Origin of the sequence: Cyclobacterium qasimii M12-11B, assembly GCF_000427295.1 — a bacterium.
Lineage (GTDB): Bacteria > Bacteroidota > Bacteroidia > Cytophagales > Cyclobacteriaceae > Cyclobacterium > Cyclobacterium qasimii.
In genome coordinates, this window is sequence record NZ_ATNM01000137.1 from 57,672 (window position 1) to 107,474 (window position 49,803).

Annotated in this window: 34 protein-coding genes and 2 pseudogenes (1 of these 36 cut by a window edge); 18 read left to right on the forward strand and 18 right to left on the reverse strand. The window is 36.8% G+C overall.

Features of this window, described 5'->3' with window-relative positions:
- Together ADICYQ_RS17090 and ADICYQ_RS17095 are read right to left on the reverse strand one after the other, a co-directional pair.
- On the reverse strand, positions 1 to 117 hold the 5' end (the start) of the coding sequence (locus ADICYQ_RS17090; protein WP_081652381.1) for a ThuA domain-containing protein. 756 nt of this gene lie to the left of the window's left edge; only the first 117 of its 873 coding nucleotides appear in the window; it begins with the start codon at positions 115 to 117; its stop codon lies beyond the left edge, outside the window.
- 28 nt (positions 118 to 145) lie between these two features.
- Complete coding sequence (locus ADICYQ_RS17095; RefSeq protein WP_020891305.1) at positions 146 to 1,399, reverse strand: DUF6807 domain-containing protein; 1,254 nt, start codon at positions 1,397 to 1,399, stop codon at positions 146 to 148.
- Between the two features lie 363 nt (positions 1,400 to 1,762).
- Between ADICYQ_RS17095 and ADICYQ_RS17100 the strand changes: the two are divergent.
- Positions 1,763 to 2,784 (forward strand): annotated as a pseudogene (locus tag ADICYQ_RS17100) (LacI family DNA-binding transcriptional regulator).
- Positions 2,785 to 2,859: 75 nt separating this feature from the next.
- Here ADICYQ_RS17100 and ADICYQ_RS17105 read toward each other — a convergent pair.
- Positions 2,860 to 5,604 (reverse strand): S9 family peptidase, encoded by a 2,745-nt coding sequence (locus ADICYQ_RS17105; protein WP_020891308.1) that lies wholly within the window; start codon positions 5,602 to 5,604, stop codon positions 2,860 to 2,862.
- A 486-nt stretch (positions 5,605 to 6,090) separates the two neighbouring features.
- On the opposite strand from ADICYQ_RS17105, the gene ADICYQ_RS17110 reads away from it, so the two are divergent.
- The 11 genes from ADICYQ_RS17110 to ADICYQ_RS17160 all read left to right on the forward strand — a co-directional run bounded on the left by ADICYQ_RS17110 (position 6,091) and on the right by ADICYQ_RS17160 (position 17,463).
- On the forward strand, positions 6,091 to 6,564 hold the full coding sequence (locus ADICYQ_RS17110) for an Lrp/AsnC ligand binding domain-containing protein (RefSeq protein WP_020891309.1): 474 nt from the start codon (positions 6,091 to 6,093) through the stop codon (positions 6,562 to 6,564).
- Between the two features lie 251 nt (positions 6,565 to 6,815).
- A complete protein-coding gene (gene sufB / locus ADICYQ_RS17115) occupies positions 6,816 to 8,261 on the forward strand; it encodes a Fe-S cluster assembly protein SufB (RefSeq protein WP_020891310.1) in 1,446 nt (481 codons plus the stop codon).
- 12 nt (positions 8,262 to 8,273) lie between these two features.
- Positions 8,274 to 9,035 carry a Fe-S cluster assembly ATPase SufC gene (gene sufC / locus ADICYQ_RS17120; protein ID WP_020891311.1) on the forward strand — a complete coding sequence of 254 codons (762 nt, stop codon included), beginning with the start codon at positions 8,274 to 8,276 and terminating at the stop codon, positions 9,033 to 9,035.
- 25 nt (positions 9,036 to 9,060) lie between these two features.
- Positions 9,061 to 10,368 carry a Fe-S cluster assembly protein SufD gene (sufD, locus tag ADICYQ_RS17125; RefSeq protein WP_020891312.1) on the forward strand — a complete coding sequence of 436 codons (1,308 nt, stop codon included), beginning with the start codon at positions 9,061 to 9,063 and terminating at the stop codon, positions 10,366 to 10,368.
- On the forward strand, positions 10,343 to 11,599 hold the full coding sequence (locus ADICYQ_RS17130) for a cysteine desulfurase (RefSeq protein WP_020891313.1): 1,257 nt from the start codon (positions 10,343 to 10,345) through the stop codon (positions 11,597 to 11,599). The genes sufD and ADICYQ_RS17130 overlap by 26 nt, the downstream gene beginning before the upstream one ends.
- Entirely contained in the window at positions 11,599 to 12,030 is a 432-nt protein-coding gene (locus ADICYQ_RS17135; protein ID WP_020891314.1) for a SufE family protein, read from the forward strand. The genes ADICYQ_RS17130 and ADICYQ_RS17135 overlap by 1 nt, the downstream gene beginning before the upstream one ends.
- Positions 12,023 to 12,373: a DUF59 domain-containing protein gene (locus tag ADICYQ_RS17140; protein WP_235114782.1), complete on the forward strand. Its 351-nt coding sequence runs from the start codon at positions 12,023 to 12,025 to the stop codon at positions 12,371 to 12,373. The genes ADICYQ_RS17135 and ADICYQ_RS17140 overlap by 8 nt, the downstream gene beginning before the upstream one ends.
- A 24-nt stretch (positions 12,374 to 12,397) precedes the next feature.
- Positions 12,398 to 12,814 (forward strand): BrxA/BrxB family bacilliredoxin, encoded by a 417-nt coding sequence (locus ADICYQ_RS17145; RefSeq protein ID WP_020891316.1) that lies wholly within the window; start codon positions 12,398 to 12,400, stop codon positions 12,812 to 12,814.
- 294 nt (positions 12,815 to 13,108) lie between these two features.
- Positions 13,109 to 14,395, forward strand: coding sequence for a citrate synthase (locus ADICYQ_RS17150; protein WP_020891317.1), 1,287 nt, complete (start codon positions 13,109 to 13,111; stop codon positions 14,393 to 14,395).
- 262 nt (positions 14,396 to 14,657) lie between these two features.
- Positions 14,658 to 16,379 (forward strand): DEAD/DEAH box helicase, encoded by a 1,722-nt coding sequence (locus tag ADICYQ_RS17155; RefSeq protein WP_020891318.1) that lies wholly within the window; start codon positions 14,658 to 14,660, stop codon positions 16,377 to 16,379.
- Positions 16,380 to 16,815: 436 nt separating this feature from the next.
- Positions 16,816 to 17,463 (forward strand): Pr6Pr family membrane protein, encoded by a 648-nt coding sequence (locus tag ADICYQ_RS17160; RefSeq protein WP_040416869.1) that lies wholly within the window; start codon positions 16,816 to 16,818, stop codon positions 17,461 to 17,463.
- Between the two features lie 55 nt (positions 17,464 to 17,518).
- Here ADICYQ_RS17160 and ADICYQ_RS17165 read toward each other — a convergent pair whose 3' ends face one another.
- Positions 17,519 to 18,463 carry a ketopantoate reductase family protein gene (locus tag ADICYQ_RS17165; protein ID WP_020891321.1) on the reverse strand — a complete coding sequence of 315 codons (945 nt, stop codon included), beginning with the start codon at positions 18,461 to 18,463 and terminating at the stop codon, positions 17,519 to 17,521.
- Positions 18,464 to 18,622: 159 nt separating this feature from the next.
- Between ADICYQ_RS17165 and ADICYQ_RS17170 the strand changes: the two genes are divergently transcribed.
- From ADICYQ_RS17170 to ADICYQ_RS17190, 6 genes are all read left to right on the forward strand, one after another.
- Positions 18,623 to 19,414, forward strand: a complete 792-nt coding sequence (locus tag ADICYQ_RS17170) for a class I SAM-dependent methyltransferase (RefSeq protein WP_020891322.1) — start codon at positions 18,623 to 18,625, stop codon at positions 19,412 to 19,414.
- 15 nt (positions 19,415 to 19,429) lie between these two features.
- Complete coding sequence (locus ADICYQ_RS17175; protein WP_020891323.1) at positions 19,430 to 20,182, forward strand: TerC family protein; 753 nt, start codon at positions 19,430 to 19,432, stop codon at positions 20,180 to 20,182.
- Between the two features lie 538 nt (positions 20,183 to 20,720).
- Positions 20,721 to 21,563, forward strand: coding sequence for a hypothetical protein (locus ADICYQ_RS17180; RefSeq protein ID WP_040416871.1), 843 nt, complete (start codon positions 20,721 to 20,723; stop codon positions 21,561 to 21,563).
- Positions 21,560 to 21,970 (forward strand): hypothetical protein, encoded by a 411-nt coding sequence (locus ADICYQ_RS17185; RefSeq protein WP_020891325.1) that lies wholly within the window; start codon positions 21,560 to 21,562, stop codon positions 21,968 to 21,970. The genes ADICYQ_RS17180 and ADICYQ_RS17185 overlap by 4 nt, the downstream gene beginning before the upstream one ends.
- A 1-nt stretch (position 21,971) precedes the next feature.
- On the forward strand, positions 21,972 to 22,148 hold the full coding sequence (locus ADICYQ_RS27455) for a hypothetical protein (RefSeq protein WP_020891326.1): 177 nt from the start codon (positions 21,972 to 21,974) through the stop codon (positions 22,146 to 22,148).
- Between the two features lie 176 nt (positions 22,149 to 22,324).
- Positions 22,325 to 23,794 carry a Gfo/Idh/MocA family protein gene (locus tag ADICYQ_RS17190; protein WP_020891327.1) on the forward strand — a complete coding sequence of 490 codons (1,470 nt, stop codon included), beginning with the start codon at positions 22,325 to 22,327 and terminating at the stop codon, positions 23,792 to 23,794.
- A 129-nt stretch (positions 23,795 to 23,923) separates the two neighbouring features.
- Here the strand turns inward: ADICYQ_RS17190 and ADICYQ_RS17195 are convergent, their stop codons facing one another.
- From ADICYQ_RS17195 to ADICYQ_RS17260, 14 genes and pseudogenes are all read right to left on the reverse strand, one after another.
- Positions 23,924 to 25,360, reverse strand: coding sequence for a PAS domain-containing sensor histidine kinase (locus tag ADICYQ_RS17195; protein ID WP_020891328.1), 1,437 nt, complete (start codon positions 25,358 to 25,360; stop codon positions 23,924 to 23,926).
- A gap of 13 nt (positions 25,361 to 25,373) precedes the next feature.
- Positions 25,374 to 28,517, reverse strand: coding sequence for a PAS domain-containing protein (locus ADICYQ_RS17200; RefSeq protein ID WP_020891329.1), 3,144 nt, complete (start codon positions 28,515 to 28,517; stop codon positions 25,374 to 25,376).
- Positions 28,505 to 28,786: pseudogene (locus tag ADICYQ_RS30390) on the reverse strand (PAS domain-containing protein); the annotation flags it as partial. The pseudogene ADICYQ_RS30390 and the gene ADICYQ_RS17200, both read right to left, overlap by 13 nt.
- Positions 28,787 to 28,812: 26 nt before the next feature.
- The gene (locus tag ADICYQ_RS17210; RefSeq protein WP_020891331.1) at positions 28,813 to 31,608 is read right to left on the reverse strand and encodes a PAS domain-containing protein; all 2,796 of its coding nucleotides are present in this window, start codon (positions 31,606 to 31,608) and stop codon (positions 28,813 to 28,815) included.
- 407 nt (positions 31,609 to 32,015) lie between these two features.
- The gene (locus ADICYQ_RS17215) at positions 32,016 to 33,047 is read right to left on the reverse strand and encodes a Gfo/Idh/MocA family protein (RefSeq protein WP_020891332.1); all 1,032 of its coding nucleotides are present in this window, start codon (positions 33,045 to 33,047) and stop codon (positions 32,016 to 32,018) included.
- Positions 33,048 to 33,177: 130 nt separating this feature from the next.
- On the reverse strand, positions 33,178 to 34,068 hold the full coding sequence (locus tag ADICYQ_RS17220) for a Gfo/Idh/MocA family protein (RefSeq protein ID WP_020891334.1): 891 nt from the start codon (positions 34,066 to 34,068) through the stop codon (positions 33,178 to 33,180).
- Between the two features lie 698 nt (positions 34,069 to 34,766).
- Positions 34,767 to 35,669 carry a PorP/SprF family type IX secretion system membrane protein gene (locus ADICYQ_RS17225; RefSeq protein ID WP_040416874.1) on the reverse strand — a complete coding sequence of 301 codons (903 nt, stop codon included), beginning with the start codon at positions 35,667 to 35,669 and terminating at the stop codon, positions 34,767 to 34,769.
- Complete coding sequence (locus ADICYQ_RS17230) at positions 35,662 to 36,669, reverse strand: T9SS type B sorting domain-containing protein (RefSeq protein WP_020891336.1); 1,008 nt, start codon at positions 36,667 to 36,669, stop codon at positions 35,662 to 35,664. The genes ADICYQ_RS17225 and ADICYQ_RS17230 overlap by 8 nt, the downstream gene beginning before the upstream one ends.
- A 94-nt stretch (positions 36,670 to 36,763) precedes the next feature.
- Entirely contained in the window at positions 36,764 to 38,503 is a 1,740-nt protein-coding gene (locus ADICYQ_RS17235; RefSeq protein ID WP_020891337.1) for an FG-GAP repeat domain-containing protein, read from the reverse strand.
- A 326-nt stretch (positions 38,504 to 38,829) separates the two neighbouring features.
- Positions 38,830 to 40,107 carry a Gfo/Idh/MocA family protein gene (locus tag ADICYQ_RS17240; protein WP_020891338.1) on the reverse strand — a complete coding sequence of 426 codons (1,278 nt, stop codon included), beginning with the start codon at positions 40,105 to 40,107 and terminating at the stop codon, positions 38,830 to 38,832.
- A 39-nt stretch (positions 40,108 to 40,146) separates the two neighbouring features.
- Positions 40,147 to 41,592, reverse strand: a complete 1,446-nt coding sequence (locus tag ADICYQ_RS17245) for a DUF1501 domain-containing protein (RefSeq protein WP_020891339.1) — start codon at positions 41,590 to 41,592, stop codon at positions 40,147 to 40,149.
- 67 nt (positions 41,593 to 41,659) lie between these two features.
- On the reverse strand, positions 41,660 to 44,926 hold the full coding sequence (locus tag ADICYQ_RS17250; RefSeq protein ID WP_020891340.1) for a DUF1553 domain-containing protein: 3,267 nt from the start codon (positions 44,924 to 44,926) through the stop codon (positions 41,660 to 41,662).
- A 202-nt stretch (positions 44,927 to 45,128) separates the two neighbouring features.
- Entirely contained in the window at positions 45,129 to 46,667 is a 1,539-nt protein-coding gene (locus ADICYQ_RS17255; protein WP_020891341.1) for a RagB/SusD family nutrient uptake outer membrane protein, read from the reverse strand.
- A gap of 5 nt (positions 46,668 to 46,672) precedes the next feature.
- Positions 46,673 to 49,744 (reverse strand): SusC/RagA family TonB-linked outer membrane protein, encoded by a 3,072-nt coding sequence (locus ADICYQ_RS17260; RefSeq protein WP_020891342.1) that lies wholly within the window; start codon positions 49,742 to 49,744, stop codon positions 46,673 to 46,675.
- Positions 49,745 to 49,803: the final 59 nt, after the last annotated feature.

A 49,803-nucleotide genomic window follows, 5' to 3' on the forward strand; every position in this document is an offset into this window, starting at 1 on the left:
ATGATTTTTTGGTGACTTTGCTTCAGCTAAGACGGTGCCTGAAACCAATAAAATGGCCATTAAAACAAAGACTTGAAGTTGTTTTAATGATTTAGAGACTGTTGGACTATTATTCATTTTGACAATGTTGGTTTAGTACTAATGATTAGAATTTATTAATTGTTATGATTGGTTTATGCGCAAATTGCATCCAGGCAGCTTCTGCTTGTTCTGGACTTATCTTCTTCGAAGATACTAAAAAACGATAATTGAGTTGGTATGATTTACTGGGTTCTAATTTCCAAGCCATGTTTTTTGTTGGGGCAAAATTAGCGTACATATCTCCCCTATCGTATATGTCTTCTGGCCAAATCCTTAAAGGTTCGGGATGATTGAAGTTTGCGGGATAGGACATCATTACGACAGCGCCATAATCCCCATCCAATTCCCCTTGAACTATGCACCATCTTGCCAAACTACCATCTGCTGATTTCCTGTCCAGGCCTTCTGATGTAATCACTTCACTGTTATTGCGGTTCCACTTTTCAGTTGCCCTCCAGCCTAAACTTCCATACCTGTACTCCTCCAAAACAACAGGTTCATCAGGTGTTGTATTCAATACGATACTGATATCAGCCAGGTAATAATCATTGTCTTTTTCTAAAGCATAAATCCGAGTTCCTTGTACTTCAGTCATGGCTATCTCCGGAACTTTTCTATCCTTCAAAACCACATGTTCATGTAGCGCTTTGTAATCGGCAAAAACCGGACCTGAAGTTCTATTAATAAAATTAGCAAACCTTACAGTTCCTTGCCTCTCCATTAAGTTCCAAAAATCTATAAGTTCATTTTTGTAAGTTGCCCTGGTCCAAGGGTTCCAGAGTCCGTAATGATGGTAATGATCGTTGGGTTGTATTCTGGTTAAAGATTTGCCATCTGGAGTCCACATAGGATGAATAAAACCACTTCGCGCATACGCACTATCAACGCCTTCTGGAGGATACGCAATCCCTTGATTGTATTGCCATAAATCCGCTCCGTTTTTCTGTATGATTAAGCTACTTTCTGTAGCTTTTAAGGCTAAAAAAACATTGTGCTTCTCTTTTTCAACTGTTCTGTGAAGTTCAAACAAATGCGATGATTTAGCCTTATTGGCCTGTGGCTCGATCATCCAAAAGATATACCTGCCGTTTAAGTTATCTACCTGAAAAGGCACTTGAGTTGATTTCCCTGAGGTAACATCCATCAGAACCAATGAAGAATCCGGCAAATGGGTAATTGAATTAAGGTCTAATGATATTGGATACCCAAATTCAGAACTGACCACCTCATCAAATGATATTGCTGCAATTTTTTGACCCATTCCTATAAATGGGGTCCACAAACCTATTAAAAAACAAAGGAGTCTACTAAATCTCATTAGGAATGGTATTGAATACTATTTTAAACCTCTCTTTCCGTAAACATATCAATATATTTATTTCAATACAACCGATTTCATGAAATTTTATCTGTGATTTAATTAGAAATATTCTAAAAAAAATGATTTTTACCAGTAAATTTCTTTCGAACTACCCAATAATATGAATATTATCGACTTTTTTATGAGTGGGTTCATAGATAATATTTTACTTTTTACATATTCATAAAATATAATCACTTTGTAGAAGCTAAAAACCTTACCTACGGAATAATGCACTAAAATAGCTATCTATTGAAATCGGTTGCATAAATCTATAATTTTAAGTATTATTAAGTTTAGATATCGCCAAGCAACCATTAAATGAATAAAGAAATTACGATTTACGATATAGCCAAAGTGGTAGGATTGTCCCCTACTACGGTTAGTAGGGCGTTGAGTAATCACCCTAGAGTAAAAGAAAACACAAGAGAAAAAATCCTTAATACTGCTAAGAATATGGGATATCAATCCAATATTTTTGCCTCTAGTCTACGTAAGAAAAGGTCCAAAAGTATAGGTGTAATTATCCCAAAATTAAACAGTCCTTTTCAGTCATCTGTATTGGCTGGAATGGAGGAAATAGCCACTCAGGCGGGTTATAATTTAATAATCAGCCAATCCACTGAATCGTTGGAAAAAGAAGTGTCCAATGCCAACACCATGTTTAATAGTCGTGTGGATGGCCTCTTGGTATCGAAGGCAGGCACCACTGATAATATTGAACACTTTGCCCCTTTTTTCAAGAAGCAAATCCCTGTTCTTTTCTTTGATAGGGTTCCTGAAGACAATAATTGCACAGGCGTAGTAATAAACAATACACAGGCAATTTATGATGCAACTAGCCATTTGATCAAGGAAGGTTGCAAGCGAATTGTCCATGTTTTAGGAAACCTTAAAATTAACGTTTATTCGGACCGGTTGAAGGGTTATAAGTATGCGCTTTTGGATCATGGGTTAGCATTTAAAGAAGAAAATGTGATCACCAATGATCTGGGAGAAGAATCAGGAGACCGGATTGTGGAAAAAATATTAAAATTAAAACCACGTCCGGATGGATTACTCGTTTCCAACGATGCTTGCGCAGCAAGTTGTTTGATGGCCTTAAAAAAGAAAAAATAAGCGTACCTGAAGACATTGCAATCGTAGGATTTAACAATGACCTTATTTCGAGAATGGTGGAACCTAATCTCAGCACCATTAACTACCCAAGTTATCATATGGGAGAAGTAGCAATGAAAAACCTAATCAACCATCTCGATGATGAACACCAGGAAATCCTGCAGAAGACAAATACAATCACCCTTAGACATGAGTTGATTATTAGAGGCTCATCAAAAAGATAAGGACCAGCCTACTATCCAATCACTCCATTTCGGGAATCCCCTTTATGAGACAACTTTAATTTAAAGTAAAAACCGCTAATCAATACTTAGCTCATATTTTAGCGTCTTCCCTTTTTCTATTGCTGGAATTCCTTCTGTCATCCACAAAGGTGCCTTTTCACCTTTAAGGTAATGGTCAAAAAACTGGGACAATCGAATACTTAAATCCTTTTTATTCTTCCGCTCTTTCAGGTTGTGGTCTTCACCATTGTACACCAATAACCAGGAAGGAACATCATTCCTCTTTAATGCCATGAAAAACTCAATCCCCTGATACCAAGGAACTGCACCATCCTTATCATTGTGCATGATCAATGTCGGAGTTTCCACTCTATCGGTATAGAACAATGGTGAATTTTCAATATAATACAATGGCTTTTCCCAAAGCGTCCCACCAATCCTTGATTGGGTTTGTTCATACTGAAACATTCGACTCATCCCAGTACCCCAACGAATCCCTCCATAGGCAGATGTCATATTGACTACCGGTGCACCTGCTCCTGCAGCCTTAAACATATTGGTTTGGGTAATGACGTATGCAACCTGATACCCTCCCCAGCTTTGGCCTTGAATTCCAATATTGTCTTTGTCTACAATTCCTTTTGCAATCATCGCCTGAACCCCAGGGACAATACAATCAAAAGCACTTGGTCCAGGCAATCCTATTTTATACTTGATGTCTGGTACAAAAACCAAATACTCATTACTTACAAAATAGGGAATATTGATTATAGATGCAGAAGGCACTGGTGAATAATAATGATGTAATGCGTCAGATCTTCTTTCATAGAAATAAACCATCATAGGGTATTTCTTATTCGGATCGAAATTTTCAGGTTTAAAAAGAAGCCCATTCATTTTGTCCCCATCGTTGGACAGAAAATCCACCAATTCTACATCTCCCCAATTGATGCCTTCTTGTTGTTTGTTGATTTGACTCATTTGATGCTCTTTGTGAAAATCTGCATCAGAATAATAAACATCTGGACTTGCTTTAAAAGTCGATTTCTGATAAATGTATCGCTTCTTATTTTCGGCTATTTTTAAACCGTTATAAGTAGCTGCTCCATAAACCAGTACTTTTGGCAGCTTGTCTCCCTTCCAATCACCACGAAAGAAACCACTGCTCTTGGTTTCATTTTCAAATCCACTAAGCATCATTTCATCACTCATATCAAAATAATCCTTTTCAGAATCCAAATTTAATAAGCGATAAGTCATTTCACTTTTCTCACCTTTAACCCTGGTCAGATTCTTAGCTTGATCAAGCTTAAAGGGATCAACTTTCCAAACATCATATTTTCCGTAGACTAGAAAAAATTCATCATCTGCAGACCAGCCGGGGCTACCATAACTTCTCGGTAAAGAAGGACTATCATGTAATTCATAGTGAAAGGCATCCTTAATTTCTGAAGTGAGCGCTATTTTCGCTTTACTAGCGAGGTCAATGGCCTGCCATGAGCTATCTGGAGCATTGTACCAATAGACGAATTTACCAGCCGGAGAAATCCGGGGATTCCCAATCACATTTTCAGCCAATAAATTTATCTCACCTGTCTTTAAATTTACCCGGCTTAGGTCCTCTCCTATCTGTATGTCCCAACTATAAGCCCTCCGATAAGGACTATTGTCACGAACAATTGCCCAATCTCCTTTTTTAAATCTATTGAAATGGACATCACTGCTGAGGCTTTCCCCTAAGAGATGAATTTCACTCTTACTAATTTGATATACAGCTACTTTACTCTCCCTCTCTCTATCTTCCAATTTTTTTAGTTGCATGGGCTGAATCTCTTTGTCTTGCCAGCCCCAGATATCAAGGTTTACCCTTTCATCTTCCAAAATACTAGAGTCTGCCGCATAAGAGTAGGTTTTCGGCAGTGGATTCCAGCCAAAAAACAAATGTTCTCCGGAATCTGAAAAGGAAGGTGAAAAATGCTCGCTGACCCTATGGTCTTTTTGATCGGGAATACTTTCCCAATGCTTAAACTCCCCTTCACCATCCAACAAGTACAGTTGGAAATCTTTGATTTCCTCCTCAACAGATGAAGTGCTTCCCAAAACTGCAAATTGAGCCCCATTAGAAGAGAAAACAGGAAACTTATAAGCTGTCAAGCTATCAATTAACTGATTTTCAATTCCAGATTCTAAATCAAGGAGCTTTATAACTTTAAAATCTTCCTTTTTACTAACCAGGTACACTTTACTGCCGTCATCTGAAAAACCGTAATCCAATACCGTTTCAAAGGCGTAGGATTTATCGCCAACAAAACTTTGAATGTTCAATACAAAAGGTTCATCCTTGCTCTTTACCGTTTTCGTTTCAATGGAACTTGTATCTTTATCAACTTTAGAAGGCACCTGATAAGCATACCAGTTTTTCACCTTTTTAGGTAATTTATATCCGCCAACTCCCGGAATTTTAATCTTTTCATCCGTTCTTAAATCAATTAAAAGCAGGCTGTCTTCAGGGAAGTCTTCTTTTTTAACTTTTTGGAGTTTAAGTTGCCTGATACTGTCTTTCTCTGCTTGGATCAAACCTATCATCCAGCGACTATTTTCCGAAAATGCTGCTTTACCCGCCCTAGGGATGGTTATCGCCTTTTTACTAGCTGCTAATTCAGTCAATTGAACCCTGCCATCACCATCCTGAAGGGCTATTTCCATCGCCACCCACTTACCGTCTTTGGAGATTTGCTTATTTGCAATGGTTTCCCAACGGTCATAATCCTGATGCGATAGTGAGGGTTTAATTTGTTGAGCGGCCAAATTGAAGGCCATAAATAGAAAAAGTACAATCGGAGAAAATCTCAATTTTTTGTAGTCGTTAGATGAAAACTAATAAGCCCCTAAGATAATCTTTTCCTTATTCCTTTCAATAGAAAAAATAAATTTTCAAAACCATACTTGAAACAAAGAAACAAGAATGAACGTAAGTTTCTTTAGGTTTTTGATCAGATAAAATCGCCTTTGCGTCAGATTGGGGGGTTCCTACTATAAAGCTTTGTTTAACTAAAACCCTCAATAGAAATTCTCTCATTGTTTGAATTTGAAAACTATTTTATAAATAGCCACAAAAGAATCTAGCTAATGGCTATAATTAATTCATTATTCAGTTGAAGGGTGTTTTGAACACTTAAATGAACATGAAATCAGCAATAATGACAATTTCTTATTCCTAAAAACAAAAATAGTCTGCAAATTCTTTGACAATTTAATAATTTAAGCAGATCTTTATTTTGGAATCAACAATTAACTTATTGAAAAATGGACAAAATTTTAGATATTGACAATGTAGACCTCAAAATTATATCTCTGCTCAATAAAGATGCTAAAACCCCATATACTGAAATAGCTAAAAAGGTTTTCGTTTCTTCTGGGACCGTTCATGTCCGAATGAGAAAATTAGAAGACCTTGGAGTTGTGAAGAGTGCTACCTTGAATATTGACTTTTCGAAACTAGGATATGACATCTCTGCATTTCTTGGTATTTATTTAGAAAAAAGCTCCCTTTACGATACTGTAATAGAAAAACTTAAAGACATATCTGAAGTAATAAACGCCTACTATACCACTGGGAACTACAGCATTTTCGCGAAAATTATTTGTAAGGATACCAATCACTTGAGGGAGGTTTTAAATAAAATCCAATTGGTGGAAGGCATTGATAGAACAGAAACGCTTATCGTTTTAGAGGAAAGTATCAACAGACCCATACATCTTGCAACCGATAAAAAGTAGCTGAAATTAATTATTAAGACTAAATCTAAATAAAAAATTTATTTAGATTTTTGTATATTGTATATGGTTTTTTCAATATTTACTATTTTAACTGATAGTAATTTTTTAATATTATTACCCTGAATATCAGTAGATTAAGTAGTGAATTAGGTGTTATTTGATATTATTCCCTTCCTTTTAGAACAATAAAAAATAGATTAATGTTATATATTTGTGGAACAAAATATAATTAGTCTAAATAACTCTTTTTTATGAGCAAGGACAATGAAATCTTAGAAGAATTAACATCCAGAGAGTATGAACACGGATGGTCAGTAGATTACGAAGCTGATGAAGCTCCAATTGGCCTCAACGAAAACATCATTCGATGGATCTCTTCCAAAAAAGAAGAGCCTCAATGGCTTTTGGATTGGCGTCTCAAAGCTTTTGAACAATGGAGAAAAATGGATGAGCCTACTTGGGCCAATGTTCATTACCCGAAAATAGACCTTCAGTCGTTAAGGTATTATTCTGCTCCAAAACAAAAAAGCAAGTCCAAAAAAATTAGCGATATAGACCCTGAGCTTTTAAAAATATATGAAAGACTGGGTATTTCTTTAAATGAGCAAAAAAGACTTCAAGGTGTTGCAGTAGATGTAGTATTGGATTCTGTTTCTGTAGGAACAACATTCAAAGACACACTTTCAAAGCTTGGAGTAATATTCTGTTCCTTTAGTGAGGCAGTTACAGAACATCCGGATTTGGTAAAAAAATACCTCGGATCTGTTGTGCCAGCTACAGACAACTACTATGCAGCACTTAATGCTGCAGTATTTTCAGATGGCTCATTTTGTTATATACCGAAGGGTGTTCGTTGCCCTATGGAGCTTTCGACTTATTTTAGGATCAATGCAGCTAACACAGGGCAATTTGAAAGAACCCTTATTGTAGCAGAAGACCAATCTTATGTATCCTATTTAGAGGGCTGTACTGCGCCTCAAAGGGACGAAAACCAACTCCATGCAGCGGTTGTAGAGATTTATGCAGCAAAGAATGCTGAAGTAAAATATTCTACTGTTCAAAACTGGTACCCTGGAGATAAAAATGGCAAAGGTGGGATCTACAACTTTGTAACTAAAAGAGGTATTTGTGCTGGAGACAATTCCAAAATTTCATGGACACAAGTAGAAACAGGTTCAGCCGTAACCTGGAAATACCCATCCTGTATCCTTAAGGGTGACAATTCAATTGGTGAGTTTTATTCTGTTGCTGTAACAAATAACTACCAACAAGCTGACACGGGTACCAAAATGATTCATATTGGTAAAAATACCCGGTCAAGAATTGTTTCTAAAGGTATATCAGCGGGGAAATCACAGAATTCCTATAGAGGCCAGGTTCAGGTAATGAAAAGGGCTACCAACTCCAGGAATTTCTCACAGTGTGATTCACTCCTTATGGGTGACCAATGTGGTGCACATACATTCCCTTATATAGATATTCAAAACCCTACTGCCAAGGTAGAGCACGAAGCAACAACATCTAAAATTGGTGAAGATCAGATATTCTATTGTAACCAACGAGGAATTAGCTCTGAGGATGCAGTAGCTCTTATTGTAAATGGTTATGCCAAGGAAGTGTTAAATCAGCTCCCAATGGAGTTTGCTGTAGAGGCCCAAAAACTTTTGGCTCTTACTTTAGAAGGAAGCGTAGGTTAAAAAATTAGAAAAATGTTATCAATAAAAAATTTGCATGCTGCAATTGAAGGCAGCCCGATATTGAATGGTATAAACCTTGAGATTAAAGCAGGTGAAGTACATGCCATCATGGGACCAAATGGTTCTGGAAAATCAACTTTGGCTTCAGTCTTGGCTGGACGAGAAGAATATGAAGTAACAGAAGGATCTGTTACTTTCAAAAACAAAAACATTTTGGAGCTTAGTCCAGAGGATAGGGCACGTGAGGGAATCTTTCTTGCCTTTCAATATCCAGTGGAAATCCCTGGCGTAAGTTCTACAAACTTCCTAAGAACGGCCGTTAACCAAGTGAGGGAATACAGAGGTCAAAGCCCACTAGATGCGGTAAAATTCCTTTCCCTTATGAAGGAGAAAATGAAGTTGGTGGAAATAGACCAAAAGCTATTGAGCAGGGCCTTGAATGAAGGCTTTTCTGGCGGGGAGAAAAAGAAAAATGAGATTTTCCAAATGGCCATGTTGGAACCAACACTTTCCATTTTGGATGAAACAGACTCAGGTTTAGATATCGATGCGCTTAAAGTGGTGGCTAACGGAGTAAATCAACTCAAAACGAAAGACAATGCCACAATAGTGGTAACCCATTACCAACGTTTATTGGATTATATTGTCCCTGATTTTGTTCATGTCTTGTACAAAGGTAAAATAGTGAAATCTGGCACAAAAGATTTGGCTCTAGAACTTGAAGCCAAAGGTTACGACTGGATCAAGGATGAATTATCAGGAGCAACGGTTTAATTTTAATCCAAGATTTTAATTTCTTATGACAGTATCAACAAAGAAAGACCATCAACTGGTTGAATTATTTCTTTCAACCCAGGCGAATTTAGATAAATCCGGCCTTCTTATTGAATTGAAGTCTGCTGCGAAATCATCACTGGACGAAACCGGCTTTCCTACTTTAAAGGAGGAGGAATATAAATTCACCAATATTAACAAACGAATTCTTGACAAGATAAAAAAATACGCATCTCCCAATACTGTAAATAATATTGGAGATGTGTTGGAAGCCAACCAATTGTTTAACTCACTTGAAGGGTATAAGCTAATCAGAAACAATGGCGTTTTTGAAGCAGAATTATCGTCTAAAAGTGATGGTTCATTTATAGTTAAACCATTTTCTGACCTTAATTCCGATGAAGTAAAAGAAATTGGATCGATTGAAACTATAAATAAGGATCCTTTCACGGCTTTAAATTCCTATTCTTTTGAATCGGGTATTAGGGTTGAGATTCCAGAGGGAGCGATATTAGAGCAGCCAATATTATTGGTGGATGTAATAAGTGCTGACGCAAATGGTGAGTGTGTCCACCCTAGGGCCTATTTCCATGCAGGAAAAAACAGCCAAGCAACAGTAATAGAAATAACTATATTTCTTGATGAGTCTCCGGTCTTCCTTAATGAAGTCCAGGAATGGAACATCGAGAGCAATGCGCACATTCGTCATTACAAACTTCAGGATGGGCACAAAGCAGAACTAGGAGTAAGCAACACAAGCTCAAATTTAGCTCGGGATGCAACTTTCACCTCAGTCCTTTTGAGTCTTAATGGAGAAATGCTTAGAAACAACCTTAGTATAAATATCAATGACACTAATTGTACAGGGAATATGTATGGGATTTATATGCTCAATGGCAAAACCCATGTAGACAACCATACAAATGTTGATCATAAGATGCCACATTCTGAATCAAATGAACTTTATAAAGGGATTTTGACGGACCAATCCAGAGGTGTTTTTAATGGTAAAATCTTCGTAAGGAAGGATGCACAAAAGACGAATGCTTTTCAACAAAACAATAACATCCTATTGTCAGAAGAGGCCATTTTAAATACAAAACCTCAACTTGAAATTTGGGCGGATGATGTAAAATGTTCTCATGGCTGTACTACGGGTCAGCTTGACGAGGAAGCACTCTTCTATCTCAGAGCAAGAGGAATAGGAAAAGAAAGTGCCAAATCCTTGTTACTTTATGCATTTGCAGGTGAGGTACTTGACAAAATTACCCACGAAACCTTTAAAAAATACTGTGAAGAAATAGTACATGAGCGACTTGGAGCCATTAAATAGTATTAATTCAGGAATAATAGCTGAGGATAAAATCAGAGCGCTTTTCCCTATACTTCATCAGGAAGTAAATGGAAAGCCTTTGGTCTATTTTGACAATGCCGCTACTACTCAAAAGCCGATTCAAGTCATTGATGCCTTGAAGAAGTATTATGAGGTGGACAATTCCAATATTCACAGAGGAGCGCATACCCTGGCTTCAAGAGCTACTGATTATTTTGAGCAGACTAGAAACCTTGTCAAACAATTCATAAATGCTCCTTCCACGGAGCAAGTAATTTTCACCAAAGGAACCACTGATAGTATAAATTTAGTGGCTTCCACCTTTGGTAGAAAGTTCATTGCTGAGGGAGATGAAATAATAATCTCCACATTAGAGCATCATTCTAATATTGTTCCCTGGCAGATGTTGTGTGAAGAGAAGGGAGCAATTTTAAAAATAATCCCTATTCATGACAATGGAGAACTAGATTTAGAAGCCTACAAAAATCTATTGTCCAATAAAACCAAATTGGTGGCGGTAGTTCATGCCTCCAATGCCTTAGGAACAATCAATCCTGTCAAGGAAATGATTGAGCAAGCCCATGAATTTGGGGCAAAGTTCCTTTTAGATGGTGCACAGAGTACAGCTCATTTAGACGTAGATGTTCAGGATTTAGATTGTGACTTTCTCGCATTTTCTGCGCATAAAGTATACGGACCTACCGGAGTTGGCATTCTATATGGAAAGTGGGAACTTCTAGAATCAATGCCTCCTTACCAAGGTGGTGGCGAAATGATAAAAGAGGTCACCTTTGCGAAAACAACTTATAATGACATTCCTTATAAATTTGAAGCTGGAACACCCAATATTGCTGATGTGATAGCTTTTGGTGAAGCCATTAGGTTCGTTAATCAGTTAGGCAAAGCAGCTATAAGGAAGCATGAAAACCAACTCTTAGAACATGCCAGAGAAAGGTGTGCAACGATAAAAGGTTTTATCCCAATCGGTACTGCCAGAGATAAGGTAAGTGTTTTGAGTTTTGGTATAAATAATATTCACCCATTTGACGTAGGGATGATGTTGGATGCCTCTGGTATTGCCGTTAGAACCGGACACCATTGCACCCAACCACTTATGGAGCGGTTTAAGATTGAGGGAACTGTCAGGGCTTCTTTTGCTGTTTACAATACCATAGAAGAAGTTGATAGGCTAGTTGAGAGTTTGACCAAAATCTCAAAAAGGAAAAATTAATGGCAGATATAAACAGTATTCAGGAGGAGATAATTAGCGAATTTGAAATTCTGGGTGATGACAAGGAATCCACTATCTATTATATTATGGAGCTTGGGGATCAACTACAAGAATTTCCTGAAGAAGAAAAAAAAGAAGACAATATCATCAAAGGCTGTCAGTCTAAAGTTTGGTTGACAACAACCCTTGAAGATGGGAAAATCTGTTTTCAAGCAGACTCAAATACAGACATTACAAAAGGGCTTATCAGTTTACTTATTAGAGTGCTGTCAGAAAGAAAAGCCAGTGAAATAATCAATGCAGATCTTTACTTTATTGATAAGATTGGCATGGGAAACATCATAGGTTCACAGCGGTCTAATGGACTTTCAGCTATGATAAAACAAATGAAGCTATATGCAATAGCGTATCAAGCCAAAACAAATGCATAAATCAGCTATGGAAAAAACAGATCAATCAACAGACGATCAGGAAGAGATAAAACGTAAGGTCGTTAATGCGATTAAAGATGTCTATGATCCTGAAATCCCAGTAGATGTTTACGAGCTTGGTCTTATTTATGAAATCACTGTTTACCCTGTAAACAATGTTTATATACTAATGACGCTCACATCACCTAATTGTCCTGCTGCGGAAACAATCCCTTCCGAAGTAAAAACAAGTGTCTCTAGTATAGAAGGCGTTAACAATGTCGAAGTTGAGCTTACCTTTGACCCACCCTATTCTCAAGACATGATGTCAGAAGTAGCAAAGCTAGAATTGGGATTTTTATAATAGTAACTTATAAACAAAAAGAATATGTATCCAGAAGAATTGATAGCACCAATGCGTGCAGAGCTTACAGAAGTTGGTTTCAAGGAATTCAGATCAGCTCAGGATGTAGAAGATCATCTTAAAGAACATAAAGGAACTACTTTTATTGTTGTGAATTCAGTTTGTGGTTGCGCAGCAGGTGCCGCTCGTCCAGGAGTTCGTACAGCAATAGAGAAAGCTGCCAAGAAACCAGATGTTTTAGCAACCGTATTTGCAGGAAACGATGCTGATGCTGTCGCCAAATTTAGAGAACTGACTCTTCCTTATCCTCCATCTTCTCCAGCCATGGCATTGTTCAAAGATGGTGAATTGGTGCACTTTATTGAGAGACATCATATTGAAGGAAGAAATGCGCAAATGATCGGCGATCATTTGGTAGAAGTATTCGAACACTTTTGTTAAGGAATACCCATAAAGGGTATTCTTTACTCTCCCCAAAAGCAATAAAAATAGCATAAGATAAATTTGGTCAATTCAACCAAAAATAAATCTGAAATGGTAGGATAATAGATATATTAATTGCTTTAATTAGGACAAAACTAATTTTTTCCAAATTAAGTTTTAATTTTGATTTATCAATACAACAGCATTCGAAATGCATTTTGGGAAAATATTAACCAAAATTTACTAAATTGTAGTCAAATCTATTTTAACTGAAGAATTTAGTAATTTATAAAATCATTTAATTATAAACACATGTCGGATATTGCTAAACTATCCTTTAAAGGTAAAGAATACGATCTTCCAGTCACTGAAGGTACAGAAAATGAAATTGCAGTTGATATTGCAAAATTACGTGGGCAATCGGGGTTAATTACCATTGATCCTGGTTTTAAAAATACGGGGTCTACAAAAAGTGCCATTACGTTTTTAGATGGGGAGAAAGGTATTTTAAGGTATAGAGGCTACAATATTGAAGACTTGGCCGAAAATTCTAATTTTTTAGAAGTTTCTTATTTGTTGATAAATGGTGAATTACCAACTACCGACCAATACGAGGATTTTTCTGACAGGATCACAAAACACACCCTCGTTCATGAGGACATTAAGAAGATTTTGGACGGCTTCCCTTCAGTAGCTCACCCAATGGGGGTTCTTTCCTCATTGATTTGTTCTCTAACAGCGTTCTATCCAAATTCTTTAGATCCCAACAACACGGATGAAGAAATTCAATTGAGCATGGTAAGGCTTTTGGCCAAAATGCCTACGTTCGCTGCCTGGGCATATAAAAACAAAATGGGACATCCTGTAAATTACCCAGACAATAGTTTAGACTATTGTGGTAATTTCATGAAAATGATGTTCTCATTGCCTTCTGAAAAGTATGAAATAGATCCAGTTATTTCAAAAGCATTGGATAAGTTATTGATCCTTCATGCTGACCATGAACAAAACTGTTCTACATCTACGGTAAGAATGGTAGGTTCATCTCAAGCAAGTATTTATGCTTCTATCTCTGCTGGTATCAATGCCCTTTGGGGTCCATTGCATGGTGGTGCCAACCAGTCTGTTATTGAAATGCTGGAAGCCATTAAGGCTGACGGAGGAGATTCGAAAAAATACCTGGAGAAAGCCAAGGATAAAAACGATCCCTTCAGATTAATGGGCTTTGGACATAGGGTTTATAAAAACTTTGATCCTAGAGCAAAAATAATCAAGAAAGCTGCAGATGAAGTTTTGGAAAAACTTGGAATCAATGATCCTATACTAGACATCGCCAAAGAACTGGAAAGTGCTGCCCTTAACGATCAGTATTTCGTTGACAGGAAACTTTACCCTAACGTTGATTTCTATTCAGGAATCATATACAGAGCCTTAGGTATACCTACAGACATGTTTACAGTAATGTTCGCTTTAGGAAGACTTCCAGGTTGGATCGCTCAATGGAAAGAAATGCGTGAAAACAACGAACCTATCGGTAGACCAAGACAAGTGTATGTTGGTGAGACAGAAAGAGATTTTGTTAGTATTGACAAAAGATAATAAAAAATACCACTTCTATAAAAAAAAGGGTCAATAGACCCTTTTTTTTATTTAATTCAAAATAAAATTTAGAAAAATCTACACTTATTTGTAATTTATTCTATTTAACAATCCATTATAGTTGTAAATCAGGTTAAAATACCATACCTTTGCAACTTATTTAAAATATACATTTTTCTCCTACGCCGTGGGGTTCCTTATTGTTGATCGACACTGGGATATTTTGGAATACCGTGGCTCAGAGAAGTAAGGAACACATTTCATGGAAAAAGAAATAACATTTTCAGACCTTGGGGTTTCGGAAGAAATCTTAAGGGCAGTGGAAGACATGGGCTATACCCAACCCTCCCCTATTCAAGCACAAACAATCCCTTTATTATTACAGGGTGCAGATTTAATTGGTCAAGCACAAACAGGAACTGGTAAAACAGCTGCTTTTGGTATACCTATTATTGATCGCATAGACAGTTCTAATAGCAAGCCACAAGCTTTAATTTTGTGTCCTACTAGAGAACTAGCCGTTCAGGTAGAAGGTGAAATCGTCAAACTAACGAAATACAACAGGAAGATTTCTTCAACTTGTATTTATGGTGGTGAAGCAATTGATAGACAAATCAGAAGTTTAAAAAGAGGCGTTCAAATCGTGGTAGGTACTCCTGGCAGGATTATGGATCACATGGACAGAAGAACCCTTGACCTTAGTCAAGTTAGCATCATCGTGTTGGATGAAGCTGACGAAATGTTGGACATGGGTTTCCGAGAAGACATAGAAAAAATACTGAGCTCTATGCCAAATGAAAGGCAAACAGTATTCTTTTCAGCTACTATGCCTAAGCCAATTCTGGAACTTACTAGAAAATATCAAACAGATCCAGAAATAATCAAGGTTCTTAGAAAAGAACTTACTGTAGAAAACATTAGTCAGCTTTATTATGAAGTTAGATCAGGATTAAAAACTGATTTGATAAGCAGACTTATTAATCTTCATCAGTACAAGCTTAGTGTGATTTTCTGTAACACTAAAAGGGTAACAGATGAAGTAACTGAAGAGTTGACAGCCAAAGGAATACCTGCAGAGGCATTACATGGTGATTTGTCTCAAGCTCAAAGGACAAAAGTGATGAACAAATTCCGTAAAGGACATTGTTCCGTATTGGTTGCAACTGACGTTGCTGCTAGGGGGATTGATGTAGAAAATGTTCAAGCTGTTTTCAATTACGATTTACCACTTGATGAAGAAAATTATGTTCACAGAATAGGACGTACTGGCAGAGCAGGTAAAACAGGAACAGCTATAAGTTTTGTATCTGGAAGAAGAGACTCTGGCAAAATTAAAGACCTTGAAAGGTTTATTAAAACGACTATAGATAGAGCTGCACCACCATCTGTGGATCAACTTATTCAGATGAAAAGAGATCAATTGACTAAGGATATCCATAGACAATTGGCTAAAGAAGAAGACAATACTGTATTTGAGCAGGCAATTGAAAGTCTTCAAGCTGAAGGAGTTACTGTAGAGCAAATTGCACTAAGCTTAGTGAAAATGCAATTAGGTGATGCTATAGACAAGTTCAAAGAGATGAACTTTACTCCAGAAAAAGATCGAGGAGGAAGAGATGACAGAAGAGGCAAGAGAGATCGAAACGATAGAGATAGAGGAGAAAGAGGAGCCAGCAGTAGAGGGCGTTCTGGAGAAAGAGGAGGAGATCGTAGCGGAAGACGAGGCGGTAAAAAAGAAAGAGAGCCAAATATGGCCCGTCTTTTTCTAAACCTTGGTAAAAAAGACAGGATTCGTCCTAATGATATTGTTGGTGCCATAGCTGGAGAAACAGGTGTTTCAGGAGGAAGTATAGGTGAAATTGATATCTTTGATAGCTTTTCATTTGTAGACATTCCAAAGAAAGATGTTAGCCATGTAATCAATGTAATGAACACGAATACAATCAAAGGCAAGGCAGTAAATTTTGAAATTTCAAAACCTTAAACCAGAATATGCAATTGATTTAAGATTGCATAATTCAACTTGATTGTTTACACACAAGTAAATTACGAATAGAAAAGCCATCCATAATTGGATGGCTTTTTTATGCCTTTAAAATAATCATTCTAGCCATTATTTTTTTGATATAACCTGAACAGCCACAAACAAGCTCTTTGACCCTCAAATAGACTTTTGCCATTCCTGATAATTAATTTGCAAAACAAAACGCACACAAGCAGATTCAGCAAGCATGTTGCCGCATAACTTTGTTTTACTACCACTGTTAAATCAGCATTCACTTATCGACAAGCCATCCTCTCCTATTCATCAAAGATTTGGCACTTTCAAATTTTAAATTTACTTTTAATCGCTTAGTAATATTTAAACTAATTTCACAAAAGCATCACTTGCAAGCCAACCAAATTCAAATGAGCGCATTATGAATAGAAAGTTTGAAATAATAGGGTTAATTATTGTCTGGTTTGCTATTATGGCGCAATTGTATCTAATTATTCAGCATCGGCAGGCATCTGTATTTGAAACCCTAATCCGGTTTGTCAGCTTCTTTACGGTATTGACAAATACATTGGTGGCCTTGTATTTCACCACCATAATTTTTAAGCTTAAAGCCTTTCCATTTTCAATTCTTTCAAGCAAGGGGGCATTGACTGCCATCACTACATTCATCCTTATCGTGGGATTAGTGTATCAACTGGTATTAAGAGGTATATGGCAACCTACTGGTTTACAGTATTTTGTAGATGAACTTCTTCACACCATTGTGCCTGTTTATGTATTGATTTACTGGTGTTTTAAGGTAGATAAATTCTCCATACAGTCAAAAAACCTAATTCCCTGGTTACTTTACCCCCTCTTTTATTTAATTTTCATTCTAGTAAGAGGGTATTATTCCGGATTTTATCCTTATCCCTTTTTAAATGTGTCTGAAATTGGATTCTTAAAAGCACTTCTAAATATTGGTTTAATAATAGGCGTGACAATGCTTCTATTTGGGGTATTGATGTTTTTAGGTAAGCTAATCCTTAGAAAAAAGATTAGGACCGATAACAGCAATCACTTGTCTTAAATCTAAAAGTCTTTGTATGAGTAAAACAGAAACTAATAAAAAGGATTAATTGAACTTACTCCCATGCCCCTGCCATATGTTGTAACCTTTTATCAATTTTAAATTCCATCTCTTGATAATAAGGACAGGTTAGACCGTTCTTTAATGAATCACTTATCACCTCGTCCACCAAAGTCTTTTTTTCTCCAGTCCAGCCTTTTTCTATGTCTAATTGAAAGGAAGTTTTAGCATTGGCAGGGAAATTGGATAGCATCTCTAAAGCCGCCATTAGGTCAGAATGATCGATGGGAACATCACGGTTCTGGGCCAGTTGAATTATCTCTTCCATCAAATATTCCCATAGCGTTTTCAATTCAGGATTGTTCCTTATTTCCCCTAAAGTTACATCATACGCCGCAGACAATGCCCCCAAGCTTGAGATGAATAAAAACTTTCTCCAAAGATGGGTAGGAGCATCAGATACCAACGATATAGGGATACCACATTGATTTAGGTACTCAAATGCCCAATCAAACTTGTCAGAAAGGGGTTTACCTACAATCACCTTACCAGGGCCACCCAAGTGCCTTATTTGTCCCGGATTTTGCACATTAGAGATCAAGTATATACAAGCATCTACAACTTCGGGCTTCTTAACCAAAGCACTGGCGAATTGGGCTGCATTTACCATGTTTTGAAGGGGTAAAACCAATGTATTCTCATCAAAAATGGATTGGTTTTCTATAATTGCGCTTTCCATCGATTGTGACTTAGTCGCCAAAATCACAAGATCGTAAGGTTCTTCAACTTTTCCACTGAGCAATAAGTCGTCAGGGTATAAAACCACTTCCTCTTCTGGGGAAGTGAATAGAAATCCTTTTGACTTTATGTTTTCATAAGTAGCCCCACGAGAAATAAAATCAAGTTTTATTGAATCATCAAAACGGTTAGCTAAAATTTTCGCTCCTATAAATCCACCTACACCTCCTATCCCAAGGATGGCTATTGATTTTTTTTTCATTTTATTCTTATTTTATCGTTTTGAAAGGTTCATTGGATTTCCGATTCCAGAACGCCCAATATTAATCTTCAATAACCCGCTATTTATTTAAAAAATCAATAAATTTAAAAGAACTATAGGTGTTATTATAAACTTATCACAACCCAAAATACAATAAGTATGTATCAGGAATGGCGCTACAATGAATTTCAGCAGATTGGTAAAGATTATTCTTCACAAGAGGAGGTAGATGTTTATGATCCTTCTCATGATGATTTTAGGGACCTCAAATCAGAAATCAAGGAGGCCAAAGAATGGCTGGCTCCTACCACAAATTCAAAAATTTTAGACATTGGTTGTGGAACAGGTAACTTCTCTATCCAACTGGCAGCATGTTGTGAAAAAGTATACGCGATCGATGTCTCCGAAACCATGTTGAAATTTGCCCAAGCTAAAGCATTATCAAACAAGGTAAATAATATATCCTTTTCTCACACAGGGTACCTGAATTTTGAACTTCCAGAAAATCATGTCGCCGGAGTGATCAGCTCACTTTCCCTTCACCACTTACCAGACTTTTGGAAGAGCGTTGCACTCAATAGAATATTTAACGTTTTAAAGCCTGGAGGGAGACTTTATTTATACGATGTAGTCATACCTGACCAGCAACCCAATGATATAATCAATGATTTCATTAAACGGCAGGAAAAAAGAGGTGGAGAGTTCATGAAAGAGGACACGATTATCCATTTTAAGGAAGAATATTCAACTTTTGACTGGATCATGAAAAAACTCTTAACAGACACAGGTTTAATAATTAAGGGAGAGCAATTCAGCGATGGCGTATTTAAAAAATATCTATGCGAAAAACCAAATAAAAAGTTGCAGTATTCCGCTACTTTTATTCACTTAATACGTTTACTCCGAAATAGAAAATATAGTATCCATTTCACAATAATTACACTATTCTAAAATCTATAAAGCGCAATGGAAATATTCCTTCAAACTGAAACTTGGATTGCCTTGTTAACCCTTACCTTTTTGGAGATCATATTGGGTGTGGATAACATTATTTTCATTTCTATCGTTTCGAATAAATTACCACATAATCAACAAGATAAAGCAAGAAAGATAGGCTTGGCATTGGCCCTTGTATTTAGGATACTGCTCTTATTAGGTATTTCCTATATCGTCCAATTCACCCAGCCAATTATTAGCATCTTTGGGTTTGACCTAAGTGGCCGAGATTTGATTCTCTTTTTTGGAGGTTTGTTTTTACTGTTTAAATCTACAATGGAAATCCATCATAAAATTGAAGGAACCCCGGAAGAAGTCAAAGCCAACTCTACAAGCAGTTTAAAAGGAGTAATATTACAAATAGTATTTTTAGACATTATATTTTCCTTCGATAGTATACTAACAGCCGTTGGATTGGTTGAGGAGGTCGCTATTATGATCATTGCAGTCGTTATCTCAATTATGATCATGATGTCATTTGCTGGACAAATCAGCAGGTTTATCAATGAACACCCTACCCTTCAAGTGCTAGCACTTTCATTTTTAATGCTAATAGGCTTTATGTTATTGGTGGAAGGATTGCACTTTGAAGTTCCAAAAGGTTACATTTATTTTGCCGTATTTTTCTCCTTACTTGTGGAGATCATTAACATGAGAGTCCGTAAAAAAACCAATGGAAATCCGGTTGAACTCAAGCCTAGAATTAAACAAAAAAATGGATAAATTACTCAATGTATCTCCCTTTTAAACCCACGTTCCAAATTGGTAGCTCTGATCTCCGAGCCGCAAATTATCTCTAAAGCTATTTATACTGTAAGGACCATAGCAGCCTATCTGGATATTTTTAAAAACCTATAAGTAGTTGAAAGCACTTCAAATTAATTGCATTATATTATTATTTTCATTCATTTAATCAATTTTTAACGAGAATGGAGCAATGAACGATTCCTTAAAATTTTGTAATGGCAGTCTTTTTGAACCTATAAGGACTTTTTGATGATCTAAAGATTTACAAAAGAAATTTTTGTGAAGGTTTAAGTGGTAATTAAAAGTGCAAATTCAAAAAGTCACAATACATTCAATTAAAAGGTCATATTATTATAAAAAATCAATTTAAGCCTCATTCTATTTCATTAATAAATTAAAATCAAGTGTTTTCACACTACTTTTAGCATTTCCAAAGCCAACTGCAACTTTTTATTTGCTTCACTAGAGCAAGTACAAGTACTCAAATTACAAGAATTTTGGGTATATTTAAGGCATGCATCTATTCTTCAGAAATGCAGTTTACCTAGCAAGCGTTTTAGCTATTTCTTGCACGAGTTTAAAACCTGTTCAAGACTTGTCTACGGAGGCACTCGATGGAATCGGCCAATTTAGAGAATTGGATTATAGCTTTCATACTAGTTGCATCGAAGACTGTACCTTTAGCAAAATAAGTGAAGTTGAAATTGAAAGAAAATTAAATTGCAGCTGTGAATCTTATCAACTTGCAGATGATCAGGTATACAACATGTACCTGGCATTAATTGATTACTGGGAAGGCCTTTACCAGCTTTCTTCGATGAATATTAATCAATACAATTTGAGTAGACCGACGGTTGCCTTGCGAACTACTAATTTAATCCAATTAAAAGATGAACATTTATTGGCCTTCCAAAAGCTATCAGAAATCAGCTTAAAAGCGGTAACAGGCCAATACCGAAAAAATAAAATAAAAACCTATATGGCGGAGGCCGATACTTATCAACAAATAATCAGTGACAAACTGACTTTTGTTCTTAGGGAAAACCTTTCGGGTTTATTGGCTATCCAGGAGGAAGGCTGGTATGCTTATTATAAAACATTGACCTATGATCCAACACTAAATACTGTCGACAAGGCATTAGCTACAGACAAGTACTACAAGTTGTTAGAGAACAACAAAACCCGAAACAATCAAATCACGGTATTGATTGAAGTAATTGATTTAATTTCTCAAAAACACCATCAATTGGTGGAAGCAGGAACAAAATCAAACAGTGCCGGTTTTAGGGAGGAAGTTGGAAGGATATCTAGAGATTTACACACATTACATTATGCTTTTGAGCAACTGAAAAAATGAAAGAAAGATTGGACAGTGAGTATATAAGCCAATTGGCTGATGAATTTTTAGAGATAGCGAAAAAATTCAATGATTATCGTTTTGAGAAAATCAGTCAACAGAAAATAAGCCATGAAACTTTTCTGGATATGGGCAAAAAATCAACTCAGTTGATGAAAACCGCCAGAGAGATGAAACTTCTATCTACGCTAATAGTCGGTGAAGAAACAGCAACGGCAATACTCAAATTAGAAAATATTAATAAGGAGATAAAAAGCAGTATAACTTCTTTGATCGACATTCAAAAAGCATTTGATTTCATTGGAGCGTTGGGGGATTTAGGGTTATCAATTATCGACAAAAACCCAGCAGCCATCAGTGATAACATAAACTTCCTTTCTGATTTGGTAAAAGAGAAAACAAGCTAAAATGAAGGGTCAATTAGAGCATAGAACAAAAAATAAGGAACAGGAAAATTTCTCTCCTGTTTGCTTTCAAAATGACCCTGATATTCAAGAGGATTATCTTTTGCCAGTAGAAAAGCAAGGGAAATCACCAAATACATCCAATAAATCAACAAAGAAGAAAAACAAGACTGTATTTTAGCCTGATTTGGATTTTTTTTAGTATTAATAAAGGTTGAAATAAATGTTTGGTTGCCGATAGTCTTGATAGAGATAATTTTACAAGCACTAAAAAAAACTTCCTTTTATATAAAAAAACAAGAAAGTTTCGTCAATTTTTAATATTTTAGACTTTTATAATTAACAAAAAAATTACCAATGAAAGACATCAATAAATCCACCAAAAACAATTCTAGGAGGAATTTCATAAAAGCCTCCACCACTGCTGTTGCAGGATTCTACATCGTACCTAGACACGTACTGGGAGGACCAGGTTTTAAGGCGCCAAGTGATAAGCTTAGGATAGCTGGAATCGGTGCAGGAGGAAAAGGCGGAAGTGATATTAGAAGTTTTCACAAAAGTGGAAATGCAGAAATTGTGGCCTTATGTGATGTAGATCCAGAAAGAGCATCTGGAAGCATAAAAGCTTTTCCTAAAGCAAAATTCTATGCCGACTACAGAGAAATGCTTGAAAAAGAAGGCAATAGTATAGATGCGGTATCCGTATCAACGCCGGATCATAATCATGCTGTACAAGCTTTGATGGCAATGAAAATGGGCAAGCACGTTTATGTGCAAAAGCCATTAACACATACGATTCAGGAAGCTAGGATATTAACACAAGCAGCAGAAAAATATAAATTGGTAACCCAAATGGGTAATCAAGGTTCCTCTGGAGATGGCGTTCGACAAATGCGCGAATGGTATGCTGCAGGACTTATAGGAGAAGCTACGAAAGTAGAGTGTTGGACCAACCGTCCTGTATGGCCTCAAGGTGTTCCGTGGCCTGGAGAAACTGGTAAAAAAGCCCCTAAAAATCTTGATTGGGATCTTTGGTTAGGAACTGCTGAACAAATGGGATATGTTGAAAACCTACACCCTTTCAATTGGAGAGGATGGTGGGAATTCGGTACTGGTGCACTTGGAGATATGGCTTGCCATATTATGGAACCAGCCTTCCGAACATTGGATTTGGGATACCCTACAGGAGCAGAATGTAGTGTTGGTGCCGTATATACTGGAGAATTTAAGAATGGATACTTCCCTAAAAGTTGTCCTCCATCTTCACACATTACTTTAGGATTTGACAAACCAAATGGTGGAAACCTTGAGTTCCATTGGATGGATGGTGGTATTCAACCAAGTAGACCAGAAGAACTTGGACCTAATGAACAAATGGGTGATGGAGGAAATGGAGTAATTATAGAAGGTACCAGAGGTAAAATGATGTGTTCTACTTATGGTATTAATCCTAAATTATTGCCTTCATCCATTAATGATAGCGTAAACGTAGCACCTACCCTACCACGAGTAGAAGGAGGAATAGATGGACACTATGCGCAATGGGTAAATGCATGTATTGCAGGCCATGGTAGTAAAGAATACAATGAATTGAGTTCTCCTTTCTCAATAGCTGGTCCACTCACTGAATCAGTATTGATGGGGAATCTGGCCATTAAGAGTTATAACGTCAGAGAAGAAAAAGCTGATGGAAAAGGATACAATTACCCAGGAAGAGACATTAAACTTCTTTGGGATGGTGAAAACATGAAAGTAACCAATTTCGAACCAGCAAATCAGTTTGTTTCGAAAGATTACAGAGCTGGATTTGAACTTCCAAAAGTATAATCCATAGCTAATTCACAATTCAATAAAGCCCTGAAATCAAAAATTTCAGGGCTTTATTTTTACCAGTACATTTATATGATTCACTTTTGAAGAATCAATCCTTCTTGGGGTACTTTTAGCTTTGGTAATTTAGACTTTCACCTCTTCTATCTCCAAAATAGAATCAATTATGGGCAGTGTAAATTTAAAAGTCGCTCCTTCACCTTTTTGAGATTCCACCCAGACTTCTCCACCAAAATTGTCAATGATTTTTTTCACTATTGCAAGGCCCATTCCTGTGCCTTCATATTTCTCTTTACCGTGTAATCTGTTGAATATTGTAAAGATATTCTCATGGCTTTCCGGCGCAATTCCAATACCATTATCAATTACTGAAAACAACCAGTAACCTTTATCTTTTACAACTGTAATTTCAATGGACGGATTTTCACTCTCACTTCTATATTTTAACGCATTGCCTATGAGGTTATAAATCACTTGAAATAAAGGCGTCTTATATGAAGCTATAACAGGCAGGTCTTTGTATTTTATTGTTGCATTGGTCTCTTTTATTCTTTTCTTTAATAGTAGACAAACCTCATCGACGATCTCCATAATTGCTAAAGTCTTCAACTTGTCTTCATGTTTGCCTATTCTAGAAAATTCTAGCAAATCCAAAATAATTTGGCGCATTCGCTTGGCACCATCTACTGCAAATTCAATGTATTGGTGAGCTTTTTTATCAAGTTTATCACCGTATCTCCGCTCAAGCAGCCCCATAAAATTACTAACCATACGTAAGGGCTCCTGTAAATCATGTGAAGCCACATACGCGAATTGCTCAAGTTCATTATTAGATCTTTCTAATTCTTTGGTATGTTGTGCCAATTGTTCATTTAGGGTTTGTAATGACTTTTCGTATTCCCTTCTATAGGTAATATCTGTTATTGCACCTACCAATCGAGTTACTTTTCCTCTTTTATCCCTAATAAAAATAGCCCTATCCATAATGAAGGCATAATGTCCATCATTCGTTAATAACCTGTATTCCTCAAACCAATTGGTTAAATGATCGCTTTTAATGAATTGCCTAAATTTTTTATTAATCCTTTCTTTATCATCAGGGTGAACCAATGATTTAAAGAATCCTATATCTGGAACACTGCTTTTAAGGTCATATCCAAACAAAGAGTTAAACCCTACACCCAAAAACAACTTATTACTTACAATATCATAATCATAAATAGCGTCATTGGTGGCTTCAGCAATCTTCTCAAACCTTTCGTTTGAAAGCTGTATTTTTTCTATCGTAATTTTTTCTTGGGTAATGTCCTTAATAAAAACACTTATTCCTTCAGGTGAAGGATACATGTTAACATCCAGCCATATGTTCATTTTCTCTGAAAACATCTCAAATTGAACATCTTTTTGGTTTTCAAAGGCATAAACCAATTGCTCGTGGGTATATGAATCTTTTATTCTTGGTACAGCCTTCAATAAATTATTATTTATGGCTATACTCCTACTCACTCCTATAATTGCTTCAGCACGCTGATTCCAATACAGGATATTAAAGTTTTTATCCAATGCATAAAAGGCCTCACCAATGCTCTCTAGTATGGCATTTTTTTTCCTCGGAAGAATTCTGGAGCGCTAGTTGGCTATTGGACCGCTGAATTGCAGCGGATAAATTAGAAGTAATGGTTAACAAAAATGAAATTTCACTATCTGTCCATTGACGTTCTGAAGTACAGTCATCAAAGCCTATAAACCCATAGAAATTATTGTTGATCATAATGGGTATGATGAGGGTAGAAAAAATACCACCTTCCTCTAGCGTGCTTTTTAACTTACAATCGGACAATTCTTTGGCATGTGCTATGAAAACCTTTCCCTTTTCCAAAACACTGATCATTTGTGGATAATCGGTTAAGGCAATGTTTTGATAAACATCATTTTCTTTAAAGTTGTTAGTTTTTTCCTGGTACCAATCAATTTTTTTACTAAAAAGGGCTGTACCAGTAGTGGCATCCACGTGATTTTCAAAATAGTAAATTCTGTCAAGAACCACTGTTTTACTGGTAAGCAAAAAGACTTCTTCTATTGCGTCTTTCCAATTCTCTACCAAAAGAAATTTTTCGATAACTTTAGAAATAACTTCTAATAGCTGGTTGTTTTTAGCCAGTTCAATTTCATTAGATTTCTGCTTGTGAATATCTTGTATTGAACCTAAAATACGAACACATTTATCATTGCTAAATTCTGCTTGCGCTATACTCCTGACCCACCTTTCCTGCCCTTCTGGAAGTGAAATGAGAAGTTGGTAGTCCCAAGGTTCACCCTGATTAATTGCCCGATCAATTGCATTCTCAACCAGCATTTTATCATCTCCCAAAAATCTTTCTATAATTTCCTGAAAACCAGGTGAACTATCCAGAGGTAGGCCATAAATTTCTTTTGTGGTAGCAGACAAGTATAGCTTGTCGTTTTCAAGATCTATTTCCCAACTACCCAATCTTGAAAGTTTGGAGGCGTTATCCAAAGTGGTTTGTAGCGCTACCATCTCTGTAATATCGTGGCCAAATGAAAAAACCAATCCTTCCTCACCAAATTCATCTGATGAATTCCACGAAATCCACCGGTATAAACCGGCTTTAGTCCTGTAACGAATGATTAGATTTTTCGCGAGTAATCCCTCACTAATGGAAAATTTTCGAATCGACAATTCTTTGTCTTCAGGATGGATAAGGTCCTCAAATTTTTTGGTTAACATTTCTTCTTCGCAGTATCCAAACACCTTACAGAAAGAAGGATTCACCTTTACAAAGTAACCACTTGGGTCAATGATGCTAAGCAATTCAGGTGCACTGTTAAAGAGCAGTCTCATTTCTTCTTCCTGCTGCTTTCTCTTAATCTCACCAGCTAATAATTTACCTACCGGCTCGAAAAACAATTTACAGTCTTTAGGTAAGGTAATGTTTTCTTTGGCGTACAGAAGCATTACTCCAACCTTTAAATTATTTTGAAACAGTGGAATTCCTAAAATAGATTTTACCTGGGTAAACAGCTCTGGATTGATGTCCTCATATCTAGTACCTTCAGAAAGATTCTTTTTTTCAGTAAAAGTGCCAGAATTTAATACCTGTGTAGCAAAATCTCTCCCTATTCCATAAACTTCATCTTTTAGCCATTTTGGGCTTGGATCAGTCCAATAGCCCTCAAGTAAATTAATTTCAACTCCTTTCTTACCCAATAACCAAACCTCTCCTCCTAACAAATTCGAAAATGCTGAAAGGTATTTTAGTACAGCATGCAATATTTCCTTCAGTTCTACTTCCTTCTTGAAATTTTTGGTGATTTCATGTTGAACCTCATTTAGGTAAAATTCTTCTTTTTCATCAGATTTATCTCTTAACACACCAATCATTCGCAAGGGTCTGCCTGATTCATCTCTGATCATGTAACTGATTTCCTCTATATGTAGGAACTGCCCATTCTTATGTAGAAATCGATATTCTTTATGCCAGCTGTTTTCAACTGGATTATTGACAAAATCATCCCAAACCTTATCCGTTACTTTTGAATCTGCAGGATGCATAAAAGAAGCCCATTCTGATATTTTATTTATCTCTTCTCCTTTCTTGTATCCAAATATTCTATAAAAGCCCTCTCCCCAATGAAATTCATCCAAATTATAATCCCAATCAAAAATGGCATCATTTGTTGCCATGTTCACATAGGTGAACCGTTCATTACTTTTATGTAAATTCTCAAGGTATTGAAACTTGGTTAATACTATGGATAAAATTCGCTGACTTTTTTGAATCGCATAAGATTCGAGATCTCTTGGTTTCCTTGCGCTTTCGAAAAAATTAATAAGTAGCGCATCCAATTTTCCATCTGAATTAAAAATGGGCAAAGAACAACAACTACTTACTCCTATTTTATTGGCAAATTCCACCAATTTATCCCATCTTTTGTCTTGTTTTATGTCAGAGATAAAGACCTCATTTTTTAAAAAGTCAAAAGAATTTCCTATCTCAATTCCATCATTTAAAGTAAGTTCAAAATCCTTGAAGTCTAAATCATCCAAATCAAGTAATGAAGGAGTGGCAAAGTTTTGAAGCTTACCTCCAATCACCTTAAAAACAGCCATCTTCATTGAAGGGAAGAGAATTTCCAGATTGGAAAGGTAATTGAGCAATAAATCAGCAAGCTTGGCATCCTGATTCATACTACCTTCCATAAACTCCTTTTCTATGGCCTCTAATTCTCCATAAAAATATTCTAGTGTTATGTCTTTAATAGCTCCAACAACCCTGTAGGCTTTACCCTTATTATCCCTAAGTATTACAGCTTTTTCTTTAACATAAGCATATTCACTATTCGATTTTATCAGACGATATTCGGATTCCCATTGTTTATCGAGACTGTTGTGAATTATATACTGAACTTTATTCTGATAAATTTTAACATCATCAGGATGAATACTGTCACAAAAATTCCCGTGGTTTTTAGATGGCTCTTCAATTTTTATCCCAAAATTTTTACGAAAACCTTCTCCTAAAAACATATCCTCTGTTACAGGGTCAAGATCCCAAATACTTCCAGAATCGGTTTGCATTACCAGCTCAAATCGCTCATTGCTTTTTTTCAATTCTTCTTCAAAAGCTATTCGCTCAGATATATCTGTCCCATTGCATTGAATTTCTTTTGCTTGACCATCCGTGCCTAGAATGACCACAAAATCCCATAGCGTAGAATAAAATCCTCCATCTTTTTTAGTTTCCGGATTTCTACTTTAAATGGTTTTCCAGGATGTCTTAAGCACTTTTTAATTGCGTACTGCAAGTTACTCTTGTCACTGTCGAGTATTGTGTCTTTTAAATTTATGCCTTTGTAAGTGGAATTCGGAAACATCCAATTAAAGGTATCTATGTATTTCGTGTTAGCATAGGTAATGAACCCTTCCAGATCTGTACGAATAACAAAAGTAGTCTGTGATTCATAAAAACCTCGGTACCTAGCTTCACTGGTTTTTAATTTTCTTGTGCTTTAATTAAATCCGTAATTTCCACACTATTTACAACAAACCCTCCAACCGCTGGATCTTCTAACATGTTGGTAATGACACTTAATAGCCAACACCAAGTCCCATTCTTTTTCCTAAATTTGTAGGGACTACTTTTTATTCTATGTGATGAAGCTATTTCAAAAAATTCACTGTTGATTTTAGCTAAATTTTCAGGATGAAAATATTTACCAGCAACTTCTCCAACTAAGTCCTTTTCTTCATACCCAAGAATTTGTGGATAATTTGGGCTTACATAAGTATAGATTCCCTCTTCATTTATAATTGCGGTAAGATCTGAACCTTCTTGAACCAAGGATTTAAATCTTTTCTCACTCTGAGCCAACTGGTCATTGAGTTTTACCTTTTCTGTGATATCTCTGAAATTATCAACTATACCTCCAATATTAGGGTCATTTAAAAAATTGGTTATAGTGGATTCCATCCATCTCCATGATCCATCCTTATGCTTACTTCTTGTCACATTTCCTTCAATAGGCACCCCTTCAGAAGCCAAAGCACGCTTGAATTTATCTAAAGCCATCTCTAGATCTTCTGGATGGACGGATTCACTTAACTTCAAATTATAGGCTTCTTCTTCAGTATATCCTAGGACCTTGGTAATAGTAGAAGAGACGTACGTCTGAACTCCATTGGTATCAAAAATAGCTATAGCATCTCTCCCATTTTCTATTAATGCTTTGAACCTTTTTTCATTTTCTTTTAGGGCTATTTCAGCAGCTTTTCTTTTGGTAATGTCTACCATCAAGCCTTTGTACATTACCTCATCCTCTTCCCCTTTAACCACTTTAATCAAGTCGCTGATCCAAATCAAATCTCCTTTCCTGTCTAGGAAACGATACTCAACAGTAAATTCATTATTTGAAAGGGATTTATCTGAGATTAATTGCAGAACATATTCTTTATCAGCTTTGTAAATATGCTCCTGCCAAAAGTCAGGATCTTGTTGCCATTCCTCCACAGAATACCCTAAAATTTCTTTTACCTGAGGACTGATATAACTTACTTTACCTGATTTCGGTTTTGATTCCCAAAACACCCCTGGTATGGATTCTATCAATGAATTAATCTTTCCATTTGAAACCCTTAATGCTTCTTGACTACACAATTGGTCTAAGCGCGTCCCTAAATGGTAAACTAAGGAGTTAATCAGTCTTGTTTCATAGTTTTGTTTACCCTCACCATCAAGGGAGGATAGCTTTTCTGGTAGATTCACTTCAAGAACTAAGGGTTCACTATCATGAACAAGGTATTTCGCTTTGAGTGAAAATGGGGAGGCTTTATATTCTGAACTAAAATACTCTTTGTTTCGAAAATTTATTTTTACAAATGTTTTTTCTGGATTGCTCCAAGCAGAAGGTAGAATATTTACTGCACTCTGAAGTAAATCTACAATTTGAAGCCAGGAGAAGTTTAGATTACTAATTTTATAGATACAATCTTGCTCTTTAATTCTATTTTGAAGGGAAATTAAGGTTTTTTCCAGTTCTTCCTCAGCTTGTTTTCTTTTGGTTACATCAAGTATTACCGCATCCCAAACCACGCATCCATCTTCTAATTTATGCGGACTCCCGGCTCCTCTATGCCACCTTATAGTACCATCAGGGTGATTATACCTATACTCCCTCATCCAATAACTCAACTCAGTGGCAGATTTATCAATTGATTCCATTAGTGCCTGAACATCATCTTGATGGCACCTCTCCCCAACCAAACTGCTGTTCTCAATTACCTCATCTGCAGTAAAACCCCAAAGTCTAATGGCCCCATTACTTACTAATTCAAATATATCTCCACCATCGGGGAATCTTTTATAGCGATAGACAACTCCTGGTATGTTATCAGATACTGTTTGAAATTGGATTTCGTTATTCCTTCTTTTTGTAATGTCTGTATGCGTACCTGACATACGCATAGGTTTCCCGTCTTCAGACCACTTAGTAACTTTACCTCTATCATTGATCCAAACCTCATGACCATCTTTATGAAGCAACCTATACTCTACACTGAAAAATTCAATTTCCTTATTAAAACATGCTGCTAAAACGCGATCTGATATATTTCTATCCTCCGGATGCAATAATTCATACCAGGTATCCATAGTAAAAGGGTATAGATCTGATAATGTATACCCTACCATAGCTAAATACTCTTCGTTTAAGGACACTTCCTTCTTTACCATGTCCCAATCATAGGTCCCCACATGGGTGGCTTCTAAGATGTTGTTTAACCTGCTGGTTTCAATTTCAAGATGCTCCTTCGTCACCTCGTGGTCTTTTTGACTTTTTTTCAACTCCAGAAGCTGCGTTACCTGCCCTGCTAGAATATTAAGTCCATTAATTGTCTTTTCATTTAATTCCCTCGGAATGTGATCAATTGCACAAAGCATACCCCAAAAATGCCCATCCAAAGTCATTAAAGGCACGCCAATATAAAAAACGATGCCTGGAAAAGAACTTACAAGAGGGTTTTTAGCCAACTTGGGGTCCTTCCTGGCGTCAGGAACAAGAAGTACTTCATTAGGCTTATCACCTATAAATTCAGCTAAAGACAATGGGTCGAGAATATCTTTGACTTCTATTCCTTGACAAGAATTGATCAATACGCTCCCTTTCTCAACTTTAAAAATAAGGCTTATGGGTGCCCCTGTTAAAATCTCAACCAGACTAGTTATGGAATCTAGTTCTGCATCAATTCCCCTATCACTCAATTTACTATCCTCACTTTTGCTGTTAAAACCCATTGTATATAAAAAACTATGTATTTCACTCTTACTTATTGAGTGACTATCTAAAAATAAACAATTAATATTAAATCTATGGTAATTAAGGCTTTTAAGGGCTTAAAAAATCTGATTCTTTGTTTTTGCTTTCACAAAATTTAATCTGATTCTAAAAAAGCATTTACAATCAAGGCTCTATCCTAAAAAATTCATTAAAAAGAATCGCAATGGTAACACAAATTCAGAACCAAAAGATGAAAATAGAAAGCGGGGTCAAAGAGTTGACATAAGCCCTGTTGGTGTTTCGAAAACACGATATTATAAAAACCACGAAAGCTAAATTGCCCAAATTACTCCGAAGGTCTATGTTAAAAAATCGAAGAATTTAATACAGTTTAGTTTTCGTGGGAAAAACCTAGATTTTTATACTATAAATTAACTTTTTTATTCTCAACCGAAGAACGATAAATTCCTAGAATTAAGGCAAGAGACCTCTTGGCATCTTGGCCTGTAACTACAGGAGCCCTATCCTCTCTTATGGCATTCACCATATCTTCTACCTGTCCTTGGTGCAATTTAAAATCGATAGCCATAGGATCAGAAGCACCACTTCCACCAATGTCTGAACCAGGAATTACATCCGTTTCTTCTCCTTTAATATTCCAAGTGACTATTTTACCTCCCTCAAGGATAATATTTCCCTTTTCTCCATAAATCTCCAATCGCTCAGGATTACCAGGATACAATGAAGTTCCTCCTGTGATGCTACCTAGCGCACCATTTTTAAAATTCACTATAGCAGTTGCAAGGTCTTCACCTTCTATTTTGTGGACCATGGTTTTTACTTGTCCATAAACTGCTTCGGCATCACCCATAATGTCTAAAAGCAAGTCAATCGTATGAACACCTTGGTTGATGAGGGCAGCCCCACCATCGCCATCTTTTGTTCCTTTCCAGCTGCTACTACTATAATAAGAAGGGTCCCTGTACCAATTAATGGCAGCAGTACCCATAAGAAGTTTCCCAATTTTACCTGCTCTTACAGCCTCTTTTAATTTGAGGTAACCTGGTTTCAGCCTATTTTGAAATATTACACCCAACTTTACTCCGGCCTCTTCACAAGCATTTATCAATAAATCAGCTCGCTCAGTACTTACTTCAATGGGTTTTTCCAACAAAATATGTTTACCTGCTTTTGCCGCTTCTATAGCCGGTTCCAGATGGTTTCCACTGTGTGTGCAAATACATACCACATCAATATCCTCTCGACTTAAAAACTGATCGATTTCAAAATCTGCTGGCACATTAAATTTTTCTGCAGCCTGCTTAGCCCGCGATGCTGTTGAGCTTAAAACAGCAACTAGTTCACTACCTTCAAAAGCATTAATGGCTGCAGCATGCATTCCTGCAATTGCTCCAGTCCCTATGATCCCAAACCCTAATGGTTTTTGTTTTGTCATTTTATAATTTATTTTTAATTATTAAAATTCTTTGTCATTTGTTCCATGGCCCAATTGGCCCTCGCAGCAGAAATCCCTGTACTAGGACATTTTCCACCTTTTCCCAATAACTCCTCTACTATAGATTGAATTAGGAAAAACTGAATATTTTCAGGCATTTCAAATTCAAAAACTTCATCGGCTTTGCCATCTTTTTTAGGGTTACAGAAGTTCCCCAAAAGCATGGAAACCTTATTTCACCCTTATTACCGATGATTACAATTTCGTCCTTTTGAGAGGTCTCTCCAGTGGTAAAACACCAACTGCCTGTACCCAATACACCGCTTTCAAAAGAAAAACTGCCCAATACAATGTCTTCTGCAGGATATGTTCCCGACTGATTGGCAGCAATACCATTTACCTCTTTCAATGGGCCAAAAAGAAAATCAAAATAGTCCAATTGATGAGAACCTAAATCATAAAAATACCCCCCACCAGCAACCGCCGGGTCTATCCTCCAATTGTTGGAAGGACTGTCTTTTTCGTCTGTATGTTTGGAGTGATGGATGACAACACTTAAATACCTAGGCTCACCAATAGCTCCTTCTTCTATTAAGCTTTTCACCTTCAAAAAATTAGGAAGAGTTCTCCTGTAATAGGCAACAAACAGAGGCACTCCTGCCTCTTCACAAATCTTAATCATTTCTAAACACTCCGCATGATTTCTAGCCATGGGTTTTTCAACGTAGACAGGTTTGCCTGCATTTGCAGCCTTTCGGGTAAGTTCTAAATGAGAACCCGGTGGTGTCGCAATGTATACCGCATTCACTTCTGGATCATTTATCAGGGCGTCAGCATCCGTATACCATTTAGGCACCCCATGTCTTTCAGCGTAATCTTTTGCCTTTTCGGCATTCCTGCGCATGACAGCTACTACTGATGAATCGGTAATTTTATTCATAGCAGGAGCACTTTTTTTCTCACACACACTCCCTGCGCCGATTACTCCCCAATTAACTTGACTAGAACTGAATTTTTTCATGTTTTAAAATCTTATCTCAATAAAAATTTATGAGTTAATAATAATTATAGTATTCACTAAATGAAATTTCAAATTGATCATTTAATAATGATAACCAAATCAACTATTTTCTATAAACTTTTTCAAAATTAAGTTTTTTTTAGTAATTCTAGGTGTAACCAAAATTAATCCTGTTGGATTTTTTTTGGTTAGGTTTATATTACTCCTCATTTATTGGACAAAAGAATAACTTGGAAAATTAATTTAATTTTTTAATAATCATTCTTTAATTGTCCTAAGTCCCAAAGGTACCTTAATAAATGGCTAGAAGAAAACTCGTGACCCGACAGGCAAACAAGCCCAATATGCAATGGCATAGCATAAATCTAATCAAGATGGGGAGGTCTGAGTTTCTACATACTAAATAAACTATGAAGACAGGTAAAAAATCTGATAAAAAATACGATTCGTCATCTGGTGAATGGACGCAAAGTGTACTTTTTTACCGGATCACGAAAAGTAGCAGAATGACAACATCCATTTATTGTTTTTTGCCTAGCTATTAAAAAAATGTTGATGAGTTAGAATTGTTCAAGGAGGTATTCGAAAGAATCCAAAGCCACAAATAAAATGACCTTGTTTTAAAAAAAAACCAAATAAATTTAAAAACAAATCATTAAACTATCAATAATATAATAATAAGACTAAAATATATCACTTTACAAATCTGAATTTCTTAAACTTCTGGGTCCATAACTTAAGAAAAAATTGTGGGAACCGGAATTGTACTTTTGGAAATTGTTTATAGAAAAATCAATTGCATAACCCGCATAGAAATTGTCGAAAATTTTAAAACCGATCAGGGAGCCAATACTTGAGTCTAATTCAAAGTTTGCTCCGATCAATATACTTTCCTCATACTCCACTGAAAGTGCAATCATGGCACTGTATGGTGCACCATCTACTACCCTTGCCAGTATGTTAGATTGTAGCGTATAAGATGAATTTAAAATTCTATTATATCCTACCGTTGCGTAATAATCTACTAACTCTGGGCTGAATTTGTTGGTAAAAATATTCTTGTAATCCTGTGTATAAAATGTTGGAGATGAAATACCAAAATTGAATTCTTCTGACACAATAAAAAGGCCAAACCCTAAATTAGGAATGGTATGTCTTTGGAATCCCTCAAGAAAGACATCTTCATCGGGGTCGAAAATGTTCAAGTGAGAGTAATCTAATAATATTGATTTAAATCCTGCCTTAATTCCAAAACTTAGCCTGAAATTTTCATTTAATCGGAGGATATAGGAAATGTTGGAATTAATGTTGTTCTCTTTAACTATGCCAAATTGATCATTTGATATATCTAGACCCAAACCAATATTTTTATCTTTAATAAAATATTGTAAACCTAGAAATTGTGTTCTAGGCGACTTCTCAAAGTTGGTAAACTGAGAGCTGTGAACTCCCACTGCACTTAACTCACCCAAAGTACCTGAATATGCTGGATTAAAATGAATAGGGTTTAGATTAAAAACAGAAAGCTTATAATCTGATTGTGAAAACAGGAAATTAGGAATAAAAATAAAAAAATGGCAATTGATAACTCTTTCATTTATTGTTGATTAAAAACAGTGTTCCTTTTGCTATTTTATAATTGCTTTTTCGTGGTAATTTATATTTTAGTATATAAATGTAATTACCGGAAGGCAACCCACTCTCTTTTTTTGTCACTCCATTTACGTTCGATTTACCTGTAAAAACATTCCCATCCAAGCCGTATTTTGAGGTTCGATAAACTAACTTGCCATACCTATTGTAAATCTCTAAATAGTTATCTGGATATAAATTAATATTACTAATTCTGAAAAATTCATTTTTGCTATTGTTGTCAATTGAAACTGCATTGAAAATTTCTATTTCGCATTCATTAGTTCTTACTTGCACAGGTTTTCTAGGAGTACTTTCACAACCTGAAAGTTCATTAAAGTTTGTGGCAAAATAAATTGTATTATCAGTCAATGGCATAGATGGATCCAATGGTTCTCCTCCTGTAGCTGATGAATACCATTTTAGTTGATCGGCTTGCTGTTCTAGTAAGGCAATTGTTGGATTTTCAGTAATACAAAAATTGAATTCATCTAGTCCTTCTGGCTGATCAACTTCATTTATTACAATATTCACAGATGTCCTATCACGAGATTCGCATCCATTTATGGTTTGACTAGCGTAATAATGGCCATCACCAGGGATTTCATCGGTTAGGTTATACGGTAAAAGTGAATTTAAATCTTGATACCATTTTACATTTTTTCCTGAGACCATGATATTTGAAAAAGTAGCTGATTTGCAGAATTCTTGTTCTCTCTCCGCAGTCGGGGGATTTACATGATTTAATACTAATAATAGGTTAGCGCTATTATTAGTATAGTCACATTCAGGGAATAACTTATTGTATTGGAGTTCATTCCCTATTACACTACCATCTATATTTACTATCGCAAAAACCTCATTAATTTCTTGTTTCCAAGGAATAGCAACATGATTTTTATTTGAAATTGTCGCAGGTAAAATCTCATTCTGGTAATTTATTGTTTTAATATGTTCACCACCTTCCATTGGATCGCCATAGAAAAAACTAATTTCAATACCTTTTTTGATAACTTGTTTATGGCTATTATTTTTTATTGTAAAGTGAACAGTATACGCTTCTTCATGGAGGCAAGAATTTCCCTCGTAAAAAAAGTTCTATTGTCGCATCTACAGCTGGGATAGTAATACAACCATTATTATCAAATTCTGGTGTCTGAACTAAGAAATTATTATAACTGTAATTACTAGAATTGTTTTTGCATTTACTTTCTAATTCATTTTCTGTATTTTCTATGGATATTGACTTTTGAAATTGTGGAATACTGGTATCATCATCTATATTCCTACTAAAATAGGTGTATTGGTTCCAAATTTGCCTAGAGGGCATCCATGGTGATTCTGAGGAAGTTAGTATTTCAATTTTACCAAATGGTGCACCTTCCTGCCCTGAATTATTTGAAGTGAATACTAATTGAGCATGCCCATCACCATTAATATCCGCTACGACCGCTCCCTCGGCTCCTGTATCTGAAAAGGATGAATGATTCGCTATTAATTTGGGGTAATCTTCCGTGGCATCAATAATTCGTAAACTAGTCTCATCCTTAATAACTAATTCGTTTTTACCATCCCCGTTGAAATCAAACATGGTAGTTCTTGTTTGACCCGATGCATCACTTGACTCAAGATTCCAGATTCTCTCGAATACTTCTGTACCGTTATATCTAAAGAAATCTAATCTATAAGGTGAAGCTACACCTATCTCAGGCTTGTTGTTCCCCGTAATATCTCCGACAAACGCAAGACTAGTATGTAGTGCATCTCCAGCCTCCTGGAATATAGTAGCTGAACTTATTAGCTCTTGATTTCGTGGATCCCAGGCATAAATGGTTCTTTCAATTTGGGGTATTTCCTTTTTACCTGATGTTACTATGATATCCAATTCTCCATCTAGATTTATATCGGCAATTGCAGTGTATCCATCCTGAGCTGGAAAGCCATTTATTGTGAAACCAGCATTGATTGGTCTCATAAAGTTTCCACTTTGGCCTTCGGTATTGTTTAATTCTACTTCATAGATGGTATTGCCGGCAGCTAATTCAAGTCCTTTATTGGGCAAAAAGTCAGCTGCAATTGTTGTGGATACCGCTCCCAATGGGTAGGAGTTCATCAACCCTATTCCAAAATTTCCTCCGTCCGCTATCTTTTTCCCATTTTGAGCATTGAAGATTTCATTATAAATGTAAACTTCTGGAAAACCATCTTGGTTAAAATCTGCTAATGAAGGCGTACCGCCATAATGTAAAGGAGCATTTTTTCCCACTTTTTCGTTACTTTTCCATAAAATAGTACCCTGATGGTCGAAGCAAATTAAAATTCCTCTATCTTGAACAGGGTTACTAGGATGATCAATTGTTGAAATAATTATTTCTGCGTTACCATCATTATTTATATCACCAATTACAATTGGAGTAGGGCCTTGAAAAGCCATCATTGGAGTAGTAATCTCCCTTAAAAGTTTACCTGTTTGACCTTCAAAAATTAATACATTTCCAGACCTCTCTCCTTGAAAACGACTTCCTTCGTGGAAAAAATCTCTCATTCCAATGCTAATTATTTCTATTTTTCCATCGTTGTTCAAATCGGCAACTAAAGGAGATATGTAAGTAGGAACTAATTTATCTGTTTCATAGTCAGCTTTAAGTCCAAAGGAACTAGAAGTACTAATTTCGGCTCGACATTCAGTTTCAATTAAAGGATTAACAATTACTTGGTTTTCGTCATAATCAGGGAAATCATTTTCCTGATGAATCCATGGCCGGATGTCAAAATGCTCATCCGAAGAATAATCTAACGCCAATCGGTTGTAATTAGAAAGTTTTTGATAACTACCTATAACAAATGAGAAAATTAAAATTCTAATAAAAAAAACTAACATTTAAAAAAAGTATAATTATAGGACTTAAAGAATCATAATATTAAATGTTACTACTGTAATTTCCAAAAATTTCTCTTTCCTATTTTAATTAAAATACTTTCAAATTTAATACTCCTTATTATTATTTAACTAATACTTACATTGGCTCCTAGGACTTTAAATACCTACATTTCGTTAAAACAGCGTTAGTACCACCACCATTTCTAACAATGATTTTGTTCTGTTAATTTTTGGTAAATTATTTAATATTAATCAAATTGAGGCAAGTTTAGATTTGGATCTATGCTTTCATTTGAGTTTTGCATAGCCTCCCAAGAAACAGGTTCACCTTTTTCAGCGGCCGTCCTTCCCAAAATTGCCGTATAAGTAGAGCTCGCACCTGAGGTGGATTCATTTAAAAATTTACCTGAGTTAATGCTCCCTATAAAACTTTTCACTTTGTTTTCATTGGAATCGTGCAAGGCAGAGGTAAAAACTCCGGCAGCACGTTGACTTCGATCCTGGTTGGCACTTTCGTGTCTAATCACACCTGAATCCCATTCGTTCTCACCATCAATAAACACACCACCGCTATAGTGAGCGGTTGCTATCCCTTTACTGCCAATAAAACGAGCACAAACGTCTCCGAAAGTAGGGCCTAACTGCGTGGAATGAAAACTAACCCTGATATTGTCTGGATATTTATAAATCACTTGATAATTGTTCCAAGCATCGCCAAAAGCATTGTTGTGATCTCTACCTCCAGACCCCATGGCCATAATAGGTTTTCTTTGCAAGGCCCAACTACATACATCCAGCATATGGATACCCTGATCCAAAAGAATTCCGCCAGACAATGATCTGAAGTGAAACTGATTACGGATCATTGCCTCCGATTTAGACATATTGTCTATGGGTTTAAGGGGAAGCCCAGAGGCAAGGTAATACAATTGCGCAGTTACCACATCTCCTATGGCACCTTCCTGAACCCTCTTAACCATTTCCTGATAAGCCGTAGCATGTCGGATCTGAAAACCCACAACCATACTCAATTTCCCGTTAATAGTACTGCCAGCTTTCTCTATTCGCTTTACGCCTGCCACATCTATCGCTACAGGTTTTTCACAATAAATGTGTTTTCCTGCAGCAATTGCAGCCTCTACAAATTCCGGATGCGTATAGGCAGGTGAAGAGATCAATACCGCTTCCACGTCTTTATTGTTGAGAAGCTCCATATAAGCTTTAGATCCCTGGTAAATGTTTTTTGGTTCAATTTTACCAAATCCCTTGTCCTTATTTAACCCATCCAGTTTTTCTTTGGCTACTTTAAGTTGGTCATCAAAAAGGTCAGCCATCGCCATGATGTTAACATTGGTATGCTTTGACATGGCCGTGATTACAGATGTCCCTCTATTTCCACAACCAATTATGCCTAGCTGAATTGCCGAATTGGCCTTTGAGCCAAAAACAGTGCTTGGTTTCAAAATTGTAATGGCAGAAACTGCTGCCGCCCCTTTGATAAAAGACCTTCTTTCTATTTTCGTCATTTGGTGATTTGTTTATCTTGTTTGTATATAAATCTTAGGTTAACTGATAATATCATGTACCACATGCCCACTTACATCTGTAAGCCTAAATCGCCTACCCTGGTGTTTGAAAATTAATTTTTCATGGTCTACCCCTAGCAAGTGGAGCATTGTTGCCTGAAAATCATGAACATGAACAGGGTCCTTAATAATATTGTAACCAAACTCACAGGTTTCCCCATGGGTATACCCTTTTTTCACACCACCACCAGCCATCCACATCGTAAAACACCTTGGATGATGGTCTCTACCGTAATTGTCCAGTGTCAATTTGCCCTGTGAGTAATTGGTTCGACCAAATTCACCTCCCCAAACAACCAGGGTATCTTCAAGAAGACCTCTCTGTTTTAAGTCCATCACTAAAGCAGCTCCAGCCTGGTCTACACTTTTACTCATTACCTTAATGTCGCGGGGTAAATTTGCATGCTGATCCCATCCTTGATGGTAAAGTTGAATAAATTTTACGTCTTTTTCAGCCAATCTCCTGGCCAAAAGACAGTTGGCAGCAAAGGTCCCCGGCTTTCTGGAATCTGGACCGTACATGTCATATATATAATCCGGCTCTTTAGAAATATCCATGGTGTCGGGTACCGATGATTGCATTCTGTATGCCATTTCATATTGTGAAATCCTAGAATTAATTTCAGGATCCATTACCTTATCATACTTGATATCATGAAGGTCTTTTAAGGCATCTAACATCCTTCTACGGCTCTTCACACTTAAACCATTAGGATTGTTCAGATAAAGCACTGGGTCTTTTCCAGACCTAAATTGGACTCCCTGATGCAATGAAGGTAAAAAACCACTTCCCCATAATTTAGCATATAAGGGTTGTCCTCCAGCCTTTCCTCTTGAAAGTAAAACACAAAATTCAGGTAGGTTCTTATTGTCACTGCCTAAACCATAACTTATCCATGAACCCATGGAAGGTCTGCCACTTAATTGTGATCCTGTTTGGAAAAAGGTGATGGCAGGATCATGGTTTATGGCTTCTGTATGCATGGATTTGACAAAGCACAATTCATCCACAATTTTAGCTGTATGTGGCATCAATTCACTTACCCAGGCAGCACTTTGTCCATGTTGCGAAAAATCAAACAATGAACCTGCAAGAGGAAAAGAATTTTGGCTTGATGTCATGCCTGTTAGCCGCTGCCCAGCCCGTATTGAAGCTGGTAACTCTTGTCCAAAACGCTCATTCAATAATGGCTTATAATCAAAAAGCTCCATTTGAGAAGGCCCCCCACTTTGAAAAAGGTAAATCACTCGCTTTGCCTTTGGAACCAAAGGAAGCCTACCGATGCCAGCCTGTTTGTCACCTCCAATATTGGCCAGAAGACTTCCCGGATCCAATAGAGAAGACAAAGCCACACTTCCTAAACCAAGGCTGGTCTTTGTTAAAAACTGACGTCGATCCATATTTGGATCATGTATTAAACCCATTTTCTTAATTTAAATATCCTAAATACCATGCCTTTCAAGCAAAGTGCTTAATCGTTTTAAAACCAGCCTATCTTTTATAGATGGCCTCATCATAATTCATCAAAGTAGAATTGACTAGCGTAAAAGCTGCTAGTTTTTCCTTTGGCAGACTTACATCTCTAGCAAATTCTCCGACCTGAAGCAAACTATCTGCTTCGTGGGGTGCTCTCTGAAATTCATTGAGCTCATTTTGATACAATTCCTCTAAAATTTTTAATTCATTCGGCTCAGGATTTCTACTGGTTATTGCTCTGAAACCATATTTTAACTGAGCTGAGATTTCCTCTCCTCCAACTTTCAACATCTTTTCTGCTAAAACCCGAGATGCTTCTATATATTGAGGATCATTCATTAGTACCAAAGCTTGAAGTGGCGTATTGGTGTTTTGCCGTTTAATGATGCAAACATATTTATCTGAAGCATCAAAATTGATCATCGAAGGAGGGGGTGCACTTCGCTTCCAAATGGTATAAAGGCTTCGTCTATATAAATTATCTCCCGTATCCTCAATGTATTCAATTGCATATTCAGAAGTTAACTCCCGCCATAACCCTTTGGGTTGATAAGGCTTCACACTTTCTCCGCCAGTTTTCCGAACCAATAACCCACTTGAAGCCAAAGCCTGATCTCTTACCATTTCCGCAGGTAGTCGAGATGCATTGGCTCTTGAAAGCCATATATTTGCTGGATCTTTTTCTCTGGCATCTTTCTTCAAGATAGAGGATTGCTGATAAGTAGCTGAGCTTACCATTAACTTCATTAACTGCTTAAGGTCCCAACCTGACTCAATGAAATTAACAGCTAGCCAATCCAGTAATTCGGGATGAGAGGGAAACGCTCCTTGATTCCCAAAATCATCTGGTGTCGCCACTATTCCTCTTCCAAAAATCAATTCCCAGTATTGATTGACTACCACCCGGGCCGTTAATGGGTTCTTCTCATGGAGTAGCCATTTAGCAAGTCCCAGCCTGTTTTTAGGAAGCTCTTCCGGAAAATCCAACAACACCTTTGGTGTTTCTGGAAAAACTTGCTCCGTAGGAGCATCATAAACCCCTCTGTCTAGGATAAAAGTCTCTCTTTCCTCACTTCTCTCTCGCATAACCATAACTTCTGGCTGTGCACTTACCAATTCATTTTCCTTTTTTCGAAGTTGATTTAAGGAATTCACTTGATTTTTGTATTGTTGATTTACTACTGAAAAGTAATAATCTTGTAAAGCTTCATGATTACCTTCGTTAATATTTCTCATTATTGGGTCAGGTTCCCCTGCCAATCTTTCAGCTTCAATAGTGGTTAATTCTCGATCGAAAATCCTGATTTCGTCCACAAGAGACTGGTCCAAGGTTTCTGCGAAACTGGTCCCTCGTTTTCCTATCTGTAAATTTCCAGGGTGACCAATACCACGCTTTTCCTTACCATAAGCCAGAATGCTCTGCTTTAAATGATCTGTTATCACGTTAACAAGTAATGGCTTTCCATTTATGTAAATTTGCAAACCTGAAGCTTTACTTGATCCATCATAAGTCATGGTAAGATGTACCCATTCCCCAACTGGTACCCTCTCTTTTGTATGTATTTCAATCGCATTTGCTGGCCAGGTATGGCTCATCAATCCTGTCAAATGACCATCCTCTGTAATCAACAATTCATAACCTCTAAATCCATTTGCAAAACCTCCGGTTTTAGAGAAAATTGGCCCATTTAAACTATCGGCTAATGCTTTGTACCATAAACTAATGGTGAATGGATCACTCCTCTCAAAATAGGCAATATTAGGGCCTAAATCAACATAGCTATCCCCTACCAATTGAATTCCATTCTCAAATTTCCCTGGCACCGTTAATATTTCTTTGTCCTTTTGTATCACCACCATATCTGCAGGCTTGGACTTGTCTGCCAGGTTTTTAAATTTATTATCAAATGGTTTATCAAGTGGATAATGCCCTATTTGACCTTTTATTGGCAATTGAGAAATTGTTTTTGTATTGCTATTAGATAGCCAGTTTTGGAAGGACTCCAATGCCTGACTTTTATCGCTATCGATGGCCGTTTCTTTTACCCGAATTTCTTCATTGATATAAGCAATCTTTTTTTCTATCTCTGCATCATCTTTCAAAATCAAAGTAGGGCTTGCATCACCAACATAAGGCACTTGCCCAGTTTCATTGATATTATTAAAGAAAGCATATAACTGGAAATATTCTTTTTGCGAAATGGGATCATATTTATGGTCATGGCACCTTGCACATTCAATCGACAATCCCAAAAATGCTTTTCCCAAAGTATTGGCTCGATCAGCGACATATTCAACCCGATACTCTTCGGGAATGATACCGCCTTCCTGGCTTTGGGGATGGTTCCGGTTAAATCCTGTTGCTAGAATTTGATCATATGTTGGGTTAGGCAATAAATCACCTGCCAGTTGCCAGAGAATAAAATCATCATAAGGCAAGTTTTCGTTGAATGCATTTATCACCCAATCTCTCCAAGGCCACATATTTCTCATTCCATCATCCTGATAACCATTTGAATCTGCATACCTGGCTAAATCCAACCATTTGGAGGCCAGTCTTTCACCATAATGTGGAGATTCCAAATACTTATCCACTAACTTTAGGTAAGCTTCTTTGGAGTTATCCTTTAAAAAATCCTCTACGTCTTCCATGGAAGGGGGCAGACCAGTAAGGTCAAAAGAAAGCCTCCTTATCAGGGTTTCTCTGCCCGCTTTTTCAGATGGTGCCAATCCTTTCGTAAGCATTTTATCATAGACAAAATGATCGATTTCATTTTCAGCCCACGAAAGCGCTTTATCATCAAGAGTTGGGGTATTTATTTTTTGAGGGGGAATAAATGACCAGTGAGGCTTGTATTTGGCACCTTGTTCGATCCATCGGGTAATTAGTGCAATCTCCGTTTCATTAAGCTTTAAGTTGGACTCAATAGGTGGCATTTTCAGGTCTGCCTCCTCTGAAACTATCCTTTGATAAACCCCGCTTTTTAAAGGATTCCCTGGCACTATTGCATAATGGTCTTTATTCTCACCTATTAAGTCAAGCGCATCAGCTTCCACATCCAGCCTCAAATCCGCCTCCCTTTTATTGACATCTGGCCCATGACAAGCAAAGCATCTGTCAGATAAAATGGGTTTGATGTGCAGGTTAAAATCCACCATTTCAGGTAAATTTTCTTCGATATCCTCCGAAAACTCAATGGTACTATTAAAAGGGATAACCCAAATAATGACCAAGCCAATGGTTAAAAATAAAGCTATTTTTAGTAAAAGCCCCTTATTCATATTAGACAGTGTTTGCAAAATTATTCATTCTAATATACGAAATGCCTTTATATAATTTAATGAAAATGTCATGACCTGAAGTATTTGTGTTTGTAAGGACAATTCACAAAACTTCCGGTCATGACAATAATTTTACGGTAAGCAATCCTTTTAAATTTTAACTATTCCGGACTAAAATCGAAGTATTTTAATTTATTCAATTTTACCAGCCTGGATTTTGTTCTAAATTACTATTGAACGATATTTCATTGTCTGGAATAGGCAACAAGTTGTGTCTGTCTTCATAACCATTTGGGAATTTCACTTCGATCAGTCCGCCATCAGCAGCTTTAATATCTACAGGATAAAGGTCTTGACCAATTTTCCAACGTTTTATATCAGCCCATAAGATCCCTTCACCAAAAAACTCCACAACACGCTCGTGTCTTAATTTTTCTCTTGCTGCCTCCTGAGAAAGGTCGGTTGACAAGGTGGTTATTGTGACATCAGTACGCTCCGTTCTGATTCTATTAATGAGAGCTATTGCTTCCGGTATATTTTGATTGGTCTCAATAAGTGCCTCAGCTTTTGCCAATAATACATCCGCATAGCGCAATACTATAAAATTCAAAGGAGAAACTCTTGGGCTAAGTAAGGGAATTCCCTCACCTACATTTTTACGTAATCCAAAACCTACCCTTTGACCGGTATGATTAGGTACATCTGTAGGATATAACCTTCCTTCAAAGGTCGCCCCTGGCCTTAATATTGAGAAATCTAACCTCGGATCTCTTCCTTCAAATTCATTGTTAGGATCAACTTCAGAACCATCGATCATCTCATATTCATCAATCATGTGTTGCGTAGGCGCTGGATCACTCGCTCCGGCAGCAGCCACACCCCCTGGTAATGCTAACCAAGCAAAGAAATTCCCCTGACCTTGTTCACCAGCTATGTACTGAATGTCAAATAGTACCTCTTCATTGTTTTCATTGTCCAACATAAAAAGCCCTTCATAACTTGGAAACAAATCGTACATGCCTAGTGCGTCTATTTGCTCAATAACCTGTAATACCTCAGTGTATTTATTCTGATACAAATATGCTCTCATTTTCATTCCCAAGGCAGCCCCTTTAGTAACTCTGCCCAACTCATAACTTACAGGTTCTGAGTTTTGAATGGCTATGTCATAATCTGAAATAACTTGAGCCCATGTTTCTTCCAAAGTATTCCTGCTTAATTCAGTGACTTCCTGGGTATTCAATTTGGATAAAATGATTGGCACCCCACCGTAAGCATCTGCTAGCAAAGCATATGCAAGTCCCCTAATAAAGTGAACTTCTCCTAGATAGGTCGATTTTGTATCAGCAGGAAGATCCACATTCTCTAGGTTAGAAATGAAATCATTTGAGAAATTAATGATACGGTAACACATTGTCCACCTCTCGTCTACTAAACCACCTGTAGTACTTGCTGTTATTGACCCATTTCCAATTTGCTTTTCCAAACCATTCCAGTGAGCCCACTGATATGCGTATGGTGTGATGGCATCAAAAGTCGGCCCGGAACCATAAACTCCTCTATGTTTCAAAACACTATAAATACCATTTAATGCAAGCTTCACATCATTTTCATTTTGCCAAAATGACACCGTAGTTATCCTATCTGTAGGATATACTGCAAGAAATTCCTCACCACAACTCCCAAAAAGAAGCATGCCCAGAACTACTAAATTTATTTTAAATATTTTTATCGTTTTCATAATGCTTATAGATTAATATTGACACCAAGGGAAATAATTTTAGGCAAAGGATAAAAATTATCCCCTGAATCAAACGTGTTTCTTTCAGGGTCAAATCCCTCATAGTCTTTGGACACTAATGAACCTACATTTTGGGCATTCCCATAGACATACAGTTTTTGAAGTCCTAGTCTTTCTGTTAAGGCTGAAGAGAAAGTATATCCCAATTGGATGTTTCTGAGCTTAACGAATGAAATATCACTAACCCAATAAGAAGATGCTTCACTTCGCCATGTATCACTTATTGAGATCCGGGGTACGGTTGTACTCATATTATCGACAGTCCAGGCATCTCTCCATTTTTCGGTTATTGTTCCTCCAGATATCCCCAATGGTTGGGTCCAGGCATTTTGGGTATAAACATTTGCCCCAGCAATTCCCATGACCACAGTACTTAAATCAAAACCTTTATAATTCACACTTGGTGTCAAACCAAAGGTGTATTTTGGAATGGTATTTCCCAAAGCCATTTTATCCTCAAATCCCAGTCGTCCATCATTATTTACGTCTTCATATTTCAACTCTCCAGCCTGTGGAATATAGCCATTGGCAAACATATGTTCTGAAGCTTCTTGATCGGACTGATAAATTCCCGTAGCCTTATATCCATACAACTCACGGTAGGAAAATCCTTCACGAATCAGATACAATTGATCAGGAGAATTCTCTCTGAATTTCGTTACCTGATTAGCGATATAGGTCATATTCACACCAATATTATATCCAACCTCATCTCTGTCTTTCGCCAGTTTAGAATAATTGATATTAAACTCAAACCCATTGTTGGTCATTTCTCCTACATTTTCAAAAGGTGCACTTACTCCTCCAAGAATTGACGGAATTGGTAATTGTACTATAATATCACTTGTCGTTTTCCTGAAATAATCAGCCTCAACGAAAATCCTATTGTTTAACAATCCAAATTCGACTCCTAAATCTGTAGTAACTGAAGTTTCCCATCCAATGCTCTCATCCACAAGAGCAGTAATACCAGCACCAGGAGCAAAACTTCCTGAAAAATTGTAACTAAGCGCATTTGTTTGACTTACTACTGCAAGGTATGGCCAATAAGAATTAATATTCTGGTTACCCAATTTACCCCAAGATGCTCGTATTTTAAGGTCTGATATTAAATTTTGGCTTTTCATGAAAACCTCTTCTCCCAATCTCCACCCAGCTGAAAATGCTGGAAAAATACCCCAACGATAGTCTTCCTTAAATCTTGAACTTCCATCCGCTCTAAGGTTCATTTCAAAAAGGTACTTGTCCGATAAGGCATAGTTTACACGACCAAAATAAGACAACATTCTGAGCTCACTCATGTTTCCATTGGCTTGGAAACCTGCCGTGCCTGCATCAATTTGAATCAATCCCTCTTTAGGTGGACCTGATCTTCTACCATAAACATCCTTTATTACTGTACTTTCCACCTGAATACCAGCTATAGCGGAAATGTCATGAATTTCATTATAGGTTTTGTTAAAATTCAGTGTTGAAAATAGCGTATTATAATTGCTTTGAATATTGTTTCTACTGGCTTCCAATATCGTAAGGTAATCCAGGTTCTTGCCCTCTACCCCTGTATTAGTATACCCATATACCAAATTATTATGCTTGTCTAGCAGATTACTATTGTACTGAGAAGTTAAATTGGTCTTTAAAGTCAAATAGTCAGTAAAATCAATATTGGCAAACACATTCATTTTGAAAAAATTGTTTTCTGAAATAGAAAGCCCATTGGCTGTTTCGATTAAAGGGTTTCTATTTCCTACAATTGTATTTCCACTGCTGTTAATTGCTTGTACAGACCCAAACCTACCATCTTCAGTATATGGAGCCGTAAAGGGATAACCTCCATTGGAAAAAATATACATCATACGTCCAAGGTTAAATGGTTCTTCAGATGATTTCTTGATTCCATTTAGCCGACCACCAATAGTTAACCATTCTTTTAATTTCGTCTCTAAGTTTACAGTAAGCCCATACCGATTAGATTTGGAATTAAGCATGATCCCATCCTGATTCAGGTAATTCATCGAAACATAAAATTTTGTCTGTTCAGAACCTCCATTTACAGATATATTGTGTTCCGTAATAGGCGCTTTTCTAAATACCTCATCAAAGAAATTCGTGTTAGGATAAACATACGGATCATTATTGTTTCTAAACTCATTAATAACTGACTCCGGAAATAAAGCACTTCCTCCTTGATTGGCTAGGGCTTGGTTCCACATTCCCATGTACTCTGCACTATTTTCTATAATATCATACCGTCTTCCTAAACTCTGCTGTCCTACATAGCTCCCTATATTAATACTTGTCTTTTCTCCAAATTTCCCCGATTTAAGGGTTATCAAAACCACTCCATTTGCCGCTCTAGACCCATAAATGGCTGAACTAGCTGCATCCTTCAACACGGTCATGCTTTCGATATCGTTTGGATTGATTTCGTTAATCGAAGCTTCCACTCCATCTACAAGAATCAAGGGGTTTGAATTATTTAATGTACCCCAACCTCTCACTCTTATCTGGGCGCCGTCATCCCCTGGTTTCCCTGAATTTTGACTAATCCAAACCCCGGGGACTTGACCACTTAGTGCCTGTGAAGCATTGGTAAGCGGCCTGTTCTGAAGCTCATCATCAAAGTTTACCGAAGAAACTGAACCTGTAAGGTTTTCTTTCTTTTGGGTACCATATCCTACTACCACTACTTCATCTAATGATGAAGTATCTTCTAGTAAAGTAATGTTTATAATGCTTTGGTCAATAACTTGGATTCGTTGAGACACAAAACCTATAAATGAAAAGACAAGTGTAGTACCTTTATCAACATTAATAGTATAATTCCCATCCAAATCAGTAGCTGTACCTCTACCAGTACCCGGTACAGAAACTGTAACTCCCGGAATGGGTTCTCCAGTCACGTCTACAACGGTTCCGGTAATGGCTGCTCTCCACTCATTTTCATTAATATCAGCCAGTTTTAAAGAAATGTTGTTACCGTACCCGATATCTGGTGAAAACAGAAATATTAGCAAAAGAATTAGGCCAGAAAAAGCCCGTCTAGTAAAGGGTAATAAACCCTACTTCTAACAAG

What these genes read in the sequence shown, in the direction of transcription:
- ADICYQ_RS17230 (WP_020891336.1), bottom strand. Translation starts at nt 36,669, where the DNA reads ATGGAAGGTGGTGAACATATTAAAACAATAAATTACCAGAATGAGATT.
- ADICYQ_RS17095 (WP_020891305.1), bottom strand. Translation starts at nt 1,399, where the DNA reads ATGAGATTTAGTAGACTCCTTTGTTTTTTAATAGGTTTGTGGACCCCA.
- ADICYQ_RS17240 (WP_020891338.1), bottom strand. Translation starts at nt 40,107, where the DNA reads ATGACGAAAATAGAAAGAAGGTCTTTTATCAAAGGGGCGGCAGCAGTT.
- ADICYQ_RS17130 (WP_020891313.1), top strand. Translation starts at nt 10,343, where the DNA reads ATGAGCGACTTGGAGCCATTAAATAGTATTAATTCAGGAATAATAGCT.
- ADICYQ_RS17220 (WP_020891334.1), bottom strand. Translation starts at nt 34,068, where the DNA reads ATGAAAAAATTCAGTTCTAGTCAAGTTAATTGGGGAGTAATCGGCGCA.
- sufC (WP_020891311.1), top strand. Translation starts at nt 8,274, where the DNA reads ATGTTATCAATAAAAAATTTGCATGCTGCAATTGAAGGCAGCCCGATA.
- ADICYQ_RS17155 (WP_020891318.1), top strand. Translation starts at nt 14,658, where the DNA reads ATGGAAAAAGAAATAACATTTTCAGACCTTGGGGTTTCGGAAGAAATC.
- ADICYQ_RS17145 (WP_020891316.1), top strand. Translation starts at nt 12,398, where the DNA reads ATGTATCCAGAAGAATTGATAGCACCAATGCGTGCAGAGCTTACAGAA.
- ADICYQ_RS17245 (WP_020891339.1), bottom strand. Translation starts at nt 41,592, where the DNA reads ATGGGTTTAATACATGATCCAAATATGGATCGACGTCAGTTTTTAACA.
- sufD (WP_020891312.1), top strand. Translation starts at nt 9,061, where the DNA reads ATGACAGTATCAACAAAGAAAGACCATCAACTGGTTGAATTATTTCTT.
- ADICYQ_RS17185 (WP_020891325.1), top strand. Translation starts at nt 21,560, where the DNA reads ATGAAAGAAAGATTGGACAGTGAGTATATAAGCCAATTGGCTGATGAA.
- sufB (WP_020891310.1), top strand. Translation starts at nt 6,816, where the DNA reads ATGAGCAAGGACAATGAAATCTTAGAAGAATTAACATCCAGAGAGTAT.
- ADICYQ_RS17180 (WP_040416871.1), top strand. Translation starts at nt 20,721, where the DNA reads ATGCATCTATTCTTCAGAAATGCAGTTTACCTAGCAAGCGTTTTAGCT.
- ADICYQ_RS17135 (WP_020891314.1), top strand. Translation starts at nt 11,599, where the DNA reads ATGGCAGATATAAACAGTATTCAGGAGGAGATAATTAGCGAATTTGAA.
- ADICYQ_RS17160 (WP_040416869.1), top strand. Translation starts at nt 16,816, where the DNA reads ATGAATAGAAAGTTTGAAATAATAGGGTTAATTATTGTCTGGTTTGCT.
- ADICYQ_RS27455 (WP_020891326.1), top strand. Translation starts at nt 21,972, where the DNA reads ATGAAGGGTCAATTAGAGCATAGAACAAAAAATAAGGAACAGGAAAAT.
- ADICYQ_RS17175 (WP_020891323.1), top strand. Translation starts at nt 19,430, where the DNA reads ATGGAAATATTCCTTCAAACTGAAACTTGGATTGCCTTGTTAACCCTT.
- ADICYQ_RS17105 (WP_020891308.1), bottom strand. Translation starts at nt 5,604, where the DNA reads ATGGCCTTCAATTTGGCCGCTCAACAAATTAAACCCTCACTATCGCAT.
- ADICYQ_RS17165 (WP_020891321.1), bottom strand. Translation starts at nt 18,463, where the DNA reads ATGAAAAAAAAATCAATAGCCATCCTTGGGATAGGAGGTGTAGGTGGA.
- ADICYQ_RS17150 (WP_020891317.1), top strand. Translation starts at nt 13,109, where the DNA reads ATGTCGGATATTGCTAAACTATCCTTTAAAGGTAAAGAATACGATCTT.
- ADICYQ_RS17170 (WP_020891322.1), top strand. Translation starts at nt 18,623, where the DNA reads ATGTATCAGGAATGGCGCTACAATGAATTTCAGCAGATTGGTAAAGAT.
- ADICYQ_RS17215 (WP_020891332.1), bottom strand. Translation starts at nt 33,047, where the DNA reads ATGACAAAACAAAAACCATTAGGGTTTGGGATCATAGGGACTGGAGCA.
- ADICYQ_RS17210 (WP_020891331.1), bottom strand. Translation starts at nt 31,608, where the DNA reads ATGGGTTTTAACAGCAAAAGTGAGGATAGTAAATTGAGTGATAGGGGA.
- ADICYQ_RS17110 (WP_020891309.1), top strand. Translation starts at nt 6,091, where the DNA reads ATGGACAAAATTTTAGATATTGACAATGTAGACCTCAAAATTATATCT.
- ADICYQ_RS17255 (WP_020891341.1), bottom strand. Translation starts at nt 46,667, where the DNA reads ATGAAAACGATAAAAATATTTAAAATAAATTTAGTAGTTCTGGGCATG.
- ADICYQ_RS17190 (WP_020891327.1), top strand. Translation starts at nt 22,325, where the DNA reads ATGAAAGACATCAATAAATCCACCAAAAACAATTCTAGGAGGAATTTC.
- ADICYQ_RS17140 (WP_235114782.1), top strand. Translation starts at nt 12,023, where the DNA reads ATGCATAAATCAGCTATGGAAAAAACAGATCAATCAACAGACGATCAG.
- ADICYQ_RS17250 (WP_020891340.1), bottom strand. Translation starts at nt 44,926, where the DNA reads ATGAATAAGGGGCTTTTACTAAAAATAGCTTTATTTTTAACCATTGGC.